General features: G+C 69.6%; 61 protein-coding genes and 1 pseudogene (2 of these 62 only partly in view). 20 read left to right on the top strand and 42 right to left on the bottom strand.

What is annotated here, in order from left to right:
• Window positions 1–725, top strand: the 3' portion of a protein-coding gene (locus tag NQK81_RS37295; protein ID WP_257485223.1) for a PP2C family protein-serine/threonine phosphatase. The gene continues 703 nt to the left of window position 1, outside the view; the window shows 725 of its 1,428 coding nt (coding positions 704–1,428); the start codon falls outside the window, past its left edge; the stop codon is at window positions 723–725.
• A gap of 6 nt (window positions 726–731) precedes the next feature.
• Here NQK81_RS37295 and NQK81_RS37290 read toward each other — a convergent pair whose 3' ends face one another.
• The 6 genes from NQK81_RS37290 to NQK81_RS37265 form a co-directional block, all read right to left on the bottom strand.
• Entirely contained in the window at window positions 732–1,286 is a 555-nt protein-coding gene (locus NQK81_RS37290) for an isochorismatase family protein (protein ID WP_257485222.1), read from the bottom strand.
• 68 nt (window positions 1,287–1,354) lie between these two features.
• Window positions 1,355–2,182, bottom strand: coding sequence for a poly(ethylene terephthalate) hydrolase family protein (locus NQK81_RS37285; RefSeq protein ID WP_257485221.1), 828 nt, complete (start codon window positions 2,180–2,182; stop codon window positions 1,355–1,357).
• Window positions 2,183–2,319: 137 nt separating this feature from the next.
• Entirely contained in the window at window positions 2,320–2,871 is a 552-nt protein-coding gene (locus NQK81_RS37280; protein WP_257485220.1) for a hypothetical protein, read from the bottom strand.
• Window positions 2,872–3,028: 157 nt separating this feature from the next.
• Window positions 3,029–4,210: a cysteine desulfurase-like protein gene (locus NQK81_RS37275; RefSeq protein WP_257485219.1), complete on the bottom strand. Its 1,182-nt coding sequence runs from the start codon at window positions 4,208–4,210 to the stop codon at window positions 3,029–3,031.
• An 80-nt stretch (window positions 4,211–4,290) separates the two neighbouring features.
• Window positions 4,291–6,276 (bottom strand): peptidase S8/S53 subtilisin kexin sedolisin, encoded by a 1,986-nt coding sequence (locus NQK81_RS37270; protein ID WP_257485218.1) that lies wholly within the window; start codon window positions 6,274–6,276, stop codon window positions 4,291–4,293.
• A 127-nt stretch (window positions 6,277–6,403) separates the two neighbouring features.
• Window positions 6,404–7,207 (bottom strand): sulfite exporter TauE/SafE family protein, encoded by an 804-nt coding sequence (locus tag NQK81_RS37265; protein ID WP_257485217.1) that lies wholly within the window; start codon window positions 7,205–7,207, stop codon window positions 6,404–6,406.
• A gap of 91 nt (window positions 7,208–7,298) precedes the next feature.
• On the opposite strand from NQK81_RS37265, the gene NQK81_RS37260 reads away from it, so the two are divergent.
• From NQK81_RS37260 to NQK81_RS37250, 3 genes are all read left to right on the top strand, one after another.
• Window positions 7,299–8,072 carry an AraC family transcriptional regulator gene (locus NQK81_RS37260; RefSeq protein WP_257485216.1) on the top strand — a complete coding sequence of 258 codons (774 nt, stop codon included), beginning with the start codon at window positions 7,299–7,301 and terminating at the stop codon, window positions 8,070–8,072.
• Between the two features lie 95 nt (window positions 8,073–8,167).
• Window positions 8,168–8,944 (top strand): acetoin reductase, encoded by a 777-nt coding sequence (locus NQK81_RS37255; protein ID WP_257485215.1) that lies wholly within the window; start codon window positions 8,168–8,170, stop codon window positions 8,942–8,944.
• Window positions 8,941–9,264, top strand: coding sequence for a putative quinol monooxygenase (locus NQK81_RS37250; protein ID WP_257485214.1), 324 nt, complete (start codon window positions 8,941–8,943; stop codon window positions 9,262–9,264). Before NQK81_RS37255 ends, NQK81_RS37250 begins: the two co-directional genes overlap by 4 nt.
• A gap of 45 nt (window positions 9,265–9,309) precedes the next feature.
• Here the strand turns inward: NQK81_RS37250 and NQK81_RS37245 are convergent, their stop codons facing one another.
• The 4 genes from NQK81_RS37245 to rlmN form a co-directional block, all read right to left on the bottom strand.
• On the bottom strand, window positions 9,310–10,125 hold the full coding sequence (locus tag NQK81_RS37245; RefSeq protein ID WP_257485213.1) for a DUF1206 domain-containing protein: 816 nt from the start codon (window positions 10,123–10,125) through the stop codon (window positions 9,310–9,312).
• A gap of 114 nt (window positions 10,126–10,239) precedes the next feature.
• A complete protein-coding gene (locus NQK81_RS37240; protein WP_257485212.1) occupies window positions 10,240–10,650 on the bottom strand; it encodes a hypothetical protein in 411 nt (136 codons plus the stop codon).
• 24 nt (window positions 10,651–10,674) lie between these two features.
• Window positions 10,675–10,953, bottom strand: a complete 279-nt coding sequence (locus NQK81_RS37235; protein ID WP_257485211.1) for a hypothetical protein — start codon at window positions 10,951–10,953, stop codon at window positions 10,675–10,677.
• A 33-nt stretch (window positions 10,954–10,986) separates the two neighbouring features.
• Complete coding sequence (rlmN, locus tag NQK81_RS37230) at window positions 10,987–12,093, bottom strand: dual-specificity RNA methyltransferase RlmN (RefSeq protein WP_126733398.1); 1,107 nt, start codon at window positions 12,091–12,093, stop codon at window positions 10,987–10,989.
• Between the two features lie 197 nt (window positions 12,094–12,290).
• On the opposite strand from rlmN, the gene NQK81_RS37225 reads away from it, so the two are divergent.
• From NQK81_RS37225 to NQK81_RS37205, 5 genes are all read left to right on the top strand, one after another.
• The gene (locus tag NQK81_RS37225; RefSeq protein WP_257485210.1) at window positions 12,291–12,425 is read left to right on the top strand and encodes a hypothetical protein; all 135 of its coding nucleotides are present in this window, start codon (window positions 12,291–12,293) and stop codon (window positions 12,423–12,425) included.
• Between the two features lie 88 nt (window positions 12,426–12,513).
• Window positions 12,514–14,682, top strand: coding sequence for a YcaO-like family protein (locus NQK81_RS37220; protein WP_257485209.1), 2,169 nt, complete (start codon window positions 12,514–12,516; stop codon window positions 14,680–14,682).
• On the top strand, window positions 14,682–15,890 hold the full coding sequence (locus NQK81_RS37215) for an MDR family MFS transporter (protein ID WP_257485208.1): 1,209 nt from the start codon (window positions 14,682–14,684) through the stop codon (window positions 15,888–15,890). The genes NQK81_RS37220 and NQK81_RS37215 overlap by 1 nt, the downstream gene beginning before the upstream one ends.
• Window positions 15,880–16,347 (top strand): GNAT family N-acetyltransferase, encoded by a 468-nt coding sequence (locus NQK81_RS37210; RefSeq protein ID WP_126733401.1) that lies wholly within the window; start codon window positions 15,880–15,882, stop codon window positions 16,345–16,347. Before NQK81_RS37215 ends, NQK81_RS37210 begins: the two co-directional genes overlap by 11 nt.
• A gap of 88 nt (window positions 16,348–16,435) precedes the next feature.
• A complete protein-coding gene (locus NQK81_RS37205; RefSeq protein WP_257485207.1) occupies window positions 16,436–17,041 on the top strand; it encodes a PadR family transcriptional regulator in 606 nt (201 codons plus the stop codon).
• Here the strand turns inward: NQK81_RS37205 and NQK81_RS37200 are convergent.
• Window positions 16,987–17,826, bottom strand: coding sequence for a class I SAM-dependent methyltransferase (locus tag NQK81_RS37200; protein ID WP_257485206.1), 840 nt, complete (start codon window positions 17,824–17,826; stop codon window positions 16,987–16,989). The two genes, NQK81_RS37205 and NQK81_RS37200, sit on opposite strands and share 55 nt — an antisense overlap.
• Before the next feature lie 115 nt (window positions 17,827–17,941).
• Here NQK81_RS37200 and NQK81_RS37195 point away from each other — a divergent pair, with 115 nt between their 5' ends.
• Window positions 17,942–18,787, top strand: coding sequence for a VOC family protein (locus NQK81_RS37195; RefSeq protein ID WP_257485205.1), 846 nt, complete (start codon window positions 17,942–17,944; stop codon window positions 18,785–18,787).
• A gap of 13 nt (window positions 18,788–18,800) precedes the next feature.
• Here the strand turns inward: NQK81_RS37195 and NQK81_RS37190 are convergent, their stop codons facing one another.
• From NQK81_RS37190 to rpsB, 7 genes and pseudogenes are all read right to left on the bottom strand, one after another.
• Window positions 18,801–19,016 carry a carboxylesterase family protein gene (locus tag NQK81_RS37190; protein ID WP_257485204.1) on the bottom strand — a complete coding sequence of 72 codons (216 nt, stop codon included), beginning with the start codon at window positions 19,014–19,016 and terminating at the stop codon, window positions 18,801–18,803.
• Window positions 19,013–19,649, bottom strand: a pseudogene (locus NQK81_RS37185) (carboxylesterase family protein). The gene NQK81_RS37190 and the pseudogene NQK81_RS37185 overlap by 4 nt, the downstream one beginning before the upstream one ends.
• Before the next feature lie 179 nt (window positions 19,650–19,828).
• On the bottom strand, window positions 19,829–20,725 hold the full coding sequence (locus tag NQK81_RS37180; RefSeq protein WP_126733405.1) for a phosphatidate cytidylyltransferase: 897 nt from the start codon (window positions 20,723–20,725) through the stop codon (window positions 19,829–19,831).
• Window positions 20,725–21,282 carry a ribosome recycling factor gene (gene frr / locus NQK81_RS37175; protein WP_034310934.1) on the bottom strand — a complete coding sequence of 186 codons (558 nt, stop codon included), beginning with the start codon at window positions 21,280–21,282 and terminating at the stop codon, window positions 20,725–20,727. Before frr ends, NQK81_RS37180 begins: the two co-directional genes overlap by 1 nt.
• A gap of 51 nt (window positions 21,283–21,333) precedes the next feature.
• On the bottom strand, window positions 21,334–22,077 hold the full coding sequence (gene pyrH, locus NQK81_RS37170) for a UMP kinase (protein ID WP_005154669.1): 744 nt from the start codon (window positions 22,075–22,077) through the stop codon (window positions 21,334–21,336).
• Between the two features lie 92 nt (window positions 22,078–22,169).
• Window positions 22,170–22,994: a translation elongation factor Ts gene (gene tsf / locus NQK81_RS37165; RefSeq protein ID WP_126733406.1), complete on the bottom strand. Its 825-nt coding sequence runs from the start codon at window positions 22,992–22,994 to the stop codon at window positions 22,170–22,172.
• A 92-nt stretch (window positions 22,995–23,086) separates the two neighbouring features.
• Window positions 23,087–23,959, bottom strand: coding sequence for a 30S ribosomal protein S2 (gene rpsB / locus NQK81_RS37160; protein WP_034310929.1), 873 nt, complete (start codon window positions 23,957–23,959; stop codon window positions 23,087–23,089).
• A 381-nt stretch (window positions 23,960–24,340) separates the two neighbouring features.
• Between rpsB and NQK81_RS37155 the strand changes: the two genes are divergently transcribed.
• Complete coding sequence (locus NQK81_RS37155; protein WP_257485203.1) at window positions 24,341–24,946, top strand: murein hydrolase activator EnvC family protein; 606 nt, start codon at window positions 24,341–24,343, stop codon at window positions 24,944–24,946.
• Window positions 24,947–25,471: 525 nt separating this feature from the next.
• On the opposite strand, the gene NQK81_RS37150 is transcribed toward NQK81_RS37155, so the two are convergent.
• The 18 genes from NQK81_RS37150 to NQK81_RS37065 all read right to left on the bottom strand — a co-directional run bounded on the left by NQK81_RS37150 (window position 25,472) and on the right by NQK81_RS37065 (window position 40,894).
• A complete protein-coding gene (locus NQK81_RS37150) occupies window positions 25,472–26,320 on the bottom strand; it encodes a FliA/WhiG family RNA polymerase sigma factor (RefSeq protein WP_126733408.1) in 849 nt (282 codons plus the stop codon).
• Between the two features lie 107 nt (window positions 26,321–26,427).
• Window positions 26,428–27,423 carry a tyrosine recombinase XerC gene (locus tag NQK81_RS37145; RefSeq protein ID WP_257485201.1) on the bottom strand — a complete coding sequence of 332 codons (996 nt, stop codon included), beginning with the start codon at window positions 27,421–27,423 and terminating at the stop codon, window positions 26,428–26,430.
• Window positions 27,424–27,528: 105 nt separating this feature from the next.
• Window positions 27,529–28,668 (bottom strand): DNA-processing protein DprA, encoded by a 1,140-nt coding sequence (dprA, locus tag NQK81_RS37140; RefSeq protein ID WP_257485200.1) that lies wholly within the window; start codon window positions 28,666–28,668, stop codon window positions 27,529–27,531.
• The gene (locus tag NQK81_RS37135; RefSeq protein ID WP_257485199.1) at window positions 28,665–30,176 is read right to left on the bottom strand and encodes a YifB family Mg chelatase-like AAA ATPase; all 1,512 of its coding nucleotides are present in this window, start codon (window positions 30,174–30,176) and stop codon (window positions 28,665–28,667) included. Before NQK81_RS37135 ends, dprA begins: the two co-directional genes overlap by 4 nt.
• Window positions 30,177–30,563: a YraN family protein gene (locus NQK81_RS37130; protein ID WP_126733412.1), complete on the bottom strand. Its 387-nt coding sequence runs from the start codon at window positions 30,561–30,563 to the stop codon at window positions 30,177–30,179.
• Window positions 30,564–30,793: 230 nt separating this feature from the next.
• On the bottom strand, window positions 30,794–31,117 hold the full coding sequence (locus NQK81_RS37125) for a DUF2469 domain-containing protein (protein ID WP_003096226.1): 324 nt from the start codon (window positions 31,115–31,117) through the stop codon (window positions 30,794–30,796).
• A complete protein-coding gene (locus tag NQK81_RS37120) occupies window positions 31,114–31,893 on the bottom strand; it encodes a ribonuclease HII (RefSeq protein ID WP_192742363.1) in 780 nt (259 codons plus the stop codon). The genes NQK81_RS37125 and NQK81_RS37120 overlap by 4 nt, the downstream gene beginning before the upstream one ends.
• Window positions 31,894–31,951: 58 nt before the next feature.
• Window positions 31,952–32,902: a signal peptidase I gene (gene lepB / locus NQK81_RS37115; protein ID WP_257485198.1), complete on the bottom strand. Its 951-nt coding sequence runs from the start codon at window positions 32,900–32,902 to the stop codon at window positions 31,952–31,954.
• A 31-nt stretch (window positions 32,903–32,933) separates the two neighbouring features.
• On the bottom strand, window positions 32,934–33,302 hold the full coding sequence (rplS, locus tag NQK81_RS37110) for a 50S ribosomal protein L19 (protein WP_005154717.1): 369 nt from the start codon (window positions 33,300–33,302) through the stop codon (window positions 32,934–32,936).
• 183 nt (window positions 33,303–33,485) lie between these two features.
• A complete protein-coding gene (gene trmD, locus NQK81_RS37105) occupies window positions 33,486–34,250 on the bottom strand; it encodes a tRNA (guanosine(37)-N1)-methyltransferase TrmD (protein ID WP_126733414.1) in 765 nt (254 codons plus the stop codon).
• Window positions 34,250–34,762 (bottom strand): ribosome maturation factor RimM, encoded by a 513-nt coding sequence (gene rimM, locus NQK81_RS37100; protein ID WP_257485197.1) that lies wholly within the window; start codon window positions 34,760–34,762, stop codon window positions 34,250–34,252. The genes trmD and rimM overlap by 1 nt, the downstream gene beginning before the upstream one ends.
• A 16-nt stretch (window positions 34,763–34,778) precedes the next feature.
• Window positions 34,779–35,018: an RNA-binding protein gene (locus NQK81_RS37095; protein WP_003103110.1), complete on the bottom strand. Its 240-nt coding sequence runs from the start codon at window positions 35,016–35,018 to the stop codon at window positions 34,779–34,781.
• Window positions 35,015–35,461, bottom strand: a complete 447-nt coding sequence (rpsP, locus tag NQK81_RS37090) for a 30S ribosomal protein S16 (protein ID WP_005154724.1) — start codon at window positions 35,459–35,461, stop codon at window positions 35,015–35,017. The genes NQK81_RS37095 and rpsP overlap by 4 nt, the downstream gene beginning before the upstream one ends.
• A gap of 157 nt (window positions 35,462–35,618) precedes the next feature.
• Complete coding sequence (locus NQK81_RS37085; RefSeq protein ID WP_257485196.1) at window positions 35,619–36,437, bottom strand: CPBP family intramembrane glutamic endopeptidase; 819 nt, start codon at window positions 36,435–36,437, stop codon at window positions 35,619–35,621.
• A gap of 58 nt (window positions 36,438–36,495) precedes the next feature.
• Window positions 36,496–37,245: a CPBP family intramembrane glutamic endopeptidase gene (locus NQK81_RS37080; RefSeq protein ID WP_257489920.1), complete on the bottom strand. Its 750-nt coding sequence runs from the start codon at window positions 37,243–37,245 to the stop codon at window positions 36,496–36,498.
• A gap of 45 nt (window positions 37,246–37,290) precedes the next feature.
• Window positions 37,291–38,364 (bottom strand): amidohydrolase family protein, encoded by a 1,074-nt coding sequence (locus tag NQK81_RS37075; protein ID WP_257485195.1) that lies wholly within the window; start codon window positions 38,362–38,364, stop codon window positions 37,291–37,293.
• Between the two features lie 3 nt (window positions 38,365–38,367).
• Window positions 38,368–39,909 (bottom strand): signal recognition particle protein, encoded by a 1,542-nt coding sequence (ffh, locus tag NQK81_RS37070; protein ID WP_257485194.1) that lies wholly within the window; start codon window positions 39,907–39,909, stop codon window positions 38,368–38,370.
• Between the two features lie 79 nt (window positions 39,910–39,988).
• Window positions 39,989–40,894, bottom strand: a complete 906-nt coding sequence (locus NQK81_RS37065; protein ID WP_257485193.1) for a hypothetical protein — start codon at window positions 40,892–40,894, stop codon at window positions 39,989–39,991.
• 185 nt (window positions 40,895–41,079) lie between these two features.
• Between NQK81_RS37065 and NQK81_RS37060 the strand changes: the two genes are divergently transcribed.
• The 4 genes from NQK81_RS37060 (at window position 41,080) to NQK81_RS37045 (ending at window position 46,282) form a co-directional block, all read left to right on the top strand.
• Window positions 41,080–43,437, top strand: coding sequence for a hypothetical protein (locus NQK81_RS37060; protein ID WP_257485192.1), 2,358 nt, complete (start codon window positions 41,080–41,082; stop codon window positions 43,435–43,437).
• Window positions 43,434–44,615, top strand: coding sequence for a poly-gamma-glutamate synthase PgsB (gene pgsB, locus NQK81_RS37055; RefSeq protein ID WP_257485191.1), 1,182 nt, complete (start codon window positions 43,434–43,436; stop codon window positions 44,613–44,615). The genes NQK81_RS37060 and pgsB overlap by 4 nt, the downstream gene beginning before the upstream one ends.
• Window positions 44,615–45,097 (top strand): poly-gamma-glutamate biosynthesis protein PgsC/CapC, encoded by a 483-nt coding sequence (locus tag NQK81_RS37050; protein ID WP_257485190.1) that lies wholly within the window; start codon window positions 44,615–44,617, stop codon window positions 45,095–45,097. Before pgsB ends, NQK81_RS37050 begins: the two co-directional genes overlap by 1 nt.
• 180 nt (window positions 45,098–45,277) lie before the next feature.
• The gene (locus NQK81_RS37045) at window positions 45,278–46,282 is read left to right on the top strand and encodes an NlpC/P60 family protein (protein ID WP_257485189.1); all 1,005 of its coding nucleotides are present in this window, start codon (window positions 45,278–45,280) and stop codon (window positions 46,280–46,282) included.
• 252 nt (window positions 46,283–46,534) lie between these two features.
• On the opposite strand, the gene ku is transcribed toward NQK81_RS37045, so the two are convergent.
• From ku to NQK81_RS37020, 5 genes are all read right to left on the bottom strand, one after another.
• Complete coding sequence (gene ku / locus NQK81_RS37040; RefSeq protein WP_257485188.1) at window positions 46,535–47,401, bottom strand: non-homologous end joining protein Ku; 867 nt, start codon at window positions 47,399–47,401, stop codon at window positions 46,535–46,537.
• A 50-nt stretch (window positions 47,402–47,451) separates the two neighbouring features.
• Window positions 47,452–47,844, bottom strand: a complete 393-nt coding sequence (locus NQK81_RS37035; RefSeq protein ID WP_126733419.1) for a hypothetical protein — start codon at window positions 47,842–47,844, stop codon at window positions 47,452–47,454.
• A gap of 88 nt (window positions 47,845–47,932) precedes the next feature.
• Entirely contained in the window at window positions 47,933–50,248 is a 2,316-nt protein-coding gene (locus NQK81_RS37030) for a [protein-PII] uridylyltransferase (protein ID WP_257485187.1), read from the bottom strand.
• Between the two features lie 9 nt (window positions 50,249–50,257).
• Window positions 50,258–50,596, bottom strand: a complete 339-nt coding sequence (locus NQK81_RS37025; RefSeq protein WP_020630602.1) for a P-II family nitrogen regulator — start codon at window positions 50,594–50,596, stop codon at window positions 50,258–50,260.
• A complete protein-coding gene (locus tag NQK81_RS37020; protein WP_257485186.1) occupies window positions 50,593–51,987 on the bottom strand; it encodes an ammonium transporter in 1,395 nt (464 codons plus the stop codon). Before NQK81_RS37020 ends, NQK81_RS37025 begins: the two co-directional genes overlap by 4 nt.
• 175 nt (window positions 51,988–52,162) lie before the next feature.
• Here NQK81_RS37020 and NQK81_RS37015 point away from each other — a divergent pair, with 175 nt between their 5' ends.
• The 5 genes from NQK81_RS37015 (at window position 52,163) to NQK81_RS36995 (ending at window position 55,682) form a co-directional block, all read left to right on the top strand.
• The gene (locus tag NQK81_RS37015) at window positions 52,163–53,023 is read left to right on the top strand and encodes a putative RNA methyltransferase (protein ID WP_257485185.1); all 861 of its coding nucleotides are present in this window, start codon (window positions 52,163–52,165) and stop codon (window positions 53,021–53,023) included.
• On the top strand, window positions 53,023–53,637 hold the full coding sequence (locus NQK81_RS37010) for a (2Fe-2S)-binding protein (protein WP_257485184.1): 615 nt from the start codon (window positions 53,023–53,025) through the stop codon (window positions 53,635–53,637). Before NQK81_RS37015 ends, NQK81_RS37010 begins: the two co-directional genes overlap by 1 nt.
• 71 nt (window positions 53,638–53,708) lie before the next feature.
• Window positions 53,709–54,998 (top strand): O-acetylhomoserine aminocarboxypropyltransferase/cysteine synthase family protein, encoded by a 1,290-nt coding sequence (locus NQK81_RS37005; RefSeq protein WP_257485183.1) that lies wholly within the window; start codon window positions 53,709–53,711, stop codon window positions 54,996–54,998.
• On the top strand, window positions 54,995–55,471 hold the full coding sequence (locus NQK81_RS37000; RefSeq protein WP_257485182.1) for a CoA-binding protein: 477 nt from the start codon (window positions 54,995–54,997) through the stop codon (window positions 55,469–55,471). Before NQK81_RS37005 ends, NQK81_RS37000 begins: the two co-directional genes overlap by 4 nt.
• Window positions 55,472–55,505: 34 nt before the next feature.
• Window positions 55,506–55,682 (top strand): hypothetical protein, encoded by a 177-nt coding sequence (locus NQK81_RS36995; protein ID WP_167373560.1) that lies wholly within the window; start codon window positions 55,506–55,508, stop codon window positions 55,680–55,682.
• On the opposite strand, the gene alc is transcribed toward NQK81_RS36995, so the two are convergent.
• Window positions 55,673–55,722: the 3' portion of an allantoicase gene (alc, locus tag NQK81_RS36990; protein WP_257485181.1), read on the bottom strand. The gene runs 967 nt beyond the window's last position; only the last 50 of its 1,017 coding nucleotides appear in the window; its start codon lies off the right edge, out of view — the gene reads right to left on this strand; it ends in the stop codon at window positions 55,673–55,675. The two genes, NQK81_RS36995 and alc, sit on opposite strands and share 10 nt — an antisense overlap.

The following is a 55,722-nucleotide window of genomic DNA, read 5'->3' as shown; positions in this document are numbered from 1 at the left end:
ACACGACCCGGCGCCGGAGGTGGCGCGGCCCCACCGCCGAGCTGCTCTGGCAGAACCTGCCGCCGCTGACGGCGGCGACGGGCGACTTCGTGGTCGCGGGCGGCGTCGAGCCCGCCTACGACGTTCGCGGAGTGTCCTTCGACTACGCCCTTTCCGAAACGACGGCGTGGCTGGCGATCTTCGACGCGGGCCGGGACACCGGGCCCGCGGGTCTGGCGGTCTCGACGGCGCTCGCTGCCTATCGATCGGCCCGTCGCGAAGGCCAGGATCTACGCGGCCAGGAAAGCGCTGTCGACAAAGCGCTTTCGGCGCAGTTCCCTGACGGCACCACGGTCCGCGGCACGCTGACCGAAGTGGACCTCACCCGAGGCACACTGCGCCATCTCGAAGCGGGCGGCGAACCACCGCTCGTGTTCGGCACCGGGCACGGGCCGGCCACAGTGGACAGTGCGCGGCGGCCACCGTTCGGCGACGGCGGCCCCGGGCACATCACGACCGCTCACCTCCGGCCCGGAGAGCTCCTAGTCCTGCACACCGAAGGCCTCACGGGAGCGCGCACCGCCGACCGTGAACGGTTCGCGCTCGCCGACAGCCTGGCCGCCGGTGCCGGGCACGTACCGCCGGAAATCGTCCGCCGCGTGCTCGACGCGGCGAAGTCCCACCACGGCAGCGATTTCACGGGCGACGCCGGACTGCTGATCGCCTACTGGCCAGGAACGCGGTGAAGAGGTTCAGCCGCGGAAATCGACGTCTTCCGCCTTGACCGTCCCTCCCTTCCGGCCCGGCGCGACCTGGTGCCGCCAGTACAGGTTCGTGTGCGCGATGACCTGCTCCGGCGTCGGCGCGCCCCACTCCGATTTGTCGAAGGTCGTGTGCGCGTCACCGACCAGCGTCGCGTCGTACCCGCGGACCATCGCGCCGTGCAGGGTCGAACGGATACAGGCGTCGGTCTCCGCCCCGACGACCACGAGCCGCCCGACCCCGCGCTCGGCGAGCACCTGCTCCAGATCGGTGTCCTCGAACGAGTCCCCATAGGACTTTTCGACGAGAGGCTCGGAGTCTTCACGGTCCAGCTCGCCGACGATGCGCCACTCTTCGCTGTCCCGCACGAGTTCATCGTCGGAATGCTGCACCCAGACGACCGGCACGCCTTCCCTGCGCGCCCTGCCGACGAGCCCGCCGATTTTCGCGACCACGGCGTCGCGCTCGTGAGCCTCGTCGACGACGCCGTTCTGGACGTCGACGACGAGGAGCGCGGTGTTCGGCCGGTTGACGAGTGTGGTCATCGCGGATATCCCTCCAGGTCAGGCTGCTGTGGCAGACCTTAACCCCGGGCACCGACAAGATCCGTCGATCAAGCGCCCGGGACGGCCAGCGCCTTCGCGTTGCGACGGACGTCGGACCACGCCCCGTCACGGCACAATCCGCAGGACGGGCCGAAGAACTCCGCGCGGGCCCGCTCGTCGCCGGAGAGCCAGAACCGGAACCACGCCGTGATCGCGCCGCGGAACCCGCCCCCGTCGCCGACCGGCGTGAAATGGGTCGCTCCGCCGAGTTCGCCGTAGATCGCGGGGACCTGGTCCGCCAGGCGGTACCGCGGAATGACCAGCAGCCCGGGAACGACGATGGTGTCGAACTGCCCGCCCAGGAAGAACGAGGGACCCTTCAGCGCCGCGGCCGAGCCCTGCGGTCCGGGTTCGATCGGGATCGTCGTGGTGACGCGGGCGTCCGCGCCGGCGACGATCGCCCCGCCGCCGCCCTGGGAGTGGCCGGTGGCACCGATGTGCGCCGTGTCGATCTTCCCTTGGTACGGGCTGCCGGGACGGGAGTTCTCGGCGATCAGGGTCGTGGCCCCGGCCAGCATCTCCTGACCGGAACCCGCGTTCGGCGTGTCGGCCGCCGCGACCACGAAACCGTGGGACGCCAGATGCCGCAACAAGCCGTCATAGATCTTCGGGCCGGCACCGGTCCCGTTGCCCCACAGGATCACCGGGTGCTTCTCCAGCCGCGAAGGCCGGTACATGGTATGCGTGCTGTCGAGGGCTTCGACTGTCACCGTGTAGGGCCCTGGTTCACTCCACCGGCTCGCGATGCCGGTCTCGGCCGTCGCGGCGGGCGCGATGCCCACGGTCGCGAGCGCGACCATCCCGGCGATCAGTATCCGTGCGCGAAGTCTCCCCATCGTGGCCACCGTCCCGTTCCGTCCGGGCCCCGTTGCCCGCGACGCACCTCCCAGCGTGTCGGCACGGTCACCGTAGGTCCATGGGGCCGATCACAAGATCGGGCGAACGAGTCTTGTGATCGGCCCCAAAACCGGGGTCAGCCGATCAGCTGCCACAGGTAGCTGGGGCTCTTGACCGGCGCGACGGCGTTCTTCTTCCAGAGGTACTTGACCTTGCACGGCGGGACGATCCGGTACTTCTGCACGGTGAACGAGCGCGCTTCCTTGTACTGCTGCAACCGCAACGTCTTCCCGGCGGGCACCGTCGCGGAATAGGACCAGGAATCGGACTTCGAGTAGCTCGCGCCGACGCTCACGGCCAGCGAGACACTCGCCTTCGCGAAGATGACGCCCGCCTCGGCACTGGTCGTACCGGTGATGGACGCGTTGACCGACGACGTCGTGGTCTTGTTGTAGGTGATCGTCCCCGGCCCGCGCAGGTAGTCGCTGCGGAGATTCGTCTTCATCCAGGCCTTGGCGCCGTTCGAGATCGTGTAGTCGGGCGGATCGTTGACCTCGGGGCAGGGCTGGATCGCGAGCGACCGCGCCCCGGCCCCGAGTGCCGCGGGCGCCACGCACAGCGCGCAACCGAGAAGGACAGAAGCGGCCACCGACCGGAAACGCATCGCGAACCTCCCGTTGTCGATCATGACCGAACGGTAATACGGCTCCCGGCGACGGCGCGGAAATCCAACCTGTTCGAGTTACGGAAATTCGCGTGTCCGAACGGACGACAGGCGTGATCAGGTGGACGACACGCGGCGGAGCCCGTCCGGTGCAGGTCACCGCACTGTCCACTGTGGCCTGTCACCCGAAAGCCGAAAGCCCGTCCAGCAGCCTGTCGACGTCCTCGGTGCTGGTGTACGGTGCCAGCCCGACGCGGAGCGCGGGGTCCTCCAGCTTCAGGGCCGCGAAGACTTCGTATGCGTAAAAGGATCCCGCCGGTGCGACGACGTTCCTCTCGGCGAGGTACTCCTGCGCCTCGCGCTCGCGGCCGCCGAGGCCCATCAGGACGGTCGGCGTCCGGTCGGCGGCCTTGCCGTGGACGGTGACGGCGTCGCCCAGTCCCTTCTCCAACCGGGCGAGCAGCAGGCTTTCGTGCTCGTGCAACGAGTTCATCGAGTTCGCCAGCCGCGCCCGCCGCGATCCGGCCGATCCCGGGTCGAGCGCGGCGAGGAAGTCCACGGCCGCCGTCGCGCCCGCGAGTATTTCGTACGGCAGCGTCCCGAATTCGAACCGTTCGGGCACGGTGTCGGGCGACGGCATGAGCTTGTCCGGCTCGACGGTTTCGAGGAGTGACGGCGACGCGCCGAGCACCCCGCAGTGCGGGCCGAGGAACTTGTAGGGCGAGCAGACGAAGAAATCCGCTCCCAGCGCGGGAACGTCCACCAGGTCGTGGGCGGCGTAGTGGACTCCGTCCACGAACACCAGCGCCCCGGCGTCGTGGGCGAGATCGGCGATCCGGCGGATCGGCGGCTTCGTGCCGAGGACGTTCGAGGCCGCCGTGACCGCGACCAGCTTCGTCCTTTCGGTGAGGACCAGCGTATCGAGGTCGAGTTCGGTGGTCTCGGGATCGACGTCGAGCCAGCGGACGGTCATCCCGGCTCGGTCCGCGGCCTGGACCCACGGCCGGACGTTGGCGTCGTGATCGAGACGGCTGACGACGATCTCGTCGCCCGCACGCCAGTTTTTGGCCAGGTGCCGGGAAAAGTCGTACGTCAGCTGAGTGGCGCTGCGGCTGTGGACGACACCTTCGGCGGGCACACCGAGGAAGTCGGCGTACGCGGCACGGAACGCGGCGACGGCGTTCTCCGCGTTGAGTTCGGACGGGCTGACCATGCCCCGGTTCGACAGCGGACCGGTGAGCGTCCGGGCGATGGCGTCGGCGACGGGCCGGGGTGTCTGGGTACCCGCGGGCCCGTCGAAGAAGGCGGTTCCGTCGGCGAGGGAAGGGAAGTGCAGCCGGAGGGCGGCGACGTCGATGGCCATGCCCTCGACTCTGACATTCGACGGGGGACCGAGTAAACGCTTCGTGGCCGGAACTTTCTCCGGCCACGAAGCGCCAGGACTCAGTACAGCTTCAACCGGTACGCGCCGGACTGCGCGGTGCCGGCGAACAGATACCGGCCGTCCGCGCTGATCGCCAGGGAGAGCACCCTGGGATCGGGCAGCGCGCCGGGCACGGGCGACCAGGTGCGGCCGAAGTCCGTGCTGCGCAGCACGCCTCCCCCGGTCGCGTCGCTCGCGAACCACACCCGGAAGTCGAACGGATGCGGCAGGATGCGGCTGATCTCACGGGGGTCCTCGCCGTCGCGGACCCGGCGGAACGTCCGGCCGCCGTCCTCGCTCAGGTGGATGCCCGCGCCGCCGATGAGCACGCGGCCGCCACCCCACCGGCTGACGGAGATCGAACTGACCGGTTGGCTCGTGACGTGGGTCCAGGTCTTGCCGCCGTCGTCCGACCGGGACAGGCCGCCGGAGTCCCCGCCCCAGACCCGGTTCGGGTTCCACGGATCACCGGCGAACGTGGTGAAGCCACTGTCGACCGAGAGCTTTTCCCAGGTCTTCCCGGCGTCGTCGCTGCGGTGGAGCACGTAACCGCTGGGCGCGAAGGCCGAGACGATGATCCGGTCCGGATCGGCCGGGTGAGCGAAGATCGTCCTGGGGAGCCCTTCCTTCGCCTTCGCCGCGAACTGCCAGCTCCGCCCGCCGTCGCCGCTGCGCAGCACGTCGAGCGAGAACCCGTTCCTGGTGACCTGCCAGACGACGTCCGGGCGGCCCGGCGAGACGGACAGGCTCGCGTCCTCGTGCAGCCGGTCGGTGGGGTGCGACTGCCAGACCCGGTCCGTCGCGGAGACCTTGCCGCGCGGGAGCGGGGTGTTGTAGATCTCCTGCACACCGGCCGCGACGACGCTCTCCCGCAGGAGGTTCCCGGTGGTCACGAGGTCGCGAATGGTCTCACCGGGCACGCCGATCTGCTGGTATCCGCTCTTGCCGCCATCGGCGTACACGCCGCGGTACAGCGAGGAGATCAGCGTGGTGGCGGGTTTGCCCGGCGCGGCGGGAAGCTCGATCATGTCGCTGACGCCTTCGCCCGGGGCGGGCACCGGTTTGCGGATCCAGGTGCGGCCGAAGTCCGGGCTGACGTCTATGTCGTTATACGTCGAGACGTACAGCCGTCCGCCGACGAAACGCGGTTCGCGCAGGGTCTGCCCGGCGGGCTCGCGGCGCAGCACCGTCCAGGTCTTGCCACCGTCGGTGGAGCCGTGCAGTTCGGAGCCGACCGTGACCACGAGGCGCCCGCCGTCCGCGGCGACCTGATTGACCTCGCCGTTCGTCCGGTAGACGAGTTCGGCCTTCGGCTCCTTGCCGCTGACCCCGCGAACCACCCAGAGCGCGTATTCGGGGTAGACCGTCGTGAAGTAGGCGTCGTCGCCGACCATCGTGAGCTTGAGCGCGCCGACCGGCGAGGCGATCCCTTCGCGCGGCCAGGTCCTCGGCACGTCGTTCCAGTTTTCGCCGCCGTCGATGCTGACGCTCAGCGAGTCGAGGTTCTGCACCACGACGACCCGGCCTGTCGGGTCCGTGGCCATCCCGAACGCGCCGTCGGGGTACCACTCGCGCAGAGTCTCCCAGGTCTGGCCACGGTCGGTGGTCCGCAGGAACATCCCGTGCCACTCGCCGGGCATCCCGCCGGGCGAGTTGCCCACCGCGAGCATCCGGTCCGGGTTCACCGGATCGGCGAAGAATCCCTGGATGGACGTGTCCGCCGGCAGGCCCCTGCGCACGGTCCACGAGGCGCCGCGGTCGCCGGAGAGCCACAGGGCGGGCGGGCCGGGCACCATCATCGCGAGCCCAGCGGGTGAAACCGCCAGCAGCCCGCCGACGCTGTTCGGGCCGACCGGGTCCCAGGCGCCGTGCGGCTGTCCGGTCGCGTTGACCTCGGCAGGCGGCAGCTGGGGTTCGGCGGTGGCCACCGACGTCGCCCCGGTGGTCCCGAGAGCCGTCAGCAGTCCGAGAACGAACATGCGTTTGGTGATCGATCTCAGTTTCATGCGGGAGATCTTGGCGCAAGTTCCCCCAAAGGTATAGAGGATTCGTCGGATCTTTGCCTGTCGATAACCCCTTGCCATCCCGGTGAGGCCTTGTCAAGGCTTGACATGAGCCGAACTCATCGGATCACTAACGGACGACGACCGCTATCAGCGCGGTGGCGAGCAAGGCGAGGTACGCGATGGCGTGGGCGCGATCCGGGATGCGGCCGACCACCCGGCGGATCACGGCGATGGCGGGCAGCGACCCGCACAGCAGCGCGCCCGCGGCCACCAGGTCGATGTAGCCGAGATGGGCGGCGCCCGGGGCCGGACCCGTCGCCGCGAAGGCGTAGACGGCCGTGCCGATCACCGCCACCGGCAGGCTCAGCGGGTTCGCCAGCGCGGCCGCGTCGGCCATCGGCAAACCCTTGCGCCGCATGAGCGGGACGGTGAGGACACTGCCCCCGACCCCGAGGAAGCTCGCCACGGCACCGATTCCGATCCCGCCCGCGCTGATGGTGAACCCGCCGAGCGCACGCGGCCTGCCGTCGTCCCGCCTGCTCACGAACCCCTTCCGGGCCACGCTGTCGGCGATGGTCAGCGCGAGATAAGCGACGAAGAGCCAGCGCAGCACGCCCTCGTCGGCCATGGTCGCCGCGAACGACCCGAGCACGGCGCCCAGGCCGATGAACGCGATGAGCGGCCACAGGTAGTCGCGGCGAAGCCGTCCAGTCCGCAGTTGCGCGGCGGTCGCGCTCCCGGCGTTGACCACCATCACCGCGGTCGACGTGGCCACCGCCACGTGCATCGCGGACGACGCGTTCTCCGGGTCGGCGAGCGCGAAGGCGTAGACGACGGGAACGGTGACGAATCCGCCGCCGAATCCGAAAAGGACGGTGGTGACCCCGCTCAGGCAGCCGAACCCGAGGAGCACCGCGATCTCGATCAGCACTCCTGCGACGGTAGGCGCCCTGGGCGCGGCGGGCATTCGAAAGAACGCCACTTTCTTTCGCGTATCGGACATCCGGCGTACGCTGGGTGAGGTGCGCGACATCCCCATCGACGAGGTCGACCACCTCGACCGCGCGGTGGTGGCCATCCGCACCGATTACCCGCCGGGGCACCGGATCCTGCCGCATCGGCACCGGCGGGCGCAGTTCCTCTACAGCGCGACGGGATCGATGCGGGTCGAAACGGCCGACGGCACGTGGACCATCCCGACGCGGCGGGCGGTGCTCGTGCCGCCGGAAACGGTCCATCAGGTCTTCACCACGACTGTGAGCACCCGGAGCCTGTACATCGAGCCGAAGGCGGTGCCGTGGTTCCCGCGCCGCTGCCAGGTCGTCGAAGTCTCCGCACTGCTCCGCGAACTCCTGAACGAGGCCGTCGGCGTGCCCGAGCTGTACACCCCGCGCGGGCGGGACGCCGCGGTCATCGGCCTGGCCCTGCACGAGATCCGCCGGGCCGCCCCGGTCCGCCTCGATCTCCCGCTGCCCAAGCACGACCGGCTGCGCGCCCTGTGCGAGTCCTTTTTGGACGATCCGGACATCCACGATCCGGCCGGCGGCTGGGCCGCCCGGCTGCACGTGAGCGAGCGGACGCTGAACCGGCTCTTCACCACCGAAACCGGGATGGGTTTCGCCCGCTGGCGGCAGCGGGCCTGCGTCCTGCATTCCCTCTCGCTGCTGTCGGACGGTCTTCCCATCGCCGGGATCGCCGCCTCGCTCGGCTACGAGAGCCCCGCCGCGTTCTCCACGATGTTCGCCCGGCTTCTCGGCACCTCGCCGAAGGACTATCGCGCCGCGTCGTCGCTCTGATCGCCGTGTCTCAAAGTGAGACACGAGGCCACTCCCAAGCTGCCGTCGCCGCCCCTACCTTCCGTTCAAGCCCAGGCGAACAAGGGAGTCATCGCATGAGCAAGAACGTACTCGTCACCGGTGCGGCACGAGGAATCGGAAAGGGGATCGCGCTCCGGCTCGCCGCCGACGGGCACGACGTCGCGGTCAACGACGTCGCCGCCCACGAAGCGGAACTCGAAGCGGTCGCCAAGGAGATCCGCGAAACGGGACGGCGCTCCGCGGCGATCACTGCGGACGTGGCGGACTCGGAATCGGTCACCGCCATGGTCGCCGAAACCGCCGGCGCGCTGGGTTCCCTCGACGTCATGGTGGCGAACGCGGGGATCGCGCAGGTCCTGCCGCTGCTCGAAGTGACCCCGGAGGACTGGGACCGGATGATGGCCGTCAACGCGCGCGGCATCTTCCTCTGTTACCAGGCCGCGGCGAAGCAGATGATCCGGCAGGGGAACGGCGGCAAGATCATCGGCGCGGCCTCCATCGTCGCCCATCGCCCGTTCGCGTTGCTCGGCCACTATTCCGCGTCCAAATGGGCGGTGCGCGGGCTGACCCAGGCCGCCGCGATGGAATGGGCGCGCCACGGCATCACCGTCAACGCGTACTGCCCCGGCATCGTCGGGACGGCCATGTGGGACCTCATCGACGAGAAACTGGCGGAATCGGAAGGAATCCGGAAGGGACAGGCGATCGAGAAGTACTCGAACCTGATCCATCTCGGGCGCGTCTCCGTTCCCGAGGACGTGGCGGCGTACGTCTCCTATCTCGCCTCGCCGGATTCCGACTACATGACCGGCCAATCGGTGATGATCGACGGGGGAATCCAGTTCTCATGATCTTCATCACGGCGAAGTTCCGGGTCCGCCCCGAACACGCGGACCGATGGCCGGAGATCGCGCGCGAGTTCACCGAAGCGACCCGGGCCGAGCCCGGTTGTCTTTGGTACGACTGGGCTCGCAGCCTCGACGACCCGGACGAATACGTGCTCGTCGAAGCGTTCCGCGACGACGAGGCGGGTGCCGCCCACGTCGGTTCGGAACATTTCCGCACGGCCCAGCGCGAGCTTCCGCGGTACCTGGCCGAGACGCCGCGCATCGTCAACGCGAAGGTCGATCAGGACGATTGGTCGGAGCTGGGCGAACTGGCCGTCGAGTAGTTCCCTTGTCCCGCCTCGGTTCCGGGGCGGGACAAGGCCGCGCCGTCAGCCGCGCTGGGCCCGTGCCGCCCCGACGCAGTACACGCCGAAGGCCGCGACCCCGGCGGCCACCACGATGAGCAGTACCGTGCCGAACGGCTGAGCGGCCAAGGTCCGCAGGGCTGCGTCGAGCCCGCCGGAGCGGGCCGCGTCGTGCGTCAGCGCCGCGTAGCCGACGAGTACCGCGACCACGCCGAATACGACACCCCTTGCCACGTAACCGATCCTGCCGAGGCGCTCGACCCACCGCCGCGTCCCCGACGGGAGCCGCGAGAGGTCGAGATCCTGCAGGAAGGTCCGCCGCACGCCCTTCACCACCGAACCCACCGCGACCCCGAACACGACGACGGCCACCAAGGTCACCAGGAACGGCCCGGCGGGCAACCCGAGCAGCCGCGCGGTGAACTCCTGCTGTTTCTGGTCGCCGCTGCCCTGCTCCCCCGAGCCCATGGCGACCCTGGCCGCGTAGACGCCCAAGGAAATCCCCACCACGCAGCGCACGCCGGACGTCACCCGTTTCACGGTGCGTTTTCGCTGCTTGTCGATCCAGGTGTAACCGACAGCGGCCAGCAGCCCCTGCCACAGGCCGTAGGCCACCAGCCCCGCCGCCAGCACCCACAACAGGACGCCGCCCATCGGGGTCGAGCCGACCTCGGTGATCGCACCACGGCCGTCGGCCTCCTGGCCGCCACCGCCGACGGCGACGCGCACCGCCAGGTACCCGATGAGCAGGTACACCAGGCCGTAGCAGCCCATCCCGATCCGTCCGAGTACCTGGACGGCCGTGTTGTGGCGCACCTGTCTCGCCTTGGTCGCGGACATCCGGTCCACCTCCTCGTGAGTCTCCATCGAGTGTCGCCGCCGATGGCCATGACCGCCGCGTGACTGGGCCGTCCGGCCCAGCGGCAGAGGAGGAGTGGATCGCTAGGAGGAGAGCTAATCGCCGGTGTGGCGGTGCCTGCCGAGCCCGACGGCGTCGAACTCGTCGAAGTGGTCGCCCTTGGCCACGCCGAGCCGCCGAAGCGCCTGGGAAATCGGACTGCCGGCGGCCAAGGCCGGCTCGTCCTCGGCAAGGTGCAGCGGGCCGAGGACCGTCTCGCCGCGGTCCCACACCTGCGCGGATTGCGTCCCGACACCACCGAAGTACTCGGCCTCGATGTACGCCACGGCGCCGTGCTCGGAGCACGCTGCGAGCACGGTCCGGAATTCCCCGGCTTCCGGCAGCGTCTCGGGCAACGGCATCAGTGACAGGTGATGCCCGACCGGGACGAGCCGCGCGCCCTCGACCGAAGCGGGCAATTCAGCGCGTGCGGACTCGGTGACGACGACGGCCTGCAGGCAATACACGCCCGCATCCTGTCACCTCGCGGTCTAGCGGCGGGAACCGAGCCAGGGCGCCAGCACGGCTTCGAGGTCGGCGTCGGACAACGCGTACGGCCCGCCGTGGAACTCGTGCCACCGCGAAGCGTCCCGCGCCGCCATGTACTCCACCTCGAACGCCCGCATCAGGACGTACATGAAGGTCACCGAGCTGAACCGCTCACCGAGCAACGTCCTGGCCTCGCGCGCGACACCGGTCGCGCCGTGGCCGATCACGTCCGTGAGCTTCAGCTCCTCCGCAGCCGGATCCAGCAGGCTGGGGGCATACATCACGACAAAATCTCCATCACTGAAAGGAAGAACTCAGTTCTCGGCGGCGAGCTGACCGCACGCCGCCGCGATCTCCTGACCACGCGTGTCACGGACCGTGCACGCCACACCGCCCGCGTTCACCAGCCGGACGAACTCCCGCTCCACCGGCTTCGGCGAGGCGTCCCACTTGCTGCCCGGCGTCGGGTTCAGCGGGATCACGTTCACGTGCACCAGCTGGCCCAGGTGCTGGCGAAGCCGCTTCGCCAGCAGCTCGGCACGCCAAGGCTGATCGTTGACGTCCCGGATCAGCGCGTACTCGATCGACACCCGGCGGCCGGACGTGTCCGCGTAGTACCGGGCCGCGGAGAGGACCTCGTCCACCGACCAGCGCTCGTTCACCGGCACCAGCGTGTCCCGCAGCTCGTCGTCGGGCGTGTGCAGCGAAACCGCCAGCCGCACCTGCATCTTCTCGTCCGCGAGCTTGCGGATCGCCGGCGCGAGACCCACCGTCGACACCGTCACCGAACGCTGTCCGATACCGAGCCCGTCCGGCGAGGGATCCGTGATCCGCCGGACCGCCGCCACCACCCGCTTGTAGTTGGCCAGCGGCTCGCCCATGCCCATGAAGACGATGTTCGACAGCCGTCCGGGTCCGCCGGGCATCGCTCCGTCGCGCATCACCGCGGCGGCGGCGCGGACCTGGTCGACGATCTCCGCGGTCGACAGGTTCCGGTCGAGGCCGCCCTGCCCGGTCGCGCAGAACGGGCACGCCATGCCGCAGCCCGCCTGGCTCGAGATGCACAGGGTCGCCCGATCCGGGTAGCGCATCAGCACGCTCTCCAGGAGCGTCCCGTCGTGCGCGCGCCACAGCGTCTTGCGCGTGGTGCCGTCGTCGCACGCGAGCGCCTTGATCTCGGTGAGCAGCGTCGGCATCAGATCGCCGACGAGTTTCTCCCGCGACGCCGCCGGGATGTCGGTCATCTCCGCCGGGTCCACCGTCAGCCGCGAGAAGTAATGGTTCGAAAGCTGCTTCGCGCGGAACGGCTTCTCCCCCAGCTCGGCGACGGCAGCGGCCCGCTCGGCGGCGGAAAGGTCGGCGAGGTGGCGCGGCGGAAGGCCGCGCTTGGGCGCGTCGAAGACGAGAGGGAGGGCAGTCATAGCTCACTCAGTGTCCCATGTCCACCTTCGACGCGCCTTGGCCGCCCCGGATCGCTGTTTTCCAGGTCACGTGAAGCGTGCCCGGGCCGTCCGTGCGGATCGCACATCAGGAGACGTCGGGAGGTCACGTCCGGCCCGAGACTTGGTCATGTCGCGCCACGGAGCGTGACGACCCCGAGTGAAAATCAGGAGGACCCATGATCTCGACCTTCGAGCGCCCCGCCGCCGTCGTCGTCCACAACCGCGCCGTGGTCCACAACCGGGCGGTCGTCCACAACCGGGCCGTCGTGCACAACCGCGCGGTCGTCCACAACCGTTCCGCCGCCAAGTAAACCGGCCGACAACGCCGCCCGCGCCGCCGCGGTCCCGCGCCCTGGACCGCGGCGGCGAGGCGGGAGTCCTGGAAACGATGGGGTTGCCATGGGGTCCGAAGAGGTCAGACCGCGGCTCGACGGAATCGAGATCACCGATCTCGAACCGGAGCTCTGCTTTCTCGTCACGCCCAACGGGGGCCAGTTCTACATCGCCGCGCCGACCCGGGAGTTCCGTGCCTGGGCGAGCCGTTGCGACGGCACCAGCACCCGTGCCGAACTGCTGGCCGGAATGGATCCGGACTACGAGGAGATGATGGAGATCCTCGAAGCGGACGGCTGCCTCAGCTCCGGCCGTGACACCGGGGACGACGACGTCGCCGCCACCTCGATCCTGCTCACCGGCTCGCCCGCGCTCACCGAGCCGTTGGCGGAAATCCTCCACAGCGGTGGGTACGCGAGCGTCGAGACGGTCCCCTACTTCCACGATCTGTCCGAAGTGGACACGGAGAACACCGTCGTGGTCGCGGCCTTCGATCACCCCGCCTACACCGAACTGATCGCGCTGGACGCGTTGTGCGCCGGCAGCGGGGTGCGCTGGCTGCCGTTGCGCCGCGAACGCGGCCGGGTGATCGCCGGACCCGCGATCGCGCCCGGCGGCATCGATTTCGCCGACGTCGTCGCGCGGCGCCGCTCCGCCGCACAGGACCCGCGAGTCGTCGAAGCGTTCCTCTCGGCCCCCTCGGACTCCATCCCGCTTCGGCCGGGCGACGCCCGCTGGGCGCTGACCACCCTCGCCGTCCATCTCGAACACTGGCTCTCCGGCGGACGCTCCGGCCTGACCACCGGCGAGATCGAACTCAACCCGGCGGACCTCACCGAGATCCGCCGTCCGATCCTCCCCGTACCCGACCGGGCCCGGCCCGTTCCCGCCACGACCGACCCCGGACTGCTGGTGGACGACCAGACCGGGATCGTGACCGGCGTCGGCGAGATCCCGCCCGCGCCGGGAATGCCCGCCCGGCTGCGGGTCTGCGCGGTCGATGTCGCGGACATGCGCCGCGTGACGAACTGGCCCAACGACCGTCAGGCCTTCGGCACGTCTTGGCACGACTTCGACCTCGCGCGTCAGTCGGCCATCGGCGAAGCGGTGGAGCGCTACTGCGGAAGCTGGCTCGCTCCGGAGCGCGAAGTGTGCTTCGGCAGCTACAAGCAATTCTTCCGCTACGGCGTCCCCGCACTCGACCCGCAACGGCTGAACCTCTATTCGGCCACGCAGTACCGGTCGCCGGGTTTCCCGTTCGCGCCACTGACCCAGGACACGGAATGTTCTTGGGTGGAAGGCTTCTCCCACACCACCGGCGAACCCGTCTGGGTTCCGGCCTTCCTGTTCTCGAACGAACGACGGCCGGAGGAAGCGTACTTCGCCGATCCGCTGATCGCCGGCCTCGCGAGCGGGACCACCGAGGAGCACGCCGTCACCTCCGGCCTCGAAGAGGTCCTCGAACGCGACACCACCATGCTTTGGTGGGCCAACACGCCACGGCTCGGCAGGCTCTCGATCCCGGACGAGATCCGGTCGCTCATCGCCGACGCCACCGACGACTACGAGGTCACGCTCATCCACCTGGACAACGAGTTCGACGTCCCGGTGGTCGCAGCGGTGGTCCTCGACCGCGTGAAACGCTGGCTGTCGATCGGTTTCGCGACCCGGCCGGACGCGCTCGAGGCCGCGAAGAAGGCGCTCGCCGAAGGGTTCACGCTCCAGCACACCTGCCGCGCCCTCGACGACGAACGCGAACTGGCGGGCATGCGCCGGGACCTGCCGCATCTGGGCAACCTCAAACCGCACCGGGCCGATCGGCGCTACCTGGACTCGTACCGCGAGGACTTCGCCGACGTCGCGGATCTCCTTTGCCAGCAACAGATCTATCTCGACCCACGGGCCGTGAAGCGAGTGGCGCCCTGGCTCAGGGACCTGCCGAGCCGTGGCTGGGACGACCTTCCCGCCCTCGGGGAACGGCGGCTGAAGGCCTACCAAGCCCGCGTCGAAGCCCGGGGATTCGAGGTGATCAGCGTAGACCTGACGACCTGCGACGTCGCGGCCGCCGGATTCCATGCCGCGCATACGCTGGTCCCGGGGCTCGTGTCGAACTTCCCCGCCGGTTCTCCGTTGTGGGGCAACGGAAGGATCGCCGACGCGGCAGTGGCGCTCGGCTGGCGCGACGAACCGCTCGCCGAGCACGAACTCAACGTCTTCCCGCTCCCCCACGCGTGATGGCCGCCGCCGACCTGCTCGGGCTCCCGAGCACTCGCGGCCGGTTCCCGCTCATCGCGGCGCAAAGCGTCGACGCGCTGGGGACCGGTTTGTTCCTGCCGTTCGCCGTCGTGTACTTCCACGCGGCGAAGGGTCTGTCGCTCACGGCCGTCGGAGCCGCGCTGTCGATCGCGGCGATGATCGCGCTGCCGTCGGGTCCGCTCGCGGGACGGCTGATCGACCGGTTCGGGCCGGGACGGATGGTGATCACCGCCAACCTGATCCGCGCGGTGACCTTCACCGGCTACGTCTTCGCCGGCGAGGCCTGGCATCTGGTCGTCCTGGCCGCGATCACGTTCTGGGGCGAAGGCATGTTCTGGCCGTCGACCGGCGCGCTGGTGGCACAGGTCGCCGACGAGGGTCAGCGCGCCCGCTGGTACGCGATGGAACGCGCGCTGCGCAACGTCGGCATCGGGCTCGGCGGGCTACTCGGCGCCGCGATGGTCGCTTGGGGTGGGCCCGGCGGCTACACGACGATCGTGCTGGTCAACGCGGCGAGTTTCGTCGTCGCCGCGGTTCTGGTCGCCTCGTGGCGAGCCCCGGCGGGCACCCCTCGCGAGAGCGGATCCGAGGCCGTTCCCCCTGGCGGCTACCGGAAGGTGCTCGCCGACCGGATCTTCCGGGGCGTTCTAGTGACCGTCTTCGTCTTCGCGTTGTGCGATCTGGCGTTGACCGTCTTGCTGAGCGCGTACGTCCTCGACGGCCTGAAGCTGCCGGCTTGGCAGCCCGGTGTCCTGTTCGCGATCAACACGGTGCTGGTCGTGCTCGCGCAGACCGTGGTGTCGCGCCGGGTCGAGCGGCGTCGCATGCCGCGCACGCTCCAGGTCTCGGCCGCGGTGTGGGCGGTGTCGTTCGTCCTGTTCGCGCTGGTGCCCACCGGGCGGCCCACGACGGCGTTCCTCGTGCTCACCCTCGCGATGATCGTCTTCACCGCCGCCGAACTGCTCCAGGCGCCGACCAGCAGCGCGCTGACGGTCGCGATCGCCCCGGCGCGGCTGCGCGGCCGCTATCTCGGCCTCGAAGAACTCGTGTGGAGCGTTGCGCGGGTGATCGCTCCGGCGACGTTCACCTGGCTGCTGTCGCACGGTGCGGCTCTGCCGTGGCTGGTGCTGATCGGCTGTTGTGGCGTGGCGATCGTGGTGCTGGGCAGACTGAACCGTGCGCTCTGAACTGGACGACGTCTACCGCCGCGTCTACCGCGAACCGCCGTACCTCGAAGGCGAGGACGACGTCGCCCGCTTCGGCGTGCTGTTCGCCGAACACGCCGCGCTCCCCGGGTTCGCCATGACGACGGTGCGCGAGGCCGGAGCACTCGGCGGCTTCGCCTACGGAGTCCGGCAGGAAATCGGCTGGTGGCCCGAACGCGCGACGGCTCCGGCGCCGTCGTGGCTCGACGGCGAAGCGCTGTTCTATGTGTACGAGCTGGCGCTCCTCCCCGAGCTCCGCGGTCGCGGGCTCGGCCGCGCTCTGCTCGATGACCTGCTGAAAGAGCGGCCCGAGCGGTTCGCCGTACTCGCGTCCCGCGTCGAGGCTCCCGCCCGGCGGCTGTACCGGCGCTGGGGCTGGCGGAAGGTCGGCGAGTTCGACTTCGGCGGCATCGATCTGCTCGCGCTCGACCTCTCCTGAGAGCCAGATCACCCAAAACGGGTTGCCGTGCGACTGTTTCCGATATATCGTGAACGTGTCGAGACAGTACGTAGAAAGGATTCACCTCATGCGACGACCCTTCCCCCCAGAACACGGCCGGCCCGCCTTCGGACCTTGGTCCCGCGGCGGCTTCGGCGACTTCCCGCCTGGTCCGGGCGGACCGGGCCACCGGCACCGGCACGGCCGCCGCGGCGGTCCCGGGCGGCGCGGCAAACGCGGCGACGTCCGCGCCGCGATCCTGGCGCTGCTGTCGGAGCAGCCGAGGCACGGCTACGAGATCATCCGCGAGATCGGCGAACGCAGCGGCGGCTTCTGGAAGCCGAGCCCCGGCTCGGTCTACCCGACCTTGCAGTTGCTGGCCGACGAAGGCCTGGTGATCAGCAAGGACGAGAACGGCAAGAAGCTGTTCGAACTCACCGAATCCGGCCGGGCCGCGGCCGAGCAGCAGGACGCCGTCCCGCCGTGGGAGCAGATCGCCCACGACGTCGACCCGGCCGAGGTCAACCTCCGCAAGGCCGGCGCGACCCTGGCCGCGGCGGTCGCGCAGGTGATGCACGCCGGCAGCGAAAGCCAGCAGGCCCGCACCGTCGACGTGCTCAACGAGGCACGCCGGACGATCTACGGCATCCTCGGTGAGGCCGAGGACGCCACTCCGGACGAGGACGCGGAGTGACCTGGCACGACGAGGCCGGTGGGCTTGACGCGGGTATGCACGCGATAGCCCACCGGCAGCGTCATCCGCTTCTCCCCGGCACCTGACGAAACCTCGTTCAGGCGCCGGACGTCCGCGATCGCCTTCGCCGCGACCGGAGCGCTGAACTCGATCTTCAGCACCGCCTCCATCGCGGCGGCGTCCTCGAACTGCCACCGCGTCATCACCTTGCGGCAGCCGAATCCCTGACGGGCGAAGAACTTCTCCACCCCGGGCGGGTCGTAGTGCGGAAGATCCAGCCGCATCCAGCGTCCGTAGGGCTCACTCGTCACATCGAGATCCACGATCACCAACAGCCCGCCCGGACGCAGCACCCGCTCCGCTTCGCGAAGACCGGGCTCACAACCAGGGCCGAAGAAGTACGCGGTGCGCGCGTGGACGACGTCGAAAGCCGCGTCCGGTAAGGGAAGCCGCTGGGCACGCCCCTGCCGCACCTCGACGTTCTCCAGTCGCTCCACCCGTTTCCGCGCGTCGAGGACGAGCGGCTCATGGGGTTCGACCCCGACCACCGACCGCGCCGTCGCGGCGAACCGCGGCAGATGGAAACCGTCACCGCAGCCGATGTCGAGGACGTCCGCGCCGGACCAATCGCGATACCCGGCGAGCACGCGCCAGATCTCGTCGTCGACGTCCTGCGCGCGATTCTCGACCTCGTAGGCCTTCTGGTAGTACCAGATGTTCGGGCTCGGCAGCACCTCCTCACCGCCGCGACGGAAGGAGGAGAGGGCTCGGGGAAACCAGCGCACGGAAGCTCCAACGAAGGGACACCGGGCCGGGTTCCGGGGTCGTCCGGTCGAAATCTTTGACGGAAACAATGCGGTCAGCGACTAGACTTTACTCCCACCGGTAAGGGAGAACCGCATGTCGCTCGGCTCGGCCGCCCACACTTCCGTCATACCTTCGGGAATCCCGTGCTGGATCGAGCTCGCGTGCAGAGACGAATCGGCCGCACAAACCTTCTACAGCGGGCTTTTCGACTGGGAGTACGTCGTCCAGCGCGATCCGGCGACACCGACCGGCCGTTACTCGATCGCCACGCTGAACGGCGTCCCGGCCGGTGGTCTGTACCGCGCGGCTACCGGCGGCCCGGCAGGCTGGAGCGTCCACATCTCGGTGCCACAGGCGGCCGCGGCCGCCGAATGGGTCGACAGTCTCGGTGGCCGGGTCACGCTCGGGCCGGTGGCGATCCCCCATCGCGGCAACATCGTCCACGCCGTCGACGCGTGCGGCGCGCACGTCGTCTTCTGGGAGCCGCCCGCCACCTGGGAGTTCGCGACCGGGGTGCCGAACACCTTCAGCGGCGCGGATCTCAACACCCACGACGGGGCGGCGGCGGATCACTTCTACTGCCGCCTCTTCAACTACACCAGCCACCAGATCGGCGACGGCGCCTCGCTCGACTACGCCGAATGGCTCATCGAACACGAACCCGTGCTCTACCGGTACGTGATGGGTTCGGAGTACCGGCCGGACACGCCCCCGCATTGGATGGTCTACTTCGAGCTCGACCCGGCCCGCGGCGCGGACGCCGCCGCGGGACAGGCCTTGATGCTCGGCGGTACCGTCGTGGTCCAGCCCTACGACACCCCGTACGGCCGGATGGCGATCCTCGCCGACCCCGACGGTTCGGTGTTCGCCGTGATCGACCACTCGCGGGCCGTCGAGGGCTGGGGCACCGCCGAAGTCGACGATCCCTACGACGACTGAGCCCGCTCCCCGGTCAAATACCGGCCCAGAACCGGCAATTGTGCACCGCCGCGAGGTCGACCGGGCCGATCGCGCCCGGCGCCGGCGATTGCGTCCGCGGCGAGGGACGCCATTTCGGCGGTTCCCCGCCGTTCGGATCACCGGTGCGCGCGAAGACGGTCCAATACCGGATCATTAGCGCCGCCAGTTCCTGCTGGGCGGACGTCAAATTCGCCGGAAGTGCGGTCACATCGGACAAATAGGCCAATTCGGCTCCATATGAGGCACCCATGGACATTCCGGGAGAAGCGAAGGTCCGTTGCGATCCGCGAACTCGTAACTGCTCTGGATGATCACGCGCTGGAACAGCCCCGCCGCCGACGGGGAAGCCAGCTGGGCGCACGCGCTCATCGAGCCGGCCGATTCGCCGAACAGCGTGACGTTCCCCGGATCTCCCCCGAAGACGTGCGCGTTGCGCTGCCCCCAGCGAAGCGCGGCCTTCTGGTCCTGAAGCCCGAAGAAGCCGAACACGCCGAGCCGGTAGTTCACGGTCACCACGACCACGTCCCCGCCGAGGGCCATGCGCTTGAAGTCGTAGTCGCTTCCGGCCCGTACGTGAAGCTGCCGCCGTGGACCCAGGCCATGACCGGACGCGGCTTCCGCGCCGGCTTGGCCGGGCTGATCACGTTGAGGTACAGGCAATCCTCGTTGTCACTCGGCCCCGGGCCGAGCCCGCCGCCTGCACGCACCCGGGGCCCCGGTCTGCTCGCGTCCCGCACCGCGGTCCAGGGTCCAGGTCTTTGCGCGGCGCCCAGCGCAGATCACCGACCGGGGGCGCGGCGAACGGAATACCTTGGAAACTCCGGTATTCGCCGGTACTCACGCCGCGGACGGGACCGGAATCCGTGCCGACGACCGGGCCTCAGCCCGCCTCCGCCGCGGTCGTCGTCAGCGCTCCGAGCGTCACCAAGCTCAGAGCCGTGGCCAGAAATCGCTTACCCATCCGTCGAGGCGCATACCCCCGGCCATAACAGAGCGCCCGGCTCGTCACAGGGACTTGACCTAAAGAGGCACGAATGCGGAGAGCAGCAGCCAGGAGACGACGGCCGAAGGGAGCAACGAATCGAGCCGGTCCATCAGCCCGCCGTGCCCCGGCAGCATGTTCCCCATGTCCTTGACGCCGAGGTCACGCTTGATCAGCGACTCGACGAGATCGCCCAGCGTCGCCGTGCAGACGATCGCCGCGCCGAACAGCACGCCCTGCCAAGCGTGACCGTCGAGGAGAAGGCTCAGGGTCAGCGCGCCGGCGACCACTCCGGCCACGAGCGAACCGGCGAACCCTTCCCAGGTCTTCTTCGGGCTGATGCTGGGCGCCATCGGATGCTTGCCGCCCAGTACACCGGCGATGTAGCCGCCGGTGTCCGAAGCGACCACACCGATCATGAACGCCAGCACCCTGCCGACACCGTCCGCCGGTGGGACGAGCATGGCGGCGAAGGCGCCGAAAAGCGGGATGTACGCGGCGGCGAAAACCGACGCGCTGATGTCGCGCAGGTAGCCGTCCGCGCCGCCGGGCAACCGCCACAGCAGGCAGACGAGCACCGTCAGCACGAACGCCGTCAGCGCGCCCTCGCGGCCGTACGGCCACGCCAGCCAGATCATCGCCTGACCGCCGACGAGCACCGGGACCAGCGCGATCCGGATGCCCGCCGCGCGCTTCAGTGCGCCGGCCAGCTCGATCGTGCCGACCGCGATGGCGATCGCGATGATGCCGATGAACAGATAGCGCACGGTGAGCAGGGACGTGACGATCGCCGCCCCCAGCAGCAGCCCGACCCCGATCGCGGCGGGCAGGTTGCGGCCGGCACGGGAAACCTTCTTCGCCGGTTCCGGCTTCTCGGCCGGAACCGGTTCCGGGGCGTCCACCCGGTCCTCGCGTTCCTCGCTCACCTGGCTCATCAGACCTCGAGTAGCTCGGCTTCCTTGTGTTTCACCAGCTCGTCGACCTTGTGGCTGTAAGTATCGGTGAGGTTCTGGAGTTCCTTCTCGGCGTGGACGACCTCGTCCTCGCCCGCCTCGCCGTCCTTCTTGATCCGGTCGAGCTCTTCCTTGGCCTTGCGGCGGACGCTGCGGATCGAAACGCGGGCGTCCTCACCCTTGGCCTTGGCGACCTTCACCATCTCCTTGCGGCGCTCTTCGGTGAGCTGCGGGATGACGATGCGGATCACGTTGCCGTCGTTGCTCGGGTTGACGCCGAGGTCCGACTCGCGGATCGCCTTCTCGATGGCGTTGAGCGAGGTCTGGTCGTAAGGCTTGATCAACGCCATCCGGGCTTCGGGGATGTTGACGCTCGCCATCTGGTTCAGCGGGGTCGGCGCGCCGTAGTACTCGACAACAATGCGCGAGAACATCCCCGGGTGGGCCCGGCCGGTGCGTACCGACGACAGGTCCTCCTTGGCGACGGACACCGCTTTTTCCATCTTCTCCTCGGCGTCGAGGAGGGTCTCGTCGATCACGGCAACTCCCGTAGTTGTGTATGCGTACCGATTGCGAAGATCAGAGCAGGCCTACGCGGGCACCCCGTCGGCGGGGGTGTCGACCAGGGTGCCGATCCTCTCACCACTGACCGCGCGGGCGATGTTCCCCTCGGTGAGCAGATTGAACACGATGATCGGCATGTTGTTGTCCATGCACAGGCTGAACGCGGTGGCGTCGGCGACCTTGAGGTCCCGCTCCAGCACCTCGCGGTGACTGATCTCGTGGAACATCTCGGCGGTCGGGTCGCTCTTCGGGTCCGCGGTGTAGACGCCGTCGACGGCCTTCGCCATCAAGACGGCTTCGCAGCCGAGCTCGAGCGCGCGCTGCGCGGCGGCGGTGTCGGTCGAGAAGTACGGCATGCCGACCCCGGCGCCGAAGATGACGACGCGGCCCTTCTCCAGGTGACGCTCGGCGCGGCGCGGGATGTACGGCTCGGCGACCTGCCCCATGGTGATGGCGGTCTGCACGCGGGTCGGCAGGCCCTCCTTCTCCAGGAAGTCCTGCAACGCCAGGCAGTTCATGACGGTGCCGAGCATCGCCATGTAGTCCGCGCGGTCGCGGTCCATGCCGCGCTGCGACAGCTCCGCGCCACGGAAGTAGTTGCCGCCGCCGATCACGACGGCGATCTGCACGCCCGTGCGCGCGACGTCGGCGATCTGCTGAGCGACCGAGTGCACCACATCCGGATCAACCCCGATGGAACCGCCGCCGAACATCTCGCCGCCCAGCTTCAGCAGCACCCGCCGGTATCCGCCTTCGACCCGGACACCCATGTCGCCCTCCCTAATGCTCCGAACCCGACTGTGCCCCGTCCCCGATGGACGGAGACGGGGCACAGTGGTGATTCTTGTGTTCCGCGCCTGGATCAGGCCTGGCCGACCTCGAACCGGGCGAACCGGCTCACGGACACGCCGGCCTCGTCGAGCAGGGCCTTGACGGTCTTCTTGTTGTCCTTGACCGACGGCTGCTCGAGCAGGACGTTGTCCTTGTAGTACGCGTTGACCTTGCCCTCGATGATCTTGGGCATGGCCTGCTCCGGCTTGCCCTCTTCGCGGGCGGTGGCCTCGGCGACGCGACGCTCGTTCTCGACGACCTCGGCCGGGACCTCTTCGCGGGTCAGGTACTTGGCCTTGAGCGCGGCGACCTGCATGGCGGCGCCACGGGCGGCCTCGGCGGCGGCCTCGCCCTCACCGGTGTACTCGATGAGCACGCCGACGGCGGGCGGGAGGTCCGCACCGCGACGGTGCAGGTACGTGGTGGTGGTGCCCTCGTAAGCGGCGACACGGCGAAGCTCGAGCTTCTCACCGATGCGGGCGGCCAGCTCCTGGACCTGCTCTTCGACGGTCTTGCCGTCGAGCGAGGCGGCCTTCAGCTTCTCGACGTCGCTGGTCTTCTCGGCCTTCGCGACCTCGACGATCTTCGCGGCGAGAGCCTGGAAGTCCTCGTTCTTCGCGACGAAGTCGGTCTCGGAGTCGAGCTCGATCAGGACGCCGCCGTCACCGGCGACGAGGCCCTCGGCGGTGGCGCGCTCGGCGCGCTTGCCGACGTCCTTGGCGCCCTTGATGCGCAGGAACTCGACGGCCTTGTCGAAGTCGCCGTCGTTCTCCTCCAGCGCCTTCTTGCAGTTCATCATGCCGGAGCCGGTGAGCTCCCGGAGACGCTTCACGTCTGCGGCGGTGTAGTTCGCCATCGTGGGTGTGTCCGTCCTTTTTCAGGTACGAGAAAGTCTTTTGGGGAAGTCACCCGTGGGGCCGCCTCCAGGCGGCCCCACGGGCAGGTGGATCAGGAGGAGGCGGTGGCCTGCTCGGCCGGAGCCTCGGTGGCGGCCTCGGTCGCGGCGGCGGCTTCCTTGGCGTCCGCGGCGGCGGTCTCGGAGCCGGCGAGCAGCTCCTTCTCCCACTCGGCCAGCGGCTCGTCCGTGGCGACGCCCGCCTCGGGCTTGGCGTCGGCGGAGGAACCGTTGCGGCTGGAGCGGGCCATCAGACCGGCGGCGGCGGCCTCGGCCACGACCTTGGTCAGCAGCGCGGCCGAACGGATGGCGTCGTCGTTACCCGGGATCGGGTAGTCGACCTCGTCCGGGTCGCAGTTGGTGTCCAGGATCGCGACGACCGGGATGTTCAGCTTGCGAGCCTCGCCGACGGCGATGTGCTCCTTCTTCGTGTCGACGATCCACACGATGCTCGGCACCTTGGCCATGTCGCGGATACCGCCGAGGGTCTTCTCGAGCTTGTCCTTCTCACGGGTGAGCGTGAGGATTTCGCGCTTGGTCAGGCCGGCGAAGCCGCCGGTCTGCTCCTGCGACTCGAGCTCCTTCAGGCGGAGAAGACGCTTGTGCACCGTCTGGAAGTTGGTCAGCATGCCGCCGAGCCAGCGCTGGTTCACGTAGGGCATGCCCACGCGCGAGGCTTCGGCCGCGATGGCTTCCTGGGCCTGCTTCTTCGTGCCGACGAACATGATGGTGCCGCCGTGCGCGACGGTTTCCTTGATGAACTCGTACGCACGGTCGATGTAGGTCAGCGTCTGCTGCAGGTCGATGATGTAGATGCCGTTGCGCTCGGTGAAGATGTAGCGCTTCATCTTCGGGTTCCACCGACGGGTCTGGTGCCCGAAGTGCACGCCGCTGTCGAGCAGCTGCTTCATGGTGACGACGGCCATTGCCGGAATCAACCTCTTCTGTGTCGTGCGCGCCCGGCTCCGCCGGAACGCGCTTGCTCGGTTCGTCGCTCTCGGCCGGGTGGCCGATCGCCCTGGTGCCGATGCTCGGGCCCGGACCCGGGAGCGAAATACCCCAGGGACCGCCGGGCCGTGTGCCCCCGGCTGTCCTGACCCTCCGTGAGGAGATCGGCCATCGGGAGCGCGCACGTGCACGCGAAGTCAGTCCGCTGCCGCGGACCGCGCAAAAGAGTCTACTCCCTGTCGCCACCGGGTACCGCACCGGCAGCCCCTGATGAGAGGGGTTGTCCACAACCACCTCGGTTATCCACAGATTCCACCGGCGCGCCCTGCCCGCCACGCCGTACCCCCAACCTGGAACACATGACACCGACGACCTCATCCCGCCCTGTCACCAGGCATTCCTTCGCGATCGACCGCACCGGCGGCAGGCACCGCCGCCCAGGGCACGCCCGGCGCCTTCCCCGCCTGGCGATCCTCGCGACCGTGCTCGCGATCCTCACGTCCGCGGCGATGCCCGGGACGGCGAGAGGGGCGCCCACCCCGCAGGGGCGCCTCTCCTGGCCGCTCTCGCCGGCACCGAGCGTCACCAGGTACTTCGAGCCGCCCTCGACGCCGTACGGCCCCGGCCACCGGGGCGTCGACCTCGCCGCACCCCCGGGCGCGAACGTCCTCGCGGCCGCCGAGGGAGTGGTGATGTTCGCCGGCCAGGTGGCGGGCCGCGGAGTGGTGTCGATCGATCACGACGGAGGCCTGCGCACCACCTACCAACCGCTCGCCCCGACGGTCACCGCGGGTGATCAGGTCCACCGGGGCCAGGTGCTCGGCACGCTCGCGGCGGGCCACCCGGGCTGCCCGGAGCCGGCGTGCCTGCACTTCGGCGTCCGGCGGGGCGAGGAGTACGTCGACCCGCTCACGTTGATCGGTGAACCGTCAGAAATCCGCCTCAAACCCTGGGAAGGAGACTGAATGACCGCTGCGAGTTCAGGCGGCGATGCCCGCTTGCCTCCGGGTCGGCTGTACCGGCCTTCCGGGCTCGGCGGTAACGGCTTTCCGGGCTCGCCAGGTTGGCCTTGCGGTCCTGCCTTCGCGCCCTGGCGCGGTGCTCCTCGCCCTTGTCTCCGTACTGGGCAGATCGGCGTGACTCGCGTGTCCAGGCACGGGCCACGCGTGATTGAAGACCGAACACGCGTGATCAGGGAGCGATCACGCCGAGCGGCTCCGCACCGCGTGTTCCGTCCCCACACGCACGCGTCGTCCACCCAGGCACGCGCGCCGCCCGCCTGGACACACGCGCCGTCCTTCCAAACACATGTGTCGTCCGTCCAGGCACAGGTGTCGTCCGGCGGCGGAGCGTGCGAAACAAGCCCGCGAGAGAGGGGTCCCAGAACCACGGCGCCGTAGCGAGGCGGGCTTCGCAGCTCACCTGAAGCAGTTGCGGAACCTTGGGATCAGGCGGCGAATCGGCTGACCGGCCGCCGAACCGGACGGCGGCTAGGCCTGCTCGACCAGTTTGGCGCGCAACCGCATGACGGCGCGGGTGTGCAGCTGGCTGACCCGCGATTCGGTGACGCCGAGGACCTTGCCGATCTCGGCGAGCGTCAGGCTTTCGAAGTAGTAGAGACCGACCACGATCCGGTCGCGTTCGGTGAGCTGGGCGATCGCCTGCGCGAGCTGGCGGCGGTTGTCCTGGTCGACCAGGACGGCCACCGGGTCGACGGCGCCGTCGTCGGGCAGGGTGTCGACCAGGGAGCCGCTGTCCTTGCCCGCGGCGACCAGGTCTTCCAGGGCGATGACGCTGGTCAGCTGCATCTGGCCGTAGAACTCGCGCAGGTCGTCGACGCTGATTTCCAGCTCGGCGGCGAGTTCGGCGTCGGTCGGGGTGCGGTTGAGCCGGGCGCCGAGGCGTTCCAGGGCGCGCTCGGCTTCGCGGGCCTTGCTGCGCACCGCTCTGGGGACCCAGTCCTGTGAGCGCAGGTCGTCGAGGATCGCGCCCCGGATGCGCTGCATGGCGTAGGTCTCGAACCGCAGGCCCCTGGCGGGTTCGAACTTCTCGATCGCGTCGACCAGGCCGAAGATCCCGGACTGGATCAGGTCCCCGACGTCGACGTGGGTCGGCAGGCCGGTGCCGACCCGGCCGGCCACGTACTTGACGAGCGGGGCGTAGTGCAGCACGAGCCGGTCGCGCACGATCTGGTCCGGGGACTCGGTGAACTCCCGCCACAGCGCCTGGATCCCGGCGTCCACTTCGTAGCCGGTCCGCGCTTCGGGCGCGACGGCAGGACCGTCCCCGCCGGGGCGGTGTTTCCCGGCGGCTTCGGTGACATGTGGGTCGGCGGTCATCGGGCCGCCGTTCTCAGCATGCGACTCAGCGTGTTCTCCGTGCTCGTGCGGATGCGCGTGCGCCGCCGGTTCGGGCCGCCGGGTCACCTGCCGAGTCCTCCCCGGCATCATCGGGCCCGGGGGTGCGCGCGGTCGTGGATCGCCTTCAGCCGATCGACGGTCACATGAGTGTAGAGCTGCGTTGTGGCCAGCGTAGCGTGACCAAGCAGTTCCTGAACGCTCCGAAGATCAGCGCCGCCTTCGAGCAGATGAGTGGCCGCGGAATGCCTCAGGCCGTGCGGGCCCATGTCGTTCGCGCCCGGCACCGAACCGACGGCGTCGTGGACGACGCGGCGGGCCGCCCGCGGATCGAGCCTGCCTCCCCGTGCCCCGAGGAAGAGCGCCGCTTCCCCCGATCCCTTGGTTTCGACGGCGAGCTTTCCCCTGCCCTCGTCCAGCCAAGCCCGCAATGCCGCTTCGGCGGGCACGCCGAACGGCACGACGCGTTCCTTGCCGCCCTTGCCCAGCACGAGCACGACCCGGCGGGAGAAATCGACGTCGCCCACATCCAGCCCGCACAGTTCCGAGACCCGCACGCCGGTCGCGTAGAGCAGTTCCACGATGGCACTGTCCCGCAATGCCACCGGTTCGCGCTGTTCGGCACCGGCGGCTGAGAAGCGCATGACGTCGCTGGCCTGTTCCGCGCGGAGGACCCCGGGAAGCTTGCGGTGCGCGCGCGGAGCTACCAGCCGCCCGCCCGGATCCGACGCGAGCGCCCCGCCTCGATGGGCCCACGCGGTGAAGGTGCGAGCCGCCGCGGCCCGCCTCGCCAGTGTCGTCCGGCTGGCCCCTTCCTCGCGTTGCCGGGCGAGCCAGCCACGCAGCGCCCCGATGTCGAGGTCGGAGAACCGGCCACCGTTCGCGTCCACGAAACCCATCAGCGACACCACGTCGCCGAGGTAGGCACGCACCGTATGCGCGGACAGCCCGCGTTCGAGGGAAAGGTGCCGCTCGTAGTCGTCGATCAGCTTCCGGACAGGCTCCGGCAGCGCGGCACGGGCGGCTCGCAGATCGGGTCTGCGGGCGCGTTTCCCCGTGCCGTGGGGACCTTCGGTCGACGGCATGCCGATCACGCTGCGCGATGTACGGCGGATGGTCAAGTATCGCCGCACCCTGTTGCGGTGTCCGTGGTCGGATCGTGCCGGGATGGCGTCTCAGGTGTAGGCCAGTCAGGTCTTGGCGGCGCGTCTTCGCCACCCTGTGTCACCTCTTTCCGCGAAGCCGTCGAGTTCGAGTGCCGGAAGCAACGAACGGACACGTTCGACCGGGATGCCCGACTCGGCGGCGATCCGTTCCACGGGCCTCGCCGACCGATCGGACAGCGCGTCGTGCACTCGCAGCGCTTCCGGACCGAGCTGATCGGTGCGGCGGCGTGGTTTCGACGGATCCGCTCCCGGTGCCCCGAACCGTCCCGCCGTCTCCAGGATCTCGTCGACCGAGGTCACCAGCGTGGCCTCGCCTTCGCGGATCAGCGCGTGACAGCCGGCGGACATCCCCGAGGACACCGGCCCCGGCATGGCCATCACGACCTTGCCGAGCGCTCCGGCCGTCGCCGCGGTGTTCCGCGCGCCGCTGCGCCTGCCCGCCTCGACCACGACGGTCCCTTCCGTGAGCGCCGCGATGAGCCTGTTCCGGACCAGGAAGCGATGCCTCGCGGGTGTGGTGCCCGGCGGATACTCGCTGACCACCGCACCGGTCTTCCCGATGGAGCGCAACAAGGTCGCGTGCTGGGCCGGATAGCCGACGTCGACGCCGCAGCCGAGCAGGGCGACCGTCGTGCCGCCCGCGCTCAGCGCGCCCCGGTGGGCCGCGCCGTCGATGCCGTACGCCGCCCCCGAGAACACCGGGATCCCCCGGCTCGCCAGGTGGTAGCCCACCTCGGCCGCGTTGTGCTCGCCGTACCCGGTCGCCGCGCGGGCACCGACGATCGCTATCGCCTGGTCCACGGCCTCGTCGAGCCTCGCGGGGCCGCGTACCCACAGCGCCAGCGGAGGTGCCGCGCCGGACACGCCCCTGCTCTGCGCCACGGCCAGCGAAAGCAACGGCCAGGCCGGCCATTCGTCGTCTTCCGGGATGACGAGGCGGGCCTCGCCTGCCTCGGCCCGCTCCAGATCTCGCTCGGCGTAGTCGTGCGCTCGCCGCGCGGCGGTCTCGTCGCGCACCTTCGGCGGGCACTCGGCGCTCCGCACTCGTTCCGCGGCGGCGACGGGGCCGATGTCACCGACGAAATCGGCCAAGGCGGGTGCCGGTGGCTCGGCCACACGCAGGAGATACGACCGGGCGATGCGCTCGGCGTCGAGTTCACTCATCCGGATGACCGCTCTCGGAAGTTCAGGGCAGCCGCGACCTCGTCCGCCTCCGGCTTGTCGGCGCCCTGCAAATCGGCGAGCGTCCAGGCGATGCGAAGGCACCGGTCGGCGCCGCGCGCGGTGATCGCGCCTCGCTCCAACGCGCGGTCCAGCAACGCCGTGACCTGCGACGGCAGCGCGAACTCACGGCGCAGTGCCGGGCCGGGCACCTCGGCGTTCGTGAGCCAGCCTTGCTCGGCCCAGCGTTTTCCGGCTCGCTCGCGTGCCTCCAGCACTCGCTCCCGGACGGCCGCCGACGCTTCGGGCGGCTCGCTCAGGTGCGCGCTGAGCGCGGAAAGCGGGCGCAGCCGAACCCGCAGATCCACCCGATCGAGTAATGGCCCGGAGAGTCGGCTCAAGTAGCGCCTCCGCACGGTCGCGGAGCACGTGCAGTCGGCGTCCTTCGCCGGAGCGCAGGGACAGGGATTGGTCGCCAGCACCAGTTGGAACCGCGCCGGATATCGCACGGCGCCCTTGACCCTGGCGATCCGCACTTCGCCCTCTTCGAGCACCGTGCGCAGCGACTCCAGCCGTTCCGGGCCGAATTCGCACACCTCGTCGAGGAACAGGATCCCCCGGTGCGCCCGGCTGATCGCGCCGGGCACGGCGAGGCCGCTTCCTCCGCCGATCAGGGCGGGCACGCTGATCGAGTGATGCGGCGCGACGAACGGCGGCACGGTGACGAGCGGCGCGGACCGCGAAAGCGAACCGTCGATCGAATGGATCGCTGTGACCTGCAACGACTCTTCGGCGGTCAGCCGCGGGAGGAGGCCGGGTAGGCGTTTGGCGAGCATCGTCTTGCCCACCCCGGGCGGTCCGGTCATGAGCAAGTGATGCCCGCCTGCCGCGGCCACCTCCAGTGCCCATCGCGCTTCCGGCTGTCCGACGACGTCCGCGAGGTCGGGCACCTGTGGTGGCTCTTGGACGGCAGAAGGCTCGGGACGGGTGAGTTGTCCTTCGCCCTTGAGCCAGTCCACGAATTCGCTCAGCCGGGCTACCCCGCCGACCTCCAAGCCGTCCACGAGAGCGGCTTCGAACAGTGACTCGGCGGGGACCACCGCCCTCCGATATCCGGCGTTGCGCGCCGCCAGGAGCCCTGGCAGGACCCCGCGGACCGCCCGCACGCGGCCGTCCAGGGCCAGTTCGCCGAGCAGCACGGTGTTCAGCAGCTTCGTGGCGGGAACAGATCCGGTCGCGGCCATGATCGCCGCCGCGATCCCCAGGTCGTAACCGGATCCCACCTTCGGCAGGTTCGCCGGCGACAGGCCGAGGATCACCCGCTCGTCCGGCCAGGTCCGCCCCGAGTTGCGGACGGCGGAGCGGACCCTGTCCTTCGCCTCTTTCAGCCCGGTGTCGGGCAGTCCGACCATCGTCACCTTCGGCGAGCCGCCGCCGATGTCGGCCTCGATCTCGATCATCCTGCCTTCGACGCCGAGCAACGCGACGGACCAGGCCCTCGCCAGCGCCATTCAGAACGCCGCCTTGATATGCCGCACCTTGGGCTTGGCGTCGGGCCTGGCGACGATCGCGATGATGTCGTAGCGGACGGGGCACCAGCGGAGCATGAACTGCCGCTGCCACTGGTACGCGAGGCGGCGGATGCGGTCCGCCTTGTCCGGGGTCACCGCCTCGGCGGGCGTGCCGAAACCCACCCCGGTCCTCGTCTTCACCTCGCAGAAGACGAGGCGTTTGGTGTCGGTCGCGATGAGATCCAGCTCGCCGTCGCGGCAACGCCAATTACGGCTCAGGACGACATAGCCCGTCTTTTCCAGATGCCGGACCGCGAGCTCCTCGCCCCATCGGCCCAGTTCGATATGTGGTGTCCCGGCGGACGGCTGTTCGGCCGTGCTCGTCATCTCGATCCCCCTCAGCGATCGTCACGGTGCGTGTGGGATCGACGCTGCCAGGGTGAGGGGGCGGTGGACAGGGCTGATTCCGCCGCCTGTGGACAACTGGGGTGTTGTGGATGGTTGGGCCGTCGCGGGAGCTCACCGGCCGGAATCGTCGGTGGGCTGTGCTATGCGGCCCGGAGATACGTGAAGGCCCCCTTCATGCACTGAAGGGGGCCTTCACGTACTTCCGAAGATCAGCCGGAGAACGGCCCGTCTTCCGGCAGCCGGAGATCCGGTTTGTCGAGTTCTTCGACGTTGACGTCCTTGAACGTGATGACCCGGACGTGCTTGACGAACCGCGCGGGCCGGTACATGTCCCAGACCCACGCGTCGGACATGCGGACCTCGAAGTACACCTCACCGCCGCCGTCGCGCACCTGCACGTCGACGGCGTTGGCCAGATAGAACCGCCGCTCGGTCTCCACCACGTACGAGAACTGGCCGACTATGTCGCGATACTCGCGGTAAAGCGAGAGCTCCATCTCGGTCTCGTACTTCTCGAGATCCTCTGCGCTCATGAAATCCGCGCCCCTCCTCGCGATTTTGCTGCTGTTCCAGCGGCGGAGCGTTCATTGTTACCCACGTACGGGCCGAGGGCACGTATCGGCACGCTCGGGTTTTCCAGTGCCGCGACGGTCAGGACCACCGGATGAGGTGGTGGGACGCGGTGCGCGGCCGCCGCGGTGGCCACGTTCGTGTACGACCAGCGATGGACCGGGCTCGGACCGTGGGTGTTCAGTGCCGCGCTGTGGTCGGTGGTGCTGTAGCCCTTGTGCACGTCGAAACCGTAGTGCGGGTGGACGTCGTGCAGGTCACCCATGATCCGGTCCCGGGTGACCTTCGCCAGCACGGACGCCGCCGCCACGCACGCGACGGCCTTGTCCCCCTTGAGCACCGGGATGCTCGGGGCGGGCAGCCCGGACACGCGGAATCCGTCGGTCAGGACGTAGCCGGGCGTGGTCCGCAGCGCCGAGACGGCGCGCCGCATGCCTTCGAGGTTCATGACGTGGATGCCGAACAGGTCGATCTCGGCCGCGGGGATGACGATGACCGAGTAGTCGACGGCACGCTGGACGACCCGGTCGTACACCCGGTCGCGAGCCTTGGCCGTGAGCACCTTCGAATCGGTGAGCTCGGGCAGGCGTGCGGCGTCACCCGGACGCAGGACGCAGGCGGCAACGACGAGCGGGCCGGCGCAAGCACCGCGCCCTGCCTCGTCGACTCCGGCGACGGGCCCGAGGCCTCGCCGGTCCAGCGCACCCTGCAACCCCCAGAAGAGGTCGCCACGCACCACTGCCCGCGGCGGCCGAAGCGGCTCGGCCGGTGTGAGCGGTACAGGAACTCTCAAGGCCTTACCGCCTCCGGTCGACCGCCTTGCGCACTCCAGCCGACATCCGCCTGCCGAGGAAGAGCACGGGCCACGCCGCGGCGACACCGACGCCGAGGGGAAGCCCCTGCTGCCAGGCAGGCGCACCGAGCGCCACCGGCTGGGCGTTCGCCTGCGGGTTGTGGTCCGAAACGCCACCCCAGCGGCCGGGCGGGAGCACGATGACCCGTGCCTTGCCGATGATGTTCTCGACCGGGATCGCGCCGTTGACCCCGCCGCCGCCCTGGCGCCGTGAGTCACTCGAATTGTTGCGGTTGTCGCCCATCACCCAGACGTAACCGGCAGGCACCTTGACCGGTGCGAACGTGTCTTGGACGGGCTTGCCGCTCTCGTCCACCTGCGAACCCGGTTCCCAGTGGATGTACGGCTCGTCGAGCGCCTTGCCGTCCACGATCACGCGGTTCTGCGGATCACAGCACTGCACCGTCTGCCCGGAGGTCGCGATGATCCGCTTGACGAAGTCACGCTCGTCCGGCGGTGCGAACCCGATCAGGGAACCCAGCGTGCGGAATCCGGTGACGAAGATGTTGCTGGACTCCGGCGTGTCGATCTCGCCGACCCAGGCGGGCGGTCCCTTGAAGACCACCACGTCGCCCGGGCCGGGATCGGTGAAGTCGTACGTGATCCGGTCGACCAGGATCCGGTCGCCCGTGCATCCCGCGCAGCCGTGCAACGTGGTCTCCATCGACCCCGAGGGGATCATGTAGACCTTGGCGAGGAACTGCTGGATCAAGATCGTCAGCACGAGTGCCACGACGATCAGGATCGGCAGTTCCTTCCAGAACGACCGCTTCTTGTTGACCTTGCCGAATTTCTTGGAGCCGGACCGGCCCCGCCGGGAGGCCCTGGTAGGGCGCTCCTCATCGGGGCGATCGGGCTCGTCTTCGGAGGTGTTCTGGGACACGGGTTCGACCACGACGCCAGGTTACCGGTAACCGTGCGGCTACCTACTTGGCGGAGGTCGTCTCGCGGTTTTCGCGGCGTTCCTTGATCTTGGCGGCCTTGCCGCGCAGCTCGCGGAGGTAGTACAGCTTCGCCCGGCGGACGTCACCGCGCTTGAAGACCTCGACCTCGGCGATGTTCGGCGAGTGCACCGGGAAGGTGCGCTCCACGCCGATGCCGAACGACACCTTGCGGACCGTGAAGGTCTCGCGGATGCCGCCGCCCTGGCGACGCAGCACGACGCCCTGGAAGATCTGGTTGCGCTCGCGGTTGCCCTCGATGACGCGGACGTGAACCTTGAGCGTGTCGCCCGGTCGGAAGTCCGGGATGTCGGAACGCAGTGACTGCGCGTCCAGCGCGTCCAGGGTGTTCATCGGTGGTCCGTCCTCGTCTTCGTATGGCTTACGTGCAGCTTGGGCGCGCAGTGTCGGGCACTGCGACCTACCCGGGGGCTGATGGCGTTCCGGCGGACCTCGCGGCATTGATTCGCGCTGACAGCACCAATCAAGTTTCGCGCGTCCACTCACGCCAACCTGTCAAGTATTGCAGACCAGGTCTCAGGCGTTCGACCCGGCCTGGCCCGTGTCCTCGTGCAACCGCTCGAGGACACGGAGATCGTGCTTGTCGAGACTACCTTCCGGCAGTTGCCCGATCAGTTCGGGCCTGCGCCGCACGGTGCGTTCCAGCGCCTGGTCACGGCGCCAGCGGTCGATCAGCGCGTGGTTTCCCGAGCGCAGGACGTCCGGGACGGCCAGGTCGCGCCAGACTTCCGGCCGGGTGTAGCTGGGGCCTTCGAGTAGCCCGTCGGAGAACGAGTCCTCTTCGGCGGAGCGCGCGTTGCCGAGGACTCCGGGCAGCAGCCGGACGACGGCCTCGACCATCACCAGCACCGCGGCCTCGCCGCCGACCAGCACGTAGTCGCCGATGGAGACCTCGTCGACGGGCATCCGCCGCGCGGCGTCGTCGATCACCCGCTGGTCGATGCCCTCGTAGCGGCCGCACGCGAACACCAGGTGCTCCTCGGCGGCGTACTGGTGGGCCATGGCCTGGGTGAACGGCCGCCCGGCGGGGGTCGGGACCACGAGGCGGGTGTTCTCGCCGCAGACGTCGTCCAGGGCGGGGCCCCAGATCTGCGGTTTCATCACCATGCCGGGCCCGCCGCCGTACGGCGCGTCGTCGACGGCGCGGTGGACGTCGTGCGTCCAGTCCCGCAGGTCGTGCACGCCGACCTCGATGAGGCCGCGGTCGATCGCGCGCCCGAGCAGCGCGGCGCGGAGCGGGTCGAGGTATTCGGGGAAGATCGTGACGACGTCGAGGCGCATCAGGCGTCCAGCAGGCCTTCCGGCGGGTCGAGGACCACGCGGCCGCCCGGGACGTCGACCGCCGGGACGATCGCCTTCACGAACGGCACCAACACCTCGCGTCCGTCGTGTTCGATCGACAGCAGCTCGCCGGCGGGCGAGTGCACGATTTCGAGCACCTTGCCGACGACCGTGCCGTCGGCGAGTTCGGCCCGCAGGCCTTCGAGTTCGTGGTCGTAGAACTCGTCGGGGTCTTCGGTCGGCGGCAGCGTCGAGGTGTCGGCGATGAGCAGCGCGCCGCGGAGGGTCTCCGCGGCGTCCCTGGTCAGCACCTCTTCGAAACGCACCAGCAGCCGCCCGCTGTGTTCGCGGGCGGCTGCGATGGTGAGGTCTCTGCTGCTGCCGTCACGCAGCTTCGTCGTGACGGCCGAACCGACCGCGAACCGCTGTTCCGGCGAGTCCGTGCGCACGTCCACCGCGAGTTCCCCGCGGATTCCGTGCGCCTTGGCGATCCGGCCGACTACGACGTCCATCCCGTTCAGTCCTTGGTCAGCGATCGGTGTCGACGACGTCCACGCGGACGCCGCGGCCACCGATGCCGCCCATGACGGTGCGCAGGGCGGTCGCCGTGCGGCCACCCCGGCCGATCACCTTGCCGAGATCGTCGGGGTGCACGTGCACCTCGAGCGTGCGGCCACGACGCGTGGTCAGCAGCTCGACCCGGACCTCGTCCGGGTTGTCGACGATCCCGCGCACCAGGTGCTCGAGGGAGTCAGCGAGGAAGCTCACGCCTCGGCCTTGTCACCCTCGGCGGCCTCGGCCTTGTCGGCTTCGGCCTTCTTCGGAGCGGACTTCTTCTTCGGCGTGGTGGCCTCGGCGGAGGCCGAGTCACCGGCGGCGGCGAGCGCGGCGTTGAACAGGTCCTGCTTCGACGGCTTCGGCTCGGCGACCTTCAGGGTGCCCTCGGCGCCGGGGAGGCCCTTGAACTTCTGCCAGTCACCGGTGATCTCGAGGATGCGCTGGACCGGCTCGGTCGGCTGGGCGCCGACGGACAGCCAGTGCTGGGCCCGCTCGGTGTCGACCTCGATGAAGCTCGGCTCTTCCTTGGGGTGGTACTTGCCGATCGTCTCGATGGCCTTGCCATCACGGCGGGTGCGCGCGTCGGCGACGATGATGCGGTAGTACGGCGCACGGATCTTGCCGAGACGCTGCAGCTTGATCTTGACGGCCACGGGTGTGGGTACTCCTCAGTTCTCTCTGATGCATGTGGAAGGCGCACGCCAGCCGAGTGGGGACACGGCTGCGCACACCCGAAGGGTGAGCTCGGGCGCGGTGAGAGGGTCCGGCCAAAGCAGGCAAGCGTACATTCTGCCAGACGCTAGTAGGCTGTCAGAACGCGGCTATCCCGAGCGAGGCCAGCAGGATCGTCACGGCCGGGAGGAAATTGTTCACCTGGTGGGCGACCACGCTGCCGAGCAGCCGTCCGGTGAACACCCTGGCCAGCCCGATCGGGATCGCGATCACCAGCAGCAACGTGGTGCGCAGCGGTTCGAGGTGGCTCGCCGCGAAAACGGCCGTGGAGACCAGGAACGCCGCGATCCTCCCCCAGCGTTCGGTGCGCCACGTCAGCCGTTCCACCGCGCCCCACAGGAGGCCGCGGTAGATGATCTCCTCGCAGATCGGCCCGACCAGCCACAGGTAGATGAACATGACGACGGCCGCCGAGATCGACATCCGCCGGTCCTCGACGAGCGCGCTGATCGCCGAGGTCGCGTTCTCGTTGCCCACGACCTGCGTCCAGACGTAGGCGGCGAGCGAGGTCAACCCGAGCCCGAGCACGCCGAGTTTGAGCCCGACCTTGACGTCGGCCCAGCTCCAGCCGATCCGCAGGTCGGCGAAGGGGCCGTTGCCGCGCAGGCGGGTGATCAGCAGCGCGACCCCGGCGGCGATCATCGTCGGCACCATGGTGCCCAGCAGCACCATGCGCATCGGCAGGGGCTGACCGGGCTGGACGTCGCCGAGCAGGACGCTGATGAACGCCGCCGACGCCAGCAGGACGGCTTCCACAAGGAGGAAGGCCCCGAACCCCCAGCGATGCGGCGGTGGCGTGTCGGGCGCGGCCACCTCACCTCCGGCGATGACTTCTTCGGTCAGCTCATCCGGCGGCGCGGCCTCGGGGATCGGCTCCCTGGGCTGAGATACGGTCACGCCGATCCCTCCGGTGATCGTTCGGTTACTCAAAGACTCTAGCCGCCTGGACCGGCGATCACCTCGCCGCGAAGAGCAATACAGCCGGTGGGAGGTTGTTGGCCGCGTGCGCGATCACGGACGCGCTCACCCGGCCGGAGAGATAGCGGGCGAGACCGATGGCGATGCCCTGGCCGAACAACGCGATCGTGCGCGCGGCCTCGCCGTGCAACTGGGCGAACACGAGCGCGGTGACCAGCAGGATCACCCACGAGGGCAGGCGATGGAAGCCCATGGCGTTCCACAGCGTGCCGCGGAAGAGCAGTTCTTCGGTGACCGGAGCGGCGAGGACGACGATGACCGCGGCCAGCACCAGCCAGACCGTGTCGCCCTCGGTGGTGCCCGAAAGCTCGGTGATCGGACCGGGTGAGACGTCGGAGAAGGTCCGGTCGTCGCTGTCGGTCCCGTAGACGGCGAGCAGGAGCAGGTTGAGGAGGTAGCCGGCGGCGAGCGCGGCGGCCCCGCAGGCGAGCCCGATGCGGACGTCGCGCCAGGTGGGTTTGAGCCCGAAGTCCGCGCGAAGTCCTTGGCCCCACACTCGAGAGCCGACCGCCGGGCCGAGTCCGAGCACGAGGGTGGGCAGGAACGCGAGGATCAGCAGCGGGCCGACGTCACGGAGTTCGAGTGGGTCGTAACCGCCGAAGCGGCCTGACATCAGGAAGCTCATGACGAGCGTGACGAGGTGGTATCCGGCGATGCCCGCGAAGAACGCTACGAAGCCCCAGTGCGCTCCGAGCACCAAACGCTCGCGAGCCTGCCCGTCGTCCACCACGCCTCCACGCTAAGTGCCGCTCCGGTCACCGGTGGAGTCGGGTCAGGCGTAGATCTTGCCACGCAGGACGATGTGGCTCGGATGGCGGAGTACCGCGAGATCCTCACGCGGGTCGGACGGGTAGACCAGCAGATCGGCCGAAGCGCCGTCGACGATTCCCGGCACGCCCAGCCACTCGCGGGCGGCCCACGAAGCCGAAGCCAGCGCCTGCTCCGCGGACATGCCCGCCTTGTGCAGCGCCTCGATCTCGTCGACGAGCCTGCCGTGCTCGACCATGCCGCCCGCGTCGCTTCCCGCGTACACCGGCACACCCGCCTCGATCGCCGTCGAGACCATCTCCCCCACGCCGGCGTGCAACGCCCGCATGTGGTCGGCGTACACCGGGTACTTGCCCGCCTTGTCCGCGATACCGGGGAAGTTCTCGATGTTGATCAGCGTCGGCACGAGCGCGATCCCGCGTTCGGCGAGGACGCCGAGCTGGTCCGCCGAAAGCTCCGTGCCGTGTTCGAGGCAGTCGATCCCCGCGTCGATCAGGCCGGGCAACGCGGCCTGGCCGAACACGTGCGCCGTCACCTTGGCGCCCTCGGCGTGCGCGGCGGCGATGGCCTCGGCGAGGACGTCGTCGGGCCAGAGCGGCGCGAGATCGCCGGCTCCGCGGTCGATCCAGTCGCCGACGAGTTTGACCCAGCCGTCGCCGTCACGCGCTTGCTCGGCGACCGCCTTCGGCAGCTCGGAAGGGTCTTCGAGTTCGATGCCGAGGCCGGGGATGTAGCGCTTGTGCAGGGCGAGATGCCGTCCGGCGCGGATGATCCGCGGCAGATCGGCCCGCTCCTGCAGCGGCCGGACGTCGATCGGCAGGCCGCAGTCACGGATCAGCAGCGTCCCGGCGTCGCGATCGGTGATCGCCTGCTCGGCCGCCTCTTCGAGCGTGGTCGCGCCACCGACGCCGATGCCGGGGTGACAGTGCGCGTCGACCAGTCCGGGGACCAGAAAGCCTTCCCGGACCACGGTTTCCGCTCCGGCGACCGGTTCGGTGGTGATCCGGCCGCCGGTGACCCACAGCTCGCGGTGCTCGCCGTCCGGCAGGACGACGCCGGCCAGGTGCAGCGCCTCCACGGGCTACTTGTCCTTCGGCAGCTTGAACTTCTTCGGGTCGAACCCGGGTACGTCGTTCATGCCGCCGAGCTGTGAGAGGTCGGGCATCCCGCCGCCGGCGCCCGGCATCCCGCCCGGAGGCAGCATCGGCATGCCGCCGGGGAACCCGCCGCGGACCTTGGGCTGCGTGGGGCCGCGCCCCTTGCCCTTCTTCCCCTTCTTGCCCTTGCGGTTCTTGCTGCCGCCGCCTCCGCCGCCGAAGCCGAACCGGCCGGCCATCTGCGCCATCATCTTGCGCGCTTCGAAGAAGCGGTTGACCAGGTCGTTGACGTCGCGGACGGCGACACCGGAACCCTTCGAGATCCGGACCCGGCGCGACGCGTTGATGATCTTCGGATCGGCCCTCTCGGCGGGAGTCATCCCGCGGATGATCGCCTGCAGCTTGTCGAGCTGCTTGTCGTCGACCTGCGAGAGCTGGTCCTTCATCTGCCCGGCGCCGGGCAGCATGCCGAGCAGGTTGCCGATCGGGCCCATCTTGCGGACCGCGAGCATCTGCTCGAGGAAGTCTTCGAGGGTGAGCTGGCCGCTGCCGAGCTTGGCGGCGGTCTGCTCGGCCTTCTCCTGGTCGAAATGCTGCTCGGCCTGCTCGATGAGGCTGAGCACGTCGCCCATGCCGAGGATCCGGCTGGCCATCCGGTCCGGGTGGAAGAGGTCGAAGTCCTCGAGCTTCTCACCGTTGGAGGCGAACAGGATCGGCTGGCCGGTGACCTGGCGGACCGACAGCGCGGCACCACCGCGGGCGTCACCGTCGAGCTTGGTGAGCACGACACCGGTGAAGCCGACGCCGTCGCGGAACGCCTCGGCCGTGGTGACCGCGTCCTGACCGATCATCGCGTCGACGACGAACAGCGTCTCGTCCGGCGAGACGGCGTCGCGGATGTCCGCGGCCTGCTTCATCAGCTCTTCGTCGACACCGAGACGGCCGGCGGTGTCGACCAGGACGATGTCGTGCTGGGCGCGCTTGGCCTCGTCGATGGCGCGGCGGGCGACGTCGACCGGGTCGCCGACGCCGTTGCCGGGCTCGGGCGCGAAGACCGCGACGCCTGCCCGCTCACCGACGACCTGCAGCTGCGTGACCGCGTTGGGGCGCTGGAGGTCACACGCGACCAGCATCGGCGCGTGGCCCTGCTTCTTCAGCCACATCGCGAGCTTGCCCGCGAGCGTCGTCTTACCGGCACCCTGCAGACCCGCGAGCATGATGACCGTCGGCGGGTTCTTCGCGAACGTGAGCCGCCTGGTCTCGCCGCCGAGGATGGTGACGAGTTCCTCGTTGACGATCTTGATGACCTGCTGCGCCGGGTTCAGCGCGCCGTGCACCTCGGCGCCCTTGGCGCGCTCCTTGATCCGGGCGATGAAGTCCTTGACCACAGACAGCGCGACATCCGCCTCGAGCAGCGCGATCCGGATCTCGCGCGCGGTGGCGTCGATGTCGGCGTCGGAGAGCCTGCCCTTGCGAGACAGGGTCTGCAGGGCGGACGTGAGCCGATCGGAGAGGGTGTCGAACACGGGTGTGCACGCTCCAGCTGGGTCGTTGTGGCTCGCCGGTACGGACCGGCGGCTTTCCAGGGTAGTCGGTACGGACGGCTCAGGGCCTGCGGAGGTCTGCTTCGGTGAGGGCACGGATCACGCCGGTGGTGCCGGCCTCGCGGACGGTGCGGCTCATCTCCACATGCAGGAAGGCTGTCCCGTCCTCGGCCGCGGCCTTGCCCTGGACGTTCTTCGTCCCCTCCAGCGCGCCGCACGACGACGTCCACGCCCGGCAGACGGCGAATCCGCCCGCTTCGAGCCGGTCGGCCGCGCGCCGGACGGGATCCCCCGCCGCCGACGCACCGGACGACAGCACGATGTCGTCGTCCGGCATGTTCTGGTCGTCGAAGCCGTGCAGCTGGACCTGCGTCATCCCCCGCCCGGCGAGCGTGGCGGCCACCGCGTGGAACACCGAATCCACCTCGTGCGCTACGTCGGCTTGACCGTCGTCGGCCTTTCGGTGCGCGCCCGCGATCAGCAGCACCGCGCCCGGCACCTGACGGAAGTAGTCGAGTCCGAACAGCTCCGTCCGGAGGTCGGACGCGGGATGCGGGACCTCGATGACCAGTGAGGGCGGAGCCGAGCGGTCGATCAGATACATCCCCCACGCCCGCTCGGTCCCGGGCTCGTTCGTGGCGATCGTGTACCGCCGCCCGGTCTCCGGGTCCACCCCGTCTCGCACCGAGAACCCGAGCTTCTCGAGATCGGCCGGCTCCGCGCGGTCCATCAGCGCGCCGAAGCCGGCGGCGGCCAAACGACGTTCGTCGGCTTTCGGCGAGCGGTAGTCCTGCTCGGCGGAAAGCCCGGACGTGAGGTTGGCGACAGCGGCACCCAGGTCGTTCTCCGGAACGGGAGGGGGCTTCGGTGGCTCGTCGTCGCCGAGGACCAGCACGACTGTCAGCACCAAGGCCAGCGCGACGCCCACGCTGATCACGCTGAGCCACATCCGGTTTCGGCTGATCACCACTCGAAGCCTACCGACTCACTCGAATAGGTAGCCTATGCCGCGCTTTCACCCCTTTGAGGTGAGTTGTACCGTCACCGACGGCAGTTTCGATATCTGCCCGTAACCCGATCGGGTGCAGGTTCCGCTACCGCCCCACCGGGCAGCGATCTCCCCGATCGTAAAACTGAAAGGCCTGGCGTCAGGTGACTCGGCAGAAGGACCGGCTCGATCCGGTGGCGCGGCTTCGCGACCAGATCCCGGAGGCGGGCTTCCCGCGCGGCGTGAAGGTCGCGTCCGCGACGAGCCTCGTCCTGCTCCTGATGATCACCGCCTTCACCGCTCTCCACCTGTCCACGGCCGGGCCGTTTTCGGCGCTCGGCGCGAAAGCGGCCGACGTCGTCCCGGACGAGGTCACCGAAAGCCGTCGGCGCGCGACCGCCGCCCTCGCGCAGGCGCTGGCCACCTCGGCCACCACCGCCGCCGGTGACCTGCAGGTCGCGACCGGCTCCGGAGTGTTCGACAACACCGACGACGACGCCGTCCTAGACCGTCTCGGCGAGACCTACCCGGACTGGCGTGGCATCGTCGTCTTCGATCCCGCCGCGCAGAAGGTACTGGCGACGCACGGCGAGCCGGTGTCCGTCGAGAACCTCCGGGGCATCGCCGTCCCGAAGCTCACGGTCCGCCCGATCGCCCGTCCCGGCGGCACTCCGCTCGTCCTCACCGCGCTCCCGCTCTCCGGGGCCCGTGCCGGACGGCTCCTCGTCGTCTCCACCGTGCTGCGCGGGGCGGCGCCGGAGCTGGACAAGGACATCAAAGAACAGCTCAGGCTGGTCACGGCCGACGGCACGCTGCTCCACTCTCACGGCACCGAGGCGCCCAAGGACGACCGGACCGCCCATGACCTCCTCGCTCGCGCCGGCGACGCCGCGGCCGCCGGGGAGTCGGGTGTGTTCACCGGTGACCCCGGGGCCGACCCGGCCAAGCCGGACCGGCGGGTGGCGCCGGTCGTGGCCTTCGCGCCGGTCGCCTCGGACGGTATCGAGGGCAGTCTCGGGCTGGCCGCCGTCACGCTCAGCCGTTTCCCGGTCGAGCCGGTACCCGCGCGCTGGCCGGGGCTGATCCCGGCGGCCGCGCTGCTGGTGATCGCCATCGCCGGCTTCGTGCTGCTGCGCCGCGCGCTGGTCAACCCGATCCTGCGCCTTCGCGCCGACGCGCTCGCCGTCGCGGCGGGCGTCCTCGACCGGCCGGTCCGTCAGTCCCGCATCCGCGAAGTGAACCGGCTGACCCGGGCCGTCGAGCGCTATCGGGCGAAGCTCGGCCGGCGCAGGCCCCGCGGCAAACTCAAGCCGTTCCTCTCCGCCCAGCTCGTCATCGCGCTCGTCTCGCTGATGCTGCTCGGCTGGTCGGTCGCCGTCGCCGCGACGCTCGGCCGCCAGCACGCCGCCGTCTCGCCCAGCATGCTCAGCGAGTACGGCGACCGGGTCGCCCATACGGCCGACACCTTGCGCCGCAGCCTTTCCCAGGGGCTCGGCGACCTGCGGGCCGTCGCCCGGCTCAGCGCGGACAAGAAGCCGGACCAGCTGCACGGCATGCTCGACCGGCTCGCCACGAGCGAAAGCCGGTTCCGCAGCGTCTACCTCGCCGACGCCGAAGGCGCGGAACTCCAACGGGCGGGCCGCGACTCCCTGCGCGATCCGGGCAAGCTCCCCGACGGTGCCGGTCTGCGCCAGCACAACACCAGCGGCCGGGTGCCCGTGGTCTACGCCTTCGCGCGCGTGCCGAACTCGGCCAACGTCCTGGTCGGCGAATTCGACGTGCCGCGGATGGCCTCGGTGCTCGAGTCGGCGGGCGGGCGCGTCCGGGTGGTCGACGAAGGCAAGCGCACCATCGCCGACACCGAGGGCTACTTCGCCTTCTCCGAGCTCACGGATCCCGTACTGGTCAAGAACATCACGACCGCGCGGTCCGGCGAGGACGCCCGTGAAACCACCGCCACGACCCTCGTGGCGGCCGAGCGCCTCGCCGACGACGGCAACGCCGCCGCACTGAACTGGGTCGTCGTCGCCGAACAGCCGATCGGCTCGCTCGGCGTCGCGGACAACACCGTGCGGGCGGGCGCCCGCGTCGCCGCGCTCCTCACCGCCGTCGTCGCGCTGATGTCGTACGCCTGGCACCTGCTGGTCGTCGTGCTGCCGCTGCGCCGGATCGCCGAATCCGCCGTACCGATCGCCAAGGGCGTCGGGCTGGGGGCCGTGGTGTACCCGCAGCGCCAGGACGAGATCGGCACCATCGCGTCCTGCGTCGAGATCTGCCGCCAGGCGCTGACCGACGGCAAGGCCCGCCTCGGTGAGGTCCGGCGCCCGGTCGGTGCGGCGACCGACGAGACCAAATTGCTCCGGCGTGTGAAGGATCTGCCGGAGAAGCCCTCGGAAGCCGTCAAGGAACCGGGCGCCGTTCGCCGTCCGGAAACACGGCTCCCACCTCGTCGCCCGGTGCGACGGCACGAACCCCCAAAGCCGCCGAGGCGGCTGGTCGAACAAGGCCGGAACCCGAAGTGACGTTTCTCTATTTCGTGCTGCTCACCGCGTCGGTGGCGATGCTGGTCGCCGGGATCTTCGAGCAACGCAACCACTACCGGAACCTGCACAGCATCCCGACGCGGGTACTGGTCAACGGCATCCGCGGCAAATCGTCGATCACCCGGCTCTGCGCGGGCGCACTGCGCGGCGGCGGCCTGGTGACAGCCGCGAAGACCACCGGAACCGCGGCCCGTTTCATCCACCCCGACGGCAGTGAAGAACCGGTTTACCGCAAGTTCGGCATCGCCAACGTCGTCGAGCAGATCGGCATCGTCCGCCGCGCCGCCGCGTACCGGCCGGACGCGCTGGTGATCGAATGCATGGCGGTGATGCCGGACCTGCAGGAGATCAACCAGAGCAAGCTGATCCGCTCCACCATCGGCGTCCTTTGCAACGTCCGGGAGGATCATCTCGCCGAGATGGGCCCGACGCTGGACGACGTGGCCCGCTCGCTGAGCCGCTCGATGCCGGTCGGCGGGATCTGCCTCACCGCGGAGAAGGACCGGCTCGCGATCCTGCAGGAGGAGGCGGACAAGCGGAACTGCCGTCTGATCGCCGTCGACCCCGAATCGGTCACCGACGAGGAGATGCGCGGGTTCAGCTGGATCACGTTCAAGGAGAACGTGGCGATCGCGCTGGCCGTGGCCGACCTGCTCAAGGTCAACCGGGGGCTGGCGCTCGAAGGCATGTGGGCCGCACCGCCGGACCCCGGTGTCCTCCAGGTCCACCACTACCGCGCGGGGCGGCGCAGACTGCGGTTCGCGAACGTCTTCGCCGCGAACGACCCCGAATCGACGCTGATGAACATCGACCAGCTCCGTGCCCAGGGCGCGATCGCCGATCCGCTGCACGTGATCATCAACTGCCGCCCCGACCGGGTCGAGCGCAACGGCCAGATGGGCGCGCTGATCCCCCGTATCGCCCCGGAGCGCGTGGTGCTGATCGGCGACCCGACCCGCAGCGCCCGGACCGCGATCCCGAACGAATGGCACGACCGGGTCGTCGACCTCGGCGGCTCACGGCGGCCCGAAGAACTGCTGCGCGGGATCATCGGCGGCATCGACCGGCAGGCGTCGCTCGTCGCCATCGGCAACATCCACGGACAGGGCGAACTGCTCATCGACGAACTCGCCAAACTGGAAACGGTCGCCTCCTGATGCTCACCACCTCCCTCTCCGCCGAGGTCGCCACCATCGGGCTCGCCATCGGACTGCTGCTGTCACTGGTCTGCTACCTCACGACCAACCTGTCCCCCGGCGGCATGATCACGCCAGGATGGATCGCCTTGACCATCGTCGAGGACTTCCGGCGAGCGGCGATCATCGTGCTGATGACCGCGCTGACGTACGCGGGCACGAAGGTGCTGCAACGCGTGGTGATCCTCTACGGCAAGCGCTTGTTCGCCGCGGTGGTGCTGCTCGGGGTCGTGCTGCAGACGACCTTGCTGCTCGTCCTCCAAGCCGACTTCCCGCTGCTGTTCGTCCACCAGACCCTGGGTTTCGTGGTGCCCGGCCTGGTGGCCTACCAACTCGTCCGGCAGCCTCCGGCGGCGACCATCTTCGCCACCACCGGAGTCAGCCTCGCCTGCTACGCGATCCTGATCAGCGGAGTGCTGGTCGGGCTGGTCCCCACGTTGTGAGGTCTTGGTGGCGGAGCTGAAGATGTACCTCGATCGGGACGCGACGAGTGAACCCGCCCTGCCGAAGGCCCCGCTATCGCGGTGGCAGGGCGCCCTTTCCACACCCGCGACGTGGACGACCAGGCAGCGCTGCCGACGTCGATCGCGGACTCGGGTTCACCAACAGAAGGGGACTCGGTGATGCGCAAGGCAATCCGGATCGGTGTCCTGGTCGCGGTGATCGGTGTGTCCGGCACGGCCGCGTTCTACGTCGCGAAGCAGGAGAACCAGGACATCACCGCCATGTCCGCCTCCGCGGGGGCGCCGGGTGCGGCCGCGGTGGGCGGGTATTCGTACGAACGGCTCGCCGCCCCGGCGAGGACGATCGTCCGGGATTCCGCCGGCACCCAGCTGGCGTCGTTCACCGACGGCTCGCGCACGGTCCTGCTGACCGGCCGGAGCCGGACCTTCACCGAGCCGAAGTTCACCGAGGCCACGATCACCTCGTCGGCCTGGGTCCGGTTCGCGCCGCAGGTATGGCGGGAGGGCGCGGAAAAGGAACCCTGGTTACGCGACTGGCTGCCCAAGGCCGTCAGTGACACCTCGCCGGACCTCCTCGCCATCGCGTTGCAGTACACCGACGGCTCGGCGGCCCAGAGGTCCAAGAAGCTCCGGATCGCGGGCGACGCGACCTTCGGTCCCGACAGTGCCGAGGGACGGCTCGAGAAGTCGGACTTCTACGATTTCCTCGGTGTCGACTGGGATTTCCCCGACAAGCACGAGAAGGCCGAGCCCGCGCGGTTCGGCTCGCTCGACTGCTCCGGTTTCGTGCGGATGGTCTACGGCTACCGCGCGGGCTACCCGCTGCTCGGTACCAACACGAAGGGGCCGGGGCTGCCGCGGCGTGCCTGGGCGATGTCGGAACTCGGGCCGGGAACGCCGGTGGTCGCGGACATCGGGAAACAGGCGACGGATTACTCGGCACTGCAGCCCGGCGACATTCTCTTCTTCAATCTGGAGCCGCATCTCGGGCCGCGCGTGTCGCACACCGGGATCTACCTCGGCATCGACAACGACGGCAAGCGGCGAGTGCTGTCCAGCCGCAAAGTCGCCAACGGGCCGACGTTCGGCGACGCCGGCGGCGTGTCGCTGATCGACGGCGAAGGGACTTACGCCAAGGCGTTCCGCGCGGCCAAACGGCTTTGAGACGGGCCGCGAAACAGGGCTCCGGGACCGGTCGCCCCTCGCAGACCGGTACCGGAGCCCCTACGGAAGGCTCGCCTCCCCGCGAGCCGACCGTAAGCACACTTGGCGAGCTTCGCGGGACTCGGTATCGCCGGACCCCCAGTACCAGGCGATTCGCTGCCCGCGCTCTCTCCGCGCGATGACATAACCATGCCCGGTCACCCTGGGGTCACGGCAGCGTGAAGACCCCCAACTCCCCCTGAGTAGATCTACTCAACTGGTCTTGGCCGACGACCCAGACGACGCCGACGACGCCGACGACGCAGCCCGCTTCGCCCGCGTCCGCGCCTCGCGCGCCTTGTCCGCCGATTCCTGGGCTTTCCCGACCGGGCCTTGCTGCAATGCCGCCAGCAGCCGCGTCACGCCTTCGGACTGTTCCGCGGCGGTCGGCCGCAGAACGTCGTCGCCGTCCAACTTGGCCTGGATGAGTGCTTCGAGCGCCTCACGGTAGTGATCGGTGTACCGGCCGGGGTCGAAATCCCGGGTGAGGTCTTCGATCAGCGAAACCGCGTTCCGCAGCTCCCCGCGCCGCAGGTCGACGTCCTCGTGCAGGAACGGGAAGTCGGGCCGCCGGATCTCGTCGGGCCACAGCATCGTCTCGAGCAGGATCACCTGGTCCCGCACGCGCAGCGCGCCCAGCGTTTCGCGCTGCCGCAAGGTCACCTTCACGATCGCGATCCGCCCGGACTGCTGCAGCGCCTCGCTCAACAGCACGTAAGGCTTGGTGCCGGCAGGCTCCGGCTCGAGGAAGTAGCTGCGCGCGAAGTACATCGGGTCGACCTGCTCGGCGGGGGTGAAGCCGACGACGTCCATCGACTGGGTGGTCGGCGGGAGCAGCGACGCGAAATCCCCGGGGGTCAGCAGGACGACGTCGCCGTTGGGGACGGGATACCCCTTGGCGATCTCGGCCGCGGGCACCTCGGCGCCGTCGACCTCGCAGACCCACTTCATCCGCACCCGGCCGCCGTCGGGCTCGTGCACCTGGTGGAGGGGGACGTTGTGCTCTTCGGTCGCGCTGTACGCCTTCACCGCAATGGCGTAGGTCCCGAATCCGATCGTGCCTTTCCACACCGCTCGCATCGCCCACCTCCGCCTGGTCAGCGTATCCACGCGCCGAAGGGGCGGGACAGCTACAAACGGGTGTCAGGGGCGACCGATTCGCTCACACATTCGAATGACGGACGGGATTCGGCGAGTGCCTCCGCCGAACAGTCGACAGCGGTGGCCGCCGCACGGAGCACTTCGGCGACCACCTCGACGTCGACCATCGGAGCGGTGGCCAGCGCGCCTTCGCCGCCGCCTTCGACCCGGCCCGCCATGCCTTCGAGCGCGATGGCCAGCGCCTGCTGCCCCGCGACGAGGTGCCGGACCACCTTGAGCAGTTCGGGCACGGTCGCGGCGGGGCCGGACGCGGTGAGGGAGACGGCGAGGTCGTCCGCGCACGCACGGAGATGGGAGGCCACGACCGTCGGCGGAAGCGTGATCCGCTGCGGTCCGGGCGAGTCCTGCTCGTGGTCGAGCACGTGCTCACCGCCCCTCCGGCTCCTTCGGGTCTCGACCGCGCACATCCTGCCACCGCTACCCTCCGCGATTCGCGCGACACCCCGAACGTCAGGAAGCTGCCGCCAGCAGCGCGGCTTCGATCCTCGACCGCCACTCCTGGTCGACGCGGCCCGCCCGCGGCGCGACGGCGAACGAGTCGACGACGGCGCCACCGAGCGTGGCCACCTTCGCCCAGCGCACCTCCGCCTCGCACCGGCGCAGCGCGCCCGCGACCCGGTACAGCAGCCCGATCCGGTTCGCGGCCCGTAGTTCGACCACGACCGTGTCGTGCCCGCTGGTCTCGTCGTCGAACCAGATCACCTTCGCTCCCGCGGACGGCGGCTCCCCTCCGCCGTAGTCCCGTTCCTTCGCCGCGAGCCGCTGGGTGAGCGGCAGCGTCCCGGCCACCGCCCGCGCGAACTGCTCACGCAACAGGGTGACGTCGGGCAGCGAGCCGAACTTCGGCGACGCCGTGAAGACCCCCGCCCGTCCCCCGTCGTGCCCGCGCAGCACCGCCGCGTGGACCTCGAGCGAGTTCAGCGCGAGCACGCCGGCCGCGGGCGCCAGCAGTTCCGCCCGGGCCGGGACCGCCAGCACCACGGTCACGACCTTGCCCGCGGCGGTGATGCGCACCTCGCCACGGCCGGACGCGACGGCCTCCGCGACGAGCTCCCGCTGTTCGGCCCCCATCGGCTCCGGCGGCACGAAACCCTTGCCGTGCAACGCTTCTTCGCAACCGGACACGAGTTCGGCGAGCAGGCGCGCCTTCCAGTCCGTCCACACGCCCGGCCCGGTGGCCAGCGAATCGGCCGTCGTCAGGGCGTGCAGCAGTTCCAGCAGGACCAGGTTCTCGTCGAGCGTCTTCGTCACCCGCTGGATCGTGGCGGGATCGCTGATGTCCCGCCGCGTCGCGGTGTGCGGCAGCAGCAGGTGATGCCGGACCATCGCCGACACCAGTGCCGCGTCCGCCTCCTGCAGCCCGAGCCGGGCCGCCACCTGTGCGCTGATCTTCGCGCCGAGTTCGGAATGGTCCGCGTCGCGGCCCTTGCCGATGTCGTGCAGCAGCGCGCCGATCAGCAGCAGATCCGGCCGCGAAACGGTGGTCGTCAGTTTCGACGCCTCGACCGCGGCCCGCACGAGATGCCGGTCGACGGTCCAGGAATGCACCGGCGACCTCGGCGGGAGATCCCGCACCGCGCCCCATTCGGGGAACAGGCGCGCCCACAGGCCGGTGCGGTCCAGCGCCTCCACGGCGTCGACGAGTCCCTCACCGGCGCCGAGCAGTTCCACCAGCGCCTTGAGGGCGTCGGCCGGCCACGGCGCACGCAGTTCGGGCGCGGTGTCGGCGAGCGCCCGCAGGGTCCCGTGCGAGATGGGTTTCCGTATCCGCGCCGACGCCGCGGCCACCCGCAGCAGCAGGGCCGGATCCTTGGCGGGCACCGCGTCCCGCGCCAGGGCGACCTCGTTGCCGTGCAGGACGACACCTTCGTCGAGCGGCGTCCGCGCCGGCCGCCGCCCGAACCGCGTCTTCGGCGGTTCCACAGTGGACCGCAGTGCCACGTCCACCGCGTACGCGATCGTCCGGCCGACGCCGGAAAGCTTGCGCGCCAAGGTGAACCGGTCGCCGAACCCGAGCTCACCCGCGACCGTCTCGGCCTCCGGCGCACTGAGGATGTCCCGCTCCCGGCGGAGTTCCCGGCGCAGTTCGGTCCGGACGTCGAGCAGCAGGCTCTTCGCCGCCAGCAGTTCCTCGCCGGGTCTCGCCGTCAGCTGCGCCGCCGCAAGCGCTTCCAGGACGGCGAAATCGCGAAGCCCGCCCCGCCCGTGCTTGAGATCCGGCTCGGCGGACTGCGCGATCTCGCCACTGCGGGCCCAGCGCTGACGCACCGCGTCCGACAGTTCGTCCATCCGTTTCCTGGCGGTCCGCCGCCACTGGTCCCGCGCCGCGGCCGCCAGCCTGGCGGTGATCTCGGCGTCCCCGGCGATGTGGCGGATGTCGAGCAGCCCCATCGCGGTCCGCAGATCCTCGGACGCCACCTTCAGCGCCTCACCCGGAGTGCGCACCGAGTGATCTAAGCCGATCTTGGCGTCCCACAACGGATACCAGATGGCGTCGGCGATCTCGCCGACCCGTGAGTTCCCGTTGTGCAGCAACAAAAGGTCGAGGTCGGAGAAGGGCACCAGCTCGCTGCGCCCCAGGCCGCCGACGGCGGCCAGCGCGACACCGGGTTCAGCGGTGTCGACGCCGGCCGCCGCGGCGCCCTTGCCCAACCAGAATTCGTAGAGGTCGACCAGGGCCGCCCGCAACGCGGACGCCCCCAGCCTTCCGTGCCTGCCCTCGAGCAACCGCTCGGTGGCCTTGACCAGTTCACCCCCGTCGGCCATCCGTGACGCCTATAGGGCGTCCGAGCCGCGTTCGCCGGTGCGTACCCGGATGACCGTCTCCACCGGCGTCACCCAGATCTTGCCGTCACCGATCTTGCCGGTGTGCGCGGCGGTGGTGATCGCGTCGAGCACCTTCTCGACGTTGGAATCGTCGGTGACGACCTCGACCCGCAGCTTCGCCACGAAGTCAACGGAGTACTCGGCACCCCGGTAGACCTCGGTGTGGCCCTTCTGCCTGCCGTAGCCCTGCACCTCGCTGACCGTCATGCCGAGCACGCCCAGCTGCTCCAGCGCGGAGCGGACGTCGTCGAGCGTGAACGGCTTCACGATCGCGGTGATCAGCTTCATGCCTTGCTCTCCTCGAGTTTCGTGGCCGCGTTTCCGGAGGACGGCTTGACCGGGATGGAGCTCGGCTGGCCGAGGCCGCCGCCCGAACCGGTGAAGTCGTACGCGCTCTCCGCGTGCTGGGCCTCATCGATACCACTGACCTCGTCCTCCGCGCTGACGCGGAACCCGCCGAGCTTCTTGATCACCCAGCCGATGACGAAGGTCAGCACGAACGAGTAGCCGAGGACGACGACCGCCGCGAGCGCCTGCTTGCCGAGCTGGCCGAGGCCGCCGCCGTAGAAGAGGCCGTCGACGCCGAGCGAGTTGACGCTGGTGGTGCCGAAGAAACCGATGAGCAGCGTGCCGACGAGACCACCCACGAGGTGGACGCCGACGACGTCGAGGGAGTCGTCGAAGCCGAAGCGGAACTTGAGGCTGATCGCCAGCGCGCACAGGGCACCGGCGACGAGGCCGATGGCGATGGCACCCAGCGGGCTGACGAAACCGGCCGCCGGGGTGATCGCGACGAGACCCGCGACGGCGCCGGACGCGGCACCGAGGGTGGTCGGCTTCCCGACCTTGATCTGCTCGACGATCAGCCAGCCGAGGATGGCGGCGGCGGTCGCGACGGTGGTGTTGGTGAACGCGACGGCGGCGAGGTCGTTGGCGGCCAGCGACGAACCGGCGTTGAAGCCGTACCAGCCGAACCACAGCAACGCGGCGCCCAGGAGCACGAACGGGACGTTATGCGGGCGTCCGGTGCCCTTCGGCCAGCCCTTGCGCTTGCCGAGCACGATCGCCAGCGCCAGGCCCGCCGCACCGGCGTTGATGTGGACCGCGGTACCGCCGGCGAAGTCGAGCGCCTTGAGCTGGTTGGCGATCCAGCCGCCGACCGAATCCGCGCCGATGAAGCCGTTGAACGAGAACACCCAGTGCGCCACCGGGAAGTACACGATGGTCACCCACACCGCGACGAACAGCGTCCAGCCCCAGAACTTGGCGCGGTCGGCGATGGCACCGGAGATCAGCGCGGGGGTGATGATCGCGAACATCAGCTGGAACATCACGAAGGCGAACAGCGGCAACGCGTCCGCGCCGGGCCAGGCGACCTCGGGCGTGGTGCTCGTCGCCGCGGTCGCGAACCCGGCGAGTTTCCCGGAGATGTCCGTGAGACCGGCGAAGTCGAAGTTACCGAGCAATCCTCCGCCGATGTCGTTGCCGAACGCCATCGTGAAGCCGTACAGCGTCCAGAGGACACCGACTACGGCGAGCGCGATGAAGTTCATCATCAACATGTTCAGGACGCTCTTCGCGCGGACCATGCCGCCGTAGAAGAACGCCAGTCCCGGTGTCATGAGCATGACCAGCGCGGCGCTGATCAACACCCATGCGGTGTCTCCTGCGTTCAGCACAATCTTCCTCCCGTGCCTGGGGTGTACTGCGCAGGAATCTTTGGACCGCGGTGTTTCCTCGGGCGGCGATTCAGGTTTCACCCGCGTGAACTGTCGGTACGGCGTTGTTACGGCCAGGTTTCCGCTGACCTGGTGCGTTCTGTCCGGTTGCGAAACCTCGTGGTCGAATAGGCCCATGAACGCGCGTGTTTCCGGCCATGACCCCCTGCCACCGGCGATCGTCCGGTCCTTGCGGTGTTCGGTCTGCGGTGACCCGGTCGGGCTAACCGAGCGCACGGTGCGTTGCGACCGGGGCCACTCGTTCGACGTAGCGAAGCAGGGTTACGTCAATCTTCTGCATGCGCGCATCCCGGCCGGCACGGCGGACACCGCGCCGATGGTCGCGGCCCGCGTCGACCTCCTTTCTTCCGGTGCTTATCTGCCCCTCGCCGACGCCCTCGCGAAGGTGGCTTCGGATCACGTCGAGAACGGGATGGTCATCGACGCCGGAGCGGGCACGGGGTACTACCTCGCGCATGTGCTCGACGCCCTCCCCGCCGCCTATGGACTGGCGCTCGATGTCTCCGCGGTCGCCCTGCGCCGGGCCGCCCGCGCACACGCGCGCGCGGGCGCGGCCGTGTGGAATCTGTGGGAACCCTGGCCGGTGGCGGATTCGAGCGCGTCGCTGATCCTCAACGTTTTCGCGCCCCGCAACGCCCCGCAGTTCCACCGCGTCCTGACCGCGGACGGGCTGCTGGTCGTCGCGACGCCGAACCCGGGACACCTCCGGGAATTGGGCGATCTGGTGATCTCCGTCGACGGCGGCAAGGACGCGCGGCTGGAGGACACCCTCGGCGAACGCTTCACCCGGGTGGAACGGAACGAGGTCACCCAGGAGGTGGCGTTGGCGCCCGCCCAGATCCGCCAGGTGGTCGAGATGGGGCCGAGCGCGCACCACCTGCACCGTGACGGCCGCCGTGAACGCCTCGACGCGATCACCGCGCCGATGGACGTCACCACCTCGTTCAGCGTCACGCTGTACCGGCCGGTGCCCTGATGGAGGCACCCGCGACCCTGCTCGCCGACGCCGCATGGGTCGGCGCCCGCATCGGCGGCGCCGCGAAGCTCTACGGCTGCTCGCGGCCCGAAGTGCTCGGGACGATCTGGTGGTACTCGCTGTCTTCCGTCCTCGTCGCCCCCTCCGTCGAGTCGCTCGTACGTGGTGAGCCGCTGGACCCGTCGCTCGACGCCGTCACGATCGACCTCGTCCCGGACGGCCGCTTCACCGGCGCCCGATCGTCACGGCTCCTCGACGGCGGCCTCGCCGAACTCGGTGCCGCGTTCGCCGGGACGCTGAGCACGGCGATCGGCACGATCTCGGCCGTCACGGGGGCGAATCCGCGCGCGCTGGGCGCGATCGCGACGGACTCGATCGGCAACCGCCTGTTGTGGACCGGCGACACCGCACGAGCGATCGAGCTGGCGGGGCCGCTCGTGGCCGCGATCGGGCTCGGGATGCCGGAGCCGCGGTTCTCCCGGATCGGGCGGAACACCGTGGTGCGCCGTGCTTCCTGTTGCCTGATCTACGAGGCGGGCAACCCCAAGTGCACCAGCTGCCCGCGGCAGACCCCGGAGGAACGGGACCGGCGGCTGCGCGCCGCGCTCGGGTAACGCGCGACGACGGGTAGCCACGGGCTGGGAACGATGGTCACGGAGTGGGACGCGAGGTAGCGTCGGGCGCGATGAGTGAACGCACCTGGGGCTTCCGCACCCGCGCCCTGCACGCGGGCGGGACGCCCGACCCGGCGACCGGCGCCCGCGCCGTGCCCATCTACCAGACCACGAGCTTCGTCTTCGAGGACGCGGCCGACGCGGCGAACCTGTTCGCGCTGCAGAAGTACGGCAACATCTACAGCCGCATCGGCAATCCGACGGTCGCGGCCTTCGAGGAGCGGCTGGCCAGTCTCGAAGGCGCGATCGGCGGGGTCGCGACCAGCAGTGGCCAGGCCGCGGAGTTCCTGACCTTCTCAGCCCTCGCCGAGGCGGGCGACCACATTGTGTCGGCGGGCGGGCTCTACGGCGGGACGGTCACACAACTCACCGGGACGCTGCGCCGCTTCGGTATCGAGACCACCTTCGTCGGCGGAGACCGCATCGAGGACTACGCGGCCGCGATCACCGACCGGACGAAGCTGATCTTCACCGAGGTCATCGGCAATCCCGGTGGCGGGATCGCCGACATCGCCGGGCTGGCCGAGCTCGCGCACGCGCACGACATCCCGCTGGTCGTCGACGCCACGCTGGCGACGCCGTACCTGTGCCGCCCGATCGAGCACGGCGCGGACATCGTGCTGCATTCGGCCACGAAGTTCCTCGGCGGGCACGGGACCACGCTGGGCGGCGTGGTCGTCGAGTCCGGGAAGTTCGACTGGGGCAACGGGAAGTTCCCGCGGATGACCGAGACCGTCGAGAGCTACGGCGGCCTGAAGTACTGGGAGAACTTCGGCGAGTACGCCTTCTGCACCCGGCTCCGCGCCGAGCAGTTGCGCGACATCGGCGCGGTCCTCTCCCCGCATTCGGCCTTCCTCCTGCTGCAGGGGGTCGAGACGCTGCCGCAGCGGATGGACGCCCACGTCGCCAACGCGCGGGCCGTCGCGGAGTACCTCGCGAACGACAGCCGGGTGGCCTGGGTGAACTACGCGGGCCTGCCGGACCATCCCCATCACGACCGCGCGAAGAAGTACCTCCCCGCCGGGCCGGGCGCCGTGTTCTCCTTCGGTCTCGACGGAGGCCGCGCGGCCGGGGAGACGTTCGTGAACTCCGTCGAGCTGCTGTCGCATCTGGCGAACGTCGGGGACGCGCGGACGCTGGTCATCCATCCGGCGTCCACCACCCACCAGCAGCTCTCCGAAGACCAGTTGCGCGCGGCGGGCGTGGGAGCGGATCTGATCCGCCTGTCGGTCGGGCTGGAGGACGTCGACGACATCCTGTGGGATCTCGACCAGGCACTCGGCAAGGCGGTGGCGGGATGACCTACGACGTCGGCGCGGTCGAGCGGCGCCGCATCCTTTCGCACACGAAGTCGGTGACCATCGTCGGCGCCTCGAACAACCCGGCGCGGCCGAGCTACTTCGTCGCGACGTACCTGCTCTCCTCCAGCAAGTACGAGGTCAACTTCGTGAACCCGCGGCTGGACGAGCTTCTCGGGCGGCCGGTCTACCCGTCGCTCGCCGACGTGCCCGGCGAGGCCGACCTGGTCAGCGTGTTCCGCAAGCACGACGACCTCCCCGGCGTCGCCGAAGAGGTCGTCGAGGCCGGAGCGCGCACGCTCTGGCTACAGCTGGGCCTGTGGCACGAGCCCGTCGCCGACCGCGCGAAGGAGGCGGGGCTGGACGTGGTGATGAACCGCTGCGTGAAGATCGAGCACGCCCGGTTCGCCGGCGGGCTCCACCTCGCCGGTTTCAACACCGGCGTGATCAGCTCCCGGCGCCAGTCCGCCCCCTGACCAGCCGGTCGGCCGCCCGTGAGAGGGTGGCGGCATGGCCAAACCGACACCGCTGCAGATCAGGAACATCGTCATGGCGGTGCTCATGGTGGGTGCCCTGGTGTGGAACCTGTCCATCGGCGGCGCTTGGTGGCTCACCGCGATCTTCTCGATCGGCACCGTTCTCTCGCTGCTCTCCGCGTATCTGAACCGGCCCGGCGCTCAGCCCTGAGCCGCCTCGAAACGGGAAGTGAGATCCGCGCGGCCTCGTT

Origin of the sequence: Amycolatopsis roodepoortensis (assembly GCF_024628825.1) — a bacterium.
In the GTDB taxonomy this organism is placed as follows: domain Bacteria; phylum Actinomycetota; class Actinomycetes; order Mycobacteriales; family Pseudonocardiaceae; genus Amycolatopsis; species Amycolatopsis roodepoortensis.
The sequence above is the reverse complement of the archived record's forward strand: the minus strand, read 5'-3'. Positions and strand labels throughout refer to the sequence as shown.

Coding starts and splice junctions, on each gene's coding strand:
- rpsB (WP_034310929.1), bottom strand. CDS start 23,959: ATGGCCGTCGTCACCATGAAGCAGCTGCTCGACAGCGGCGTGCACTTC.
- dprA (WP_257485200.1), bottom strand. CDS start 28,668: ATGAGTGAACTCGACGCCGAGCGCATCGCCCGGTCGTATCTCCTGCGT.
- NQK81_RS37255 (WP_257485215.1), top strand. CDS start 8,168: ATGAGCAAGAACGTACTCGTCACCGGTGCGGCACGAGGAATCGGAAAG.
- NQK81_RS37030 (WP_257485187.1), bottom strand. CDS start 50,248: ATGGCCGACGGGGGTGAACTGGTCAAGGCCACCGAGCGGTTGCTCGAG.
- NQK81_RS37050 (WP_257485190.1), top strand. CDS start 44,615: ATGCTCACCACCTCCCTCTCCGCCGAGGTCGCCACCATCGGGCTCGCC.
- NQK81_RS37205 (WP_257485207.1), top strand. CDS start 16,436: ATGCGACGACCCTTCCCCCCAGAACACGGCCGGCCCGCCTTCGGACCT.
- trmD (WP_126733414.1), bottom strand. CDS start 34,250: ATGCGCCTCGACGTCGTCACGATCTTCCCCGAATACCTCGACCCGCTC.
- NQK81_RS37130 (WP_126733412.1), bottom strand. CDS start 30,563: ATGACGAGCACGGCCGAACAGCCGTCCGCCGGGACACCACATATCGAA.
- tsf (WP_126733406.1), bottom strand. CDS start 22,994: ATGGCGAACTACACCGCCGCAGACGTGAAGCGTCTCCGGGAGCTCACC.
- ku (WP_257485188.1), bottom strand. CDS start 47,401: ATGCGAGCGGTGTGGAAAGGCACGATCGGATTCGGGACCTACGCCATT.
- NQK81_RS37250 (WP_257485214.1), top strand. CDS start 8,941: ATGATCTTCATCACGGCGAAGTTCCGGGTCCGCCCCGAACACGCGGAC.
- NQK81_RS37010 (WP_257485184.1), top strand. CDS start 53,023: ATGGAGGCACCCGCGACCCTGCTCGCCGACGCCGCATGGGTCGGCGCC.
- NQK81_RS37270 (WP_257485218.1), bottom strand. CDS start 6,276: ATGAAACTGAGATCGATCACCAAACGCATGTTCGTTCTCGGACTGCTG.
- NQK81_RS37245 (WP_257485213.1), bottom strand. CDS start 10,125: ATGTCCGCGACCAAGGCGAGACAGGTGCGCCACAACACGGCCGTCCAG.
- rimM (WP_257485197.1), bottom strand. CDS start 34,762: ATGGACGTCGTAGTCGGCCGGATCGCCAAGGCGCACGGAATCCGCGGG.
- NQK81_RS37275 (WP_257485219.1), bottom strand. CDS start 4,210: ATGGCCATCGACGTCGCCGCCCTCCGGCTGCACTTCCCTTCCCTCGCC.
- NQK81_RS37000 (WP_257485182.1), top strand. CDS start 54,995: ATGACCTACGACGTCGGCGCGGTCGAGCGGCGCCGCATCCTTTCGCAC.
- NQK81_RS37150 (WP_126733408.1), bottom strand. CDS start 26,320: ATGACCGCCGACCCACATGTCACCGAAGCCGCCGGGAAACACCGCCCC.
- NQK81_RS37180 (WP_126733405.1), bottom strand. CDS start 20,725: ATGAGCCAGGTGAGCGAGGAACGCGAGGACCGGGTGGACGCCCCGGAA.
- NQK81_RS37005 (WP_257485183.1), top strand. CDS start 53,709: ATGAGTGAACGCACCTGGGGCTTCCGCACCCGCGCCCTGCACGCGGGC.
- NQK81_RS37280 (WP_257485220.1), bottom strand. CDS start 2,871: ATGATCGACAACGGGAGGTTCGCGATGCGTTTCCGGTCGGTGGCCGCT.
- rplS (WP_005154717.1), bottom strand. CDS start 33,302: ATGAACACCCTGGACGCGCTGGACGCGCAGTCACTGCGTTCCGACATC.
- pyrH (WP_005154669.1), bottom strand. CDS start 22,077: ATGGGTGTCCGGGTCGAAGGCGGATACCGGCGGGTGCTGCTGAAGCTG.
- NQK81_RS36995 (WP_167373560.1), top strand. CDS start 55,506: ATGGCCAAACCGACACCGCTGCAGATCAGGAACATCGTCATGGCGGTG.
- NQK81_RS37195 (WP_257485205.1), top strand. CDS start 17,942: ATGTCGCTCGGCTCGGCCGCCCACACTTCCGTCATACCTTCGGGAATC.
- NQK81_RS37025 (WP_020630602.1), bottom strand. CDS start 50,596: ATGAAGCTGATCACCGCGATCGTGAAGCCGTTCACGCTCGACGACGTC.
- NQK81_RS37215 (WP_257485208.1), top strand. CDS start 14,682: ATGGCCGCCGCCGACCTGCTCGGGCTCCCGAGCACTCGCGGCCGGTTC.
- NQK81_RS37225 (WP_257485210.1), top strand. CDS start 12,291: ATGATCTCGACCTTCGAGCGCCCCGCCGCCGTCGTCGTCCACAACCGC.
- NQK81_RS37285 (WP_257485221.1), bottom strand. CDS start 2,182: ATGGGGAGACTTCGCGCACGGATACTGATCGCCGGGATGGTCGCGCTC.
- NQK81_RS37290 (WP_257485222.1), bottom strand. CDS start 1,286: ATGACCACACTCGTCAACCGGCCGAACACCGCGCTCCTCGTCGTCGAC.
- NQK81_RS37125 (WP_003096226.1), bottom strand. CDS start 31,117: ATGAGCGCAGAGGATCTCGAGAAGTACGAGACCGAGATGGAGCTCTCG.
- NQK81_RS37235 (WP_257485211.1), bottom strand. CDS start 10,953: ATGTATGCCCCCAGCCTGCTGGATCCGGCTGCGGAGGAGCTGAAGCTC.
- NQK81_RS37045 (WP_257485189.1), top strand. CDS start 45,278: ATGCGCAAGGCAATCCGGATCGGTGTCCTGGTCGCGGTGATCGGTGTG.
- rlmN (WP_126733398.1), bottom strand. CDS start 12,093: ATGACTGCCCTCCCTCTCGTCTTCGACGCGCCCAAGCGCGGCCTTCCG.
- NQK81_RS37155 (WP_257485203.1), top strand. CDS start 24,341: ATGACACCGACGACCTCATCCCGCCCTGTCACCAGGCATTCCTTCGCG.
- NQK81_RS37145 (WP_257485201.1), bottom strand. CDS start 27,423: ATGCCGTCGACCGAAGGTCCCCACGGCACGGGGAAACGCGCCCGCAGA.
- NQK81_RS37015 (WP_257485185.1), top strand. CDS start 52,163: ATGAACGCGCGTGTTTCCGGCCATGACCCCCTGCCACCGGCGATCGTC.
- NQK81_RS37220 (WP_257485209.1), top strand. CDS start 12,514: ATGGGGTCCGAAGAGGTCAGACCGCGGCTCGACGGAATCGAGATCACC.
- NQK81_RS37135 (WP_257485199.1), bottom strand. CDS start 30,176: ATGGCGCTGGCGAGGGCCTGGTCCGTCGCGTTGCTCGGCGTCGAAGGC.